The 43,582-nt window shown below is 69.6% G+C and carries 49 protein-coding genes (1 of these 49 running past the window's edge); 32 read left to right on the forward strand and 17 right to left on the reverse strand.

The window, feature by feature from the left end; genetic code table 11:
* Positions 1-687, forward strand: the 3' portion of a protein-coding gene (locus tag ACA514_RS21985; RefSeq protein ID WP_375043124.1) for a 4'-phosphopantetheinyl transferase family protein. Its footprint begins 3 nt before the window's first position; only the last 687 of its 690 coding nucleotides appear in the window; its start codon lies beyond the left edge, outside the window; the stop codon is at positions 685-687.
* Here the strand turns inward: ACA514_RS21985 and ACA514_RS21990 are convergent.
* Complete coding sequence (locus ACA514_RS21990) at positions 677-1,513, reverse strand: 2,3,4,5-tetrahydropyridine-2,6-dicarboxylate N-succinyltransferase (RefSeq protein WP_375043075.1); 837 nt, start codon at positions 1,511-1,513, stop codon at positions 677-679. The genes ACA514_RS21985 and ACA514_RS21990 overlap by 11 nt on opposite strands.
* 44 nt (positions 1,514-1,557) lie before the next feature.
* Between ACA514_RS21990 and ACA514_RS21995 the strand changes: the two genes are divergently transcribed.
* From ACA514_RS21995 to ACA514_RS22050, 12 genes are all read left to right on the forward strand, one after another.
* Positions 1,558-2,472: a hypothetical protein gene (locus ACA514_RS21995; protein ID WP_375043076.1), complete on the forward strand. Its 915-nt coding sequence runs from the start codon at positions 1,558-1,560 to the stop codon at positions 2,470-2,472.
* Between the two features lie 320 nt (positions 2,473-2,792).
* Entirely contained in the window at positions 2,793-3,107 is a 315-nt protein-coding gene (locus ACA514_RS22000; RefSeq protein ID WP_375040165.1) for a WXG100 family type VII secretion target, read from the forward strand.
* A 37-nt stretch (positions 3,108-3,144) separates the two neighbouring features.
* The gene (locus tag ACA514_RS22005; RefSeq protein ID WP_375040164.1) at positions 3,145-3,441 is read left to right on the forward strand and encodes a WXG100 family type VII secretion target; all 297 of its coding nucleotides are present in this window, start codon (positions 3,145-3,147) and stop codon (positions 3,439-3,441) included.
* Positions 3,442-3,464: 23 nt separating this feature from the next.
* Positions 3,465-3,932 (forward strand): hypothetical protein, encoded by a 468-nt coding sequence (locus tag ACA514_RS22010; protein ID WP_375043077.1) that lies wholly within the window; start codon positions 3,465-3,467, stop codon positions 3,930-3,932.
* A gap of 1,615 nt (positions 3,933-5,547) precedes the next feature.
* Positions 5,548-6,576 carry a S8 family serine peptidase gene (locus ACA514_RS22015; protein WP_375043078.1) on the forward strand — a complete coding sequence of 343 codons (1,029 nt, stop codon included), beginning with the start codon at positions 5,548-5,550 and terminating at the stop codon, positions 6,574-6,576.
* Positions 6,577-6,624: 48 nt separating this feature from the next.
* Positions 6,625-7,215: a YbaB/EbfC family nucleoid-associated protein gene (locus ACA514_RS22020; RefSeq protein ID WP_375043079.1), complete on the forward strand. Its 591-nt coding sequence runs from the start codon at positions 6,625-6,627 to the stop codon at positions 7,213-7,215.
* Complete coding sequence (locus ACA514_RS22025; protein ID WP_375043080.1) at positions 7,202-7,528, forward strand: hypothetical protein; 327 nt, start codon at positions 7,202-7,204, stop codon at positions 7,526-7,528. Before ACA514_RS22020 ends, ACA514_RS22025 begins: the two co-directional genes overlap by 14 nt.
* 23 nt (positions 7,529-7,551) lie before the next feature.
* Positions 7,552-7,878: a hypothetical protein gene (locus ACA514_RS22030; protein WP_375043081.1), complete on the forward strand. Its 327-nt coding sequence runs from the start codon at positions 7,552-7,554 to the stop codon at positions 7,876-7,878.
* On the forward strand, positions 7,875-8,567 hold the full coding sequence (locus ACA514_RS22035; protein ID WP_375043082.1) for a WXG100 family type VII secretion target: 693 nt from the start codon (positions 7,875-7,877) through the stop codon (positions 8,565-8,567). Before ACA514_RS22030 ends, ACA514_RS22035 begins: the two co-directional genes overlap by 4 nt.
* A complete protein-coding gene (locus ACA514_RS22040; RefSeq protein WP_375043083.1) occupies positions 8,564-9,151 on the forward strand; it encodes a hypothetical protein in 588 nt (195 codons plus the stop codon). Before ACA514_RS22035 ends, ACA514_RS22040 begins: the two co-directional genes overlap by 4 nt.
* A gap of 613 nt (positions 9,152-9,764) precedes the next feature.
* Positions 9,765-10,895, forward strand: coding sequence for a glycosyltransferase family 4 protein (locus ACA514_RS22045; protein ID WP_375043084.1), 1,131 nt, complete (start codon positions 9,765-9,767; stop codon positions 10,893-10,895).
* Positions 10,874-12,169 carry an MFS transporter gene (locus tag ACA514_RS22050; RefSeq protein WP_375043085.1) on the forward strand — a complete coding sequence of 432 codons (1,296 nt, stop codon included), beginning with the start codon at positions 10,874-10,876 and terminating at the stop codon, positions 12,167-12,169. Before ACA514_RS22045 ends, ACA514_RS22050 begins: the two co-directional genes overlap by 22 nt.
* Here ACA514_RS22050 and ACA514_RS22055 read toward each other — a convergent pair.
* Together ACA514_RS22055 and ACA514_RS22060 are read right to left on the reverse strand one after the other, a co-directional pair.
* The gene (locus ACA514_RS22055) at positions 12,162-13,631 is read right to left on the reverse strand and encodes an MFS transporter (protein ID WP_375043086.1); all 1,470 of its coding nucleotides are present in this window, start codon (positions 13,629-13,631) and stop codon (positions 12,162-12,164) included. The genes ACA514_RS22050 and ACA514_RS22055 overlap by 8 nt on opposite strands.
* A gap of 15 nt (positions 13,632-13,646) precedes the next feature.
* Positions 13,647-14,303 carry a hemerythrin domain-containing protein gene (locus tag ACA514_RS22060; protein ID WP_375043087.1) on the reverse strand — a complete coding sequence of 219 codons (657 nt, stop codon included), beginning with the start codon at positions 14,301-14,303 and terminating at the stop codon, positions 13,647-13,649.
* A 177-nt stretch (positions 14,304-14,480) separates the two neighbouring features.
* On the opposite strand from ACA514_RS22060, the gene sigJ reads away from it, so the two are divergent.
* Positions 14,481-15,446 carry an RNA polymerase sigma factor SigJ gene (sigJ, locus tag ACA514_RS22065; protein WP_375043088.1) on the forward strand — a complete coding sequence of 322 codons (966 nt, stop codon included), beginning with the start codon at positions 14,481-14,483 and terminating at the stop codon, positions 15,444-15,446.
* A gap of 70 nt (positions 15,447-15,516) precedes the next feature.
* Here sigJ and ACA514_RS22070 read toward each other — a convergent pair whose 3' ends face one another.
* Positions 15,517-16,866, reverse strand: a complete 1,350-nt coding sequence (locus tag ACA514_RS22070) for a hypothetical protein (protein WP_375043089.1) — start codon at positions 16,864-16,866, stop codon at positions 15,517-15,519.
* Positions 16,867-17,118: 252 nt separating this feature from the next.
* Here ACA514_RS22070 and ACA514_RS22075 point away from each other — a divergent pair, with 252 nt between their 5' ends.
* Both ACA514_RS22075 and ACA514_RS22080 read left to right on the forward strand, forming a co-directional pair.
* The gene (locus ACA514_RS22075) at positions 17,119-17,994 is read left to right on the forward strand and encodes a DMT family transporter (protein ID WP_375043090.1); all 876 of its coding nucleotides are present in this window, start codon (positions 17,119-17,121) and stop codon (positions 17,992-17,994) included.
* A gap of 31 nt (positions 17,995-18,025) precedes the next feature.
* Positions 18,026-18,922, forward strand: coding sequence for a DMT family transporter (locus ACA514_RS22080; protein ID WP_375043125.1), 897 nt, complete (start codon positions 18,026-18,028; stop codon positions 18,920-18,922).
* Here the strand turns inward: ACA514_RS22080 and ACA514_RS22085 are convergent.
* Complete coding sequence (locus ACA514_RS22085) at positions 18,876-19,940, reverse strand: hypothetical protein (RefSeq protein WP_375043091.1); 1,065 nt, start codon at positions 19,938-19,940, stop codon at positions 18,876-18,878. The genes ACA514_RS22080 and ACA514_RS22085 overlap by 47 nt on opposite strands.
* Before the next feature lie 64 nt (positions 19,941-20,004).
* Between ACA514_RS22085 and ACA514_RS22090 the strand changes: the two genes are divergently transcribed.
* From ACA514_RS22090 to ACA514_RS22100, 3 genes are all read left to right on the forward strand, one after another.
* Positions 20,005-20,751 carry a polysaccharide deacetylase family protein gene (locus ACA514_RS22090; RefSeq protein ID WP_375043092.1) on the forward strand — a complete coding sequence of 249 codons (747 nt, stop codon included), beginning with the start codon at positions 20,005-20,007 and terminating at the stop codon, positions 20,749-20,751.
* A gap of 193 nt (positions 20,752-20,944) precedes the next feature.
* On the forward strand, positions 20,945-21,829 hold the full coding sequence (locus ACA514_RS22095; protein ID WP_375043093.1) for an acetate uptake transporter family protein: 885 nt from the start codon (positions 20,945-20,947) through the stop codon (positions 21,827-21,829).
* A gap of 147 nt (positions 21,830-21,976) precedes the next feature.
* Complete coding sequence (locus ACA514_RS22100; protein ID WP_375043094.1) at positions 21,977-22,168, forward strand: hypothetical protein; 192 nt, start codon at positions 21,977-21,979, stop codon at positions 22,166-22,168.
* A gap of 107 nt (positions 22,169-22,275) precedes the next feature.
* Here the strand turns inward: ACA514_RS22100 and ACA514_RS22105 are convergent, their stop codons facing one another.
* From ACA514_RS22105 to ACA514_RS22120, 4 genes are all read right to left on the reverse strand, one after another.
* On the reverse strand, positions 22,276-23,262 hold the full coding sequence (locus tag ACA514_RS22105; RefSeq protein ID WP_375043095.1) for an NAD(P)-dependent alcohol dehydrogenase: 987 nt from the start codon (positions 23,260-23,262) through the stop codon (positions 22,276-22,278).
* 109 nt (positions 23,263-23,371) lie between these two features.
* Positions 23,372-24,076: a TetR/AcrR family transcriptional regulator C-terminal domain-containing protein gene (locus tag ACA514_RS22110; RefSeq protein WP_375043096.1), complete on the reverse strand. Its 705-nt coding sequence runs from the start codon at positions 24,074-24,076 to the stop codon at positions 23,372-23,374.
* Positions 24,077-24,143: 67 nt separating this feature from the next.
* Complete coding sequence (locus ACA514_RS22115; RefSeq protein ID WP_375043097.1) at positions 24,144-25,010, reverse strand: alpha/beta fold hydrolase; 867 nt, start codon at positions 25,008-25,010, stop codon at positions 24,144-24,146.
* A gap of 68 nt (positions 25,011-25,078) precedes the next feature.
* Positions 25,079-25,552 (reverse strand): GNAT family N-acetyltransferase, encoded by a 474-nt coding sequence (locus ACA514_RS22120; RefSeq protein WP_375043098.1) that lies wholly within the window; start codon positions 25,550-25,552, stop codon positions 25,079-25,081.
* 145 nt (positions 25,553-25,697) lie between these two features.
* Between ACA514_RS22120 and ACA514_RS22125 the strand changes: the two genes are divergently transcribed.
* The 6 genes from ACA514_RS22125 to ACA514_RS22150 all read left to right on the forward strand — a co-directional run bounded on the left by ACA514_RS22125 (position 25,698) and on the right by ACA514_RS22150 (position 31,740).
* Positions 25,698-26,480: an alpha/beta hydrolase gene (locus ACA514_RS22125; RefSeq protein WP_375043099.1), complete on the forward strand. Its 783-nt coding sequence runs from the start codon at positions 25,698-25,700 to the stop codon at positions 26,478-26,480.
* 171 nt (positions 26,481-26,651) lie between these two features.
* The gene (locus ACA514_RS22130; protein WP_375043100.1) at positions 26,652-27,035 is read left to right on the forward strand and encodes a YciI family protein; all 384 of its coding nucleotides are present in this window, start codon (positions 26,652-26,654) and stop codon (positions 27,033-27,035) included.
* Between the two features lie 5 nt (positions 27,036-27,040).
* Positions 27,041-28,297 (forward strand): RNA polymerase sigma factor, encoded by a 1,257-nt coding sequence (locus ACA514_RS22135; RefSeq protein WP_375043101.1) that lies wholly within the window; start codon positions 27,041-27,043, stop codon positions 28,295-28,297.
* Between the two features lie 151 nt (positions 28,298-28,448).
* Positions 28,449-29,978: an MFS transporter gene (locus ACA514_RS22140; RefSeq protein WP_375043102.1), complete on the forward strand. Its 1,530-nt coding sequence runs from the start codon at positions 28,449-28,451 to the stop codon at positions 29,976-29,978.
* Positions 29,933-30,466, forward strand: a complete 534-nt coding sequence (locus tag ACA514_RS22145; RefSeq protein WP_375043103.1) for a dihydrofolate reductase family protein — start codon at positions 29,933-29,935, stop codon at positions 30,464-30,466. The genes ACA514_RS22140 and ACA514_RS22145 overlap by 46 nt, the downstream gene beginning before the upstream one ends.
* A 428-nt stretch (positions 30,467-30,894) precedes the next feature.
* Entirely contained in the window at positions 30,895-31,740 is an 846-nt protein-coding gene (locus ACA514_RS22150; RefSeq protein WP_375043104.1) for a class I SAM-dependent methyltransferase, read from the forward strand.
* A gap of 405 nt (positions 31,741-32,145) precedes the next feature.
* Here ACA514_RS22150 and ACA514_RS22155 read toward each other — a convergent pair whose 3' ends face one another.
* Positions 32,146-32,694 carry a GNAT family N-acetyltransferase gene (locus ACA514_RS22155; RefSeq protein WP_375043105.1) on the reverse strand — a complete coding sequence of 183 codons (549 nt, stop codon included), beginning with the start codon at positions 32,692-32,694 and terminating at the stop codon, positions 32,146-32,148.
* A gap of 232 nt (positions 32,695-32,926) precedes the next feature.
* On the opposite strand from ACA514_RS22155, the gene ACA514_RS22160 reads away from it, so the two are divergent.
* The gene (locus ACA514_RS22160) at positions 32,927-33,484 is read left to right on the forward strand and encodes a hypothetical protein (RefSeq protein WP_375043106.1); all 558 of its coding nucleotides are present in this window, start codon (positions 32,927-32,929) and stop codon (positions 33,482-33,484) included.
* 16 nt (positions 33,485-33,500) lie between these two features.
* Here the strand turns inward: ACA514_RS22160 and ACA514_RS22165 are convergent, their stop codons facing one another.
* Together ACA514_RS22165 and ACA514_RS22170 are read right to left on the reverse strand one after the other, a co-directional pair.
* On the reverse strand, positions 33,501-33,764 hold the full coding sequence (locus tag ACA514_RS22165; protein ID WP_375043107.1) for a DUF397 domain-containing protein: 264 nt from the start codon (positions 33,762-33,764) through the stop codon (positions 33,501-33,503).
* Complete coding sequence (locus ACA514_RS22170; RefSeq protein ID WP_375043108.1) at positions 33,761-34,567, reverse strand: helix-turn-helix domain-containing protein; 807 nt, start codon at positions 34,565-34,567, stop codon at positions 33,761-33,763. The genes ACA514_RS22165 and ACA514_RS22170 overlap by 4 nt, the downstream gene beginning before the upstream one ends.
* A gap of 154 nt (positions 34,568-34,721) precedes the next feature.
* Here ACA514_RS22170 and ACA514_RS22175 point away from each other — a divergent pair, with 154 nt between their 5' ends.
* From ACA514_RS22175 to ACA514_RS22190, 4 genes are all read left to right on the forward strand, one after another.
* Positions 34,722-34,937 carry a hypothetical protein gene (locus ACA514_RS22175; RefSeq protein ID WP_375043109.1) on the forward strand — a complete coding sequence of 72 codons (216 nt, stop codon included), beginning with the start codon at positions 34,722-34,724 and terminating at the stop codon, positions 34,935-34,937.
* The gene (locus ACA514_RS22180; RefSeq protein WP_375043110.1) at positions 34,934-35,215 is read left to right on the forward strand and encodes a hypothetical protein; all 282 of its coding nucleotides are present in this window, start codon (positions 34,934-34,936) and stop codon (positions 35,213-35,215) included. Before ACA514_RS22175 ends, ACA514_RS22180 begins: the two co-directional genes overlap by 4 nt.
* Positions 35,216-35,383: 168 nt before the next feature.
* Positions 35,384-36,202, forward strand: coding sequence for a hypothetical protein (locus ACA514_RS22185; RefSeq protein WP_375043111.1), 819 nt, complete (start codon positions 35,384-35,386; stop codon positions 36,200-36,202).
* Between the two features lie 358 nt (positions 36,203-36,560).
* Positions 36,561-36,977 (forward strand): hypothetical protein, encoded by a 417-nt coding sequence (locus ACA514_RS22190; protein ID WP_375043112.1) that lies wholly within the window; start codon positions 36,561-36,563, stop codon positions 36,975-36,977.
* Between the two features lie 57 nt (positions 36,978-37,034).
* Here ACA514_RS22190 and ACA514_RS22195 read toward each other — a convergent pair whose 3' ends face one another.
* On the reverse strand, positions 37,035-37,994 hold the full coding sequence (locus ACA514_RS22195) for a hypothetical protein (RefSeq protein WP_375043113.1): 960 nt from the start codon (positions 37,992-37,994) through the stop codon (positions 37,035-37,037).
* Between the two features lie 39 nt (positions 37,995-38,033).
* Positions 38,034-38,396, reverse strand: a complete 363-nt coding sequence (locus ACA514_RS22200) for a hypothetical protein (RefSeq protein ID WP_375043114.1) — start codon at positions 38,394-38,396, stop codon at positions 38,034-38,036.
* A gap of 170 nt (positions 38,397-38,566) precedes the next feature.
* On the opposite strand from ACA514_RS22200, the gene ACA514_RS22205 reads away from it, so the two are divergent.
* Positions 38,567-39,010: a YbaB/EbfC family nucleoid-associated protein gene (locus ACA514_RS22205; protein WP_375043115.1), complete on the forward strand. Its 444-nt coding sequence runs from the start codon at positions 38,567-38,569 to the stop codon at positions 39,008-39,010.
* A 19-nt stretch (positions 39,011-39,029) separates the two neighbouring features.
* Here the strand turns inward: ACA514_RS22205 and ACA514_RS22210 are convergent, their stop codons facing one another.
* Both ACA514_RS22210 and ACA514_RS22215 read right to left on the reverse strand, forming a co-directional pair.
* Positions 39,030-39,602, reverse strand: a complete 573-nt coding sequence (locus tag ACA514_RS22210) for a TetR/AcrR family transcriptional regulator (protein ID WP_375043116.1) — start codon at positions 39,600-39,602, stop codon at positions 39,030-39,032.
* Between the two features lie 19 nt (positions 39,603-39,621).
* Positions 39,622-41,157: a family 20 glycosylhydrolase gene (locus ACA514_RS22215; RefSeq protein WP_375043117.1), complete on the reverse strand. Its 1,536-nt coding sequence runs from the start codon at positions 41,155-41,157 to the stop codon at positions 39,622-39,624.
* A 101-nt stretch (positions 41,158-41,258) separates the two neighbouring features.
* Between ACA514_RS22215 and ACA514_RS22220 the strand changes: the two genes are divergently transcribed.
* Positions 41,259-42,449: a glycoside hydrolase family 1 protein gene (locus ACA514_RS22220; protein ID WP_375043118.1), complete on the forward strand. Its 1,191-nt coding sequence runs from the start codon at positions 41,259-41,261 to the stop codon at positions 42,447-42,449.
* Positions 42,450-42,458: 9 nt separating this feature from the next.
* Here ACA514_RS22220 and ACA514_RS22225 read toward each other — a convergent pair whose 3' ends face one another.
* The gene (locus ACA514_RS22225) at positions 42,459-43,151 is read right to left on the reverse strand and encodes a LuxR C-terminal-related transcriptional regulator (RefSeq protein WP_375043119.1); all 693 of its coding nucleotides are present in this window, start codon (positions 43,149-43,151) and stop codon (positions 42,459-42,461) included.
* Between the last annotated feature and the right edge of the window lie 431 nt (positions 43,152-43,582).

The raw sequence follows: 43,582 nt of genomic DNA on the forward strand, positions 1-43,582 counted from the left end.
CCTGTGCTGGAGTGCGCCGTCCACTGGGCGGTCCCCTCGGACGAACCGCATATGCGCGACCTTCTGGACGCCGGTGAGCGCGACCGCTACGCGCGTTTCCTGCGCGACGAGGACAAGGCCCGGTTCGTCACCGGGCGTTTCCTGGCCCGCACCGTGCTCTCCGAGGCGACGGGCCTGCCGCCGGGCGGCATCCGGTTCACCACCGACTGCCCGCACTGCGGCGCCTCCCACGGCAAGCCGCGGCTCCCCGGCCACACCCTGGACTTCTCGCTGTCGCACTCGGCGGACCGGGTCGTCCTCGTCCTGACGGACGGCCCGGAGGTCGGCGTGGACGTGGAGCAGGAGAGCGACCGGGACGTCGACCGGCTCGGCGAGATGGTCCTCAGCGCCCCCGAGCGCGACGTCCTCGCCGCGTTGCCCGCCGACCGGCGCAAACGCGGCTTCCACGCCTACTGGTGCCGCAAGGAGGCGCTGCTGAAGGCGACGGGCCACGGACTGGCCGCCCCGATGACGGCCATCCACGTGTCCGGCCCGGACGAGCCCGCCGAGGTGCTGGCCTGGGACGACGACAAGGCCGTCTCCCCCGTCCGCCTCGCCGACCTCACCCCGGGCCCCGGCTACGCCGCGTCCCTGGCCGTCCTCACCGACCGTCCCCTGAAGATCAGCGAGACCGCCCTCAGGTGTTGATGCCGTGGTCGCGCAGGATGTCGTTCAACGACGCCTTGTCGTGCCGCTGACCCGGGTCGAGGCGCTTGAGGATCAGCACCGCCGGGAGCCCGAACGTCCCGCCCTTGAACTCCTTGTAGCGGGTGCCGCCGACGGCGACGCACCAGTCCGGGATGCGGCCCCGGCTGATCTCCTCGCCCGTCTCGACGTCGATGACCGGCATGGACGCCGACAGGTTCGTCCCGGAGCCGACCACCGCGCCGGTGCCGACCCGCGCGCCCTCGACGATCATCGAGCGGCTGCCGATCATCGCCTCGTCCTCGATCACCACCGGCTTGGCGTTCGGCGGCTCGAGCACGCCGCCGATCCCGACACCACCCGAAAGGTGGACGTTCTTACCGATCTGCGCGCACGACCCGACGGTCGCCCACGTGTCGACCATGGTCCCCGAGTCGACGTAGGCGCCGAAATTGGTGAACGACGGCATCAGCACCACGCCCGGCGCCAGGTAGGCGCCCCAGCGGGCGATCGCGCCCGGCACCACGCGGACGCCGTCGAACCGGGTCTTCAGCGGGATGCGGTCGTGGTACTGGAAGTCTCCGACCTGGGAACGCACCATGCCGAGGACCTTGAAGCTCAGCAGGATCGACCGCTTGGCGCGCTCGTCGACGACCACCTCGTCGGTCGCGGGGTCGATCCGGGCGACGCGCGCCTCGCCGGCGTCGAGCCGGTCGACGGCCGCCACGATCGCGGCGCGCGCGTCGGTGTCCTCGGGGCTCAGCTCGGCGCGCCGCTCCCACAGCTCGTCGATCACCCCGGAGATCGGGCTGGTGAACGTTTCGGTCATGGTCCTTGAGCTTACTGGTGGCCCGTTCCCGGTACCTTCTTCGCGTGGCTGTTTGGTCGAGGTTGAGGACGCGGCCCGAGCCGGATTCGGGCGGCGGCGGGCGCCGCCGGCGACGCTGGCCCTACGTCGTGGCGGCCCTCGTCCTCGTGCTGGGCGTGGGCGGGTACATCGCGTTCGACCGCGCCCGGCCCTACCTGCACGGGTCGGGCTGCGAGGCCGCCGCGGGCGCGTCCACGATGCCGCTGGACCTGCAGCAGGCCGCCAACGCCTCGACGATCTCCGCCGTGGCCTTCCGCAAGCAGCTCCCCGAACGCGCCGCTGTGATCGCGTACGCCACGGCGATCCAGGAGTCGCACATCCGCAACCTCGCCGACGGCGACCGCGACTCGGTCGGCATGTTCCAGCAGCGCCCGTCGCAGGGCTGGGGCAGCCCCGCGAAGCTGCGCGACCCCGTCCAGTCCACGAGCAAGTTCTTCGACGCCCTGGTGAAGGTCAAGGACTACCTCGACCGCGACCTGCACGACGCGGCGCAGCGCGTCCAGCGCAGCGCGGACGGCAGCGCCTACGCCCAGCACGAGTCGGACGGCAAGCTCCTCGCGCAGGTGTTCACCGGCCGCCAGCCCGCCGGTGCCCGCTGCTGGTACCCGCCGGACAAGCAGACCGCGTCGCGCCGCCCCGACGCCATCCGCGAGATGCGCCGCGCCTTCGGCGCCCGCCTCCAGGTGGACGGCCCGGGCCGCCTCACCGCCGGGGCTCCGTCCCGTCCCGACTCCTGGAACGGCGTCAAGGTCACCAACGCCCGCGCGGGCTGGGCCGTCGCCGCCTGGGCGGTCACGCACGCCCAGGTCTACGGCCTCCACGAGATCCGCTACGCCGGCCGCCACTGGCAGTCCGACGCGGGCCACGACGGCTGGACGGCCGACAAGAACGCCCCCACCGACCACGTCATCATCCGCTGACCCCGCGGACGGGCATTAGCCGTACATCCACCAAGGCTCAAGAGCCCGGCTTTTACCCCATTCTTCGACCGCTTCCGGCCAAAAAAGGACGGAACCGAACGGCGACTTGACTGCTTCGCCTGTTCAGCCCCAGATGTCTCGTCGAGCATAGTTATCCACAGGTGACATACCTGATGGACAGGGGGAATCGGCGGTCTCTACGCTTCATCTTGCTCGCTGTCACGGGGTGTGTCGTCGTATCGGTGGTCCGGGGTCATCTGCCGATACGTCCGAGCGCCACGTCGTGATGCCCACGCAAGCCGACGTGAAGGAGAACCACGATGAGCAACCGGTCATCGGTCAACCGGCAGCACATGCAGCAGGCCGCCGGCAACGTCCAGGACGCGCACGGCCAGATCGGCCAGATCAAGACCCAGCTCAACACCCACCACACCGAACTCCAGGGCGCCTGGAAGGGCGAGTCCTCCGCCGCCTTCACCCAGGTCTACAACCTCTTCGAGACCGAGTTCGCCAAGGTCCTCAAAGACCTGAACCTCATCCACGAAAAGCTCGTCGACACCAAGGCCAAGTACGAGACCGCCGAACAGAACAAGACCGCCCGCGTCAACACCCTCAAAGGCCTGGTCAACGGCTGACCCGCACCACCCCCCCAACCCACCAGGGAGACCGGCGATGAGCACCGACTACACCTACGTCAACTTCGGCGGCATGCAGAACGCCCAGGCCAACTTCACCAGCGCCCTCAAGAGCTACCAGGCCACCCTGGACACCCTGGACAGCCAGGTCCGCGCCCACCTGGCCGAATGGGACGGCGACGCCCGCAGCGCCTACGAGAACAAGTCCCGCGAATGGAAACTCGCCGCCCAGCGCATGGCCACCGCCGTCTCCAGCATGAGCAAGGTCATCGGCGAATCCCACGACATCCACCTCGGCGCCGAACGCCAGAACACCGCCATGTGGGGCAGCTGACCCGCACCTAAGGACGACCGCCCATGCCTCCCCAAGACCCGTCCAACGACCTGAACCAGCTCCTGTTCCCCAACGGCAGCCCGCCCCCCGCCGGAGGCACCGGAACGCCCACCACTCCCCCGAGCGCAACCCCCCAGCAGCCCACGCCCGGCGGCCGACCGTCCCAAGGCGCCGGCAAGTACGAGGTCCGCCGCCGCGAACTCCTCAAGGTCGCCGACGAGATGCGCAACGACATCAAGGCCGTGGAGCAGGCCGTCCAAGCCCTCAAGATCCAGGTACACGAGGTCGGCGGCTGGGACGTGGCCCAACAACTGGCGTCCAAAGTCAACACCGCCCACACCAACATGCTCGCCGGCCTCGACCTCTTCGTGCAGGGCTGCCACGCCGAAGCCGACCGCATAGAGGCGGCCTCGAAGACCTATGGCAAGGCCGAGGAAGGCGCGCAAGCGGCCGCCCGAACGGCAGCACCCAAGAACGTCACCCCGTGGTAAGCGAGCCCCTTCAAGCGAGACTTGATCGGATGGAGGCAAACGGCTTTGACGCTGCACCCGTATGAGCGCGGCATCCGGCCTGGCTCTCTCGGCCATGGTGATCCCGCTCAGTACGACTACCTGACCATCAAGACCTTCTTCGCGAACGTCAAGCCGGCCGACCTCGAAGGGCTCGAGCAGGCCTACACCAAACTCCAGAGCGCGGTCCAAGACCTGGAGCAGCAGCTAGGCCGGCACACCAAACGGCTGAACCAGATCTGGGACGGGGACGCGCAGCAGTCCGGCACGGCCGAGATCAAACAGCTCACCGAGAACGCCGCCACGATCGCCAAAGCGAGCGGCCAGTTCGGTACCGCGATGTCCAGCGGCGCGGCAGCCCTCCGAAATCCACCGAAGGTACCGACCCCAACGGGGCCGGCGGCGCTCCTACCGGGTCTCATCGGCGAGGCCGCCGCCTCCCCCTCCGACACCAAGGCGGCCCAGGAAGCCTTGGCCAAGACCAATGCATCTCTCGCCTCCGCCTATGACCAGATCCCTAGCACTCTCGCTCTTGGCACTCTCGGCACCAAGAACGAGACCCCCTACAGCGGAGGCGCACCGGGGTCCGGAACGCCGGGTGGGGCAGTCGGAGGTGGCGGGGTATCCGGGAGCGGCGGGGCGTCTTCGGGCACCGGCGTCCCCTACCTCGGCTCTGCAGGGCCCGCTTCTGGGGGCAGTGCTACGACACCGCACTCGCCCTACAGTCCCACTAACCCTTCGAGCCCGAAGACCATAGGAACGCAGCCCGGAGGGCCGGGATCCTCATCTCCCACGCCAGCGATACCGCCTGCTCACAACCCATCTGACCTGGAAGGTGCAGCGCCCCACTTCGGCGGGCAGCCCGGGGGCGCCCCGGGATCACCGTCACCGACGGCGCCCATGACCGACGGGGGGAGCCCGGGCCTAGGACGGATTCCCCCCGGCATGGGGGGCGGATTGCCCTTGCCTCCGACCGGTGGAGGCTCTCCGCCACGTCCGGTTCCGGGGCGGCAGGTAGGCGGTTTGCCCCGTCTTCCGCAATTGACGGATCCAGAACCGCACGGGGGCGGACCGTTGGGACCGAACCGCATGATGCCCCGCGGGGTTCTCGGCGGTACCGGCTTCAAGGGGGCCGCGGGCATGGGTGAGGAGCCGCTGGGCTCCTACGGCAGTGCGGCCGGGCCGAAACAAGTGCCGGCGGGTGGCGTCCTGCGCAATGGAGCCTTGCGCCCCAGCGCAGAGGCCACCGGTATGCCGATGCCCGAGGCGGGTCCCGGGGCGGTCGGCACCGGCTTCCCCACGACGGGAGCCACCGGAGGCGGTGGCAGGACAAGTGAGCGATCAAGAGACGTCTCCCTCGTCGAGGACGACGACCTGTGGCGAGACGAGACGGCCGTCTCCCCGAGAGTCATCGGCAAGCCCGATCAACCCTTCGGGGACTCGCAACATGGCAGCTGACCCTCACCCGCCGAGGGGTCTACGGGCAAGAGGCATCACAGCCACGGCCTTGGCCCTGATCCTTCTTGTTCTCAACTGCCCACCAGCGCAGGCGGCACCCAAGCCACGTGCCGAAGAGTGGTGGTTCGACGCTTGGCAGATGACCACGAAAGTGTGGCCGCTCACCCAAGGCGCGGGCATTACCGTAGGTCTGATCGATACCGGGGTTGAGGCGCGACTCCCGGGGTTGAAGGGCATAATTCTTCCGGGCACTGGAGGCGAGAACTCGCCGAACAGTGACGGCCGCGTGGACTCGGATACAAAAGATGGCGGGCACGGCACCGGCATGGCTGCTCTCATTGCGGCTCAAGGCTCGAGCGACGGGATGGTGGGCATCGCGCCGAAGAGTCGCATCCTTCCCGTCATCGACTCAAAGCTTGGCTTCGCCAAAGATATTCGCTATGCCGTCGATCACGGCGCAAAGGTGATCAACATGTCGGTGGGCATACCGGCCGACAGTTGTCCGGACAGCATACGTTCGGCGGTGGACTACGCCATCCAGCATGACGTCGTCTTGGTCGCCGCAGCAGGGAACGAGCCGGAGGACCTCACTGTAGGAGCCCCCGCCAACTGCCCGGGAGTCCTCACCGTAGGAGCAGTCGACGCCTATCTCTCTCCGTGGCAGAAATCGACTTCAGGAACCAACGTCATGCTTGCTGCGCCAGGCGTCTCCGTCGGGTCGATTGGAAAAGCGGGAGTCTTCACTTCCAAAGTCAACGGAACCAGCTCCGCAGCGGCGCTCACTTCCGGAGTGGCAGCCCTGATGAGGTCCCGTTTCCCGGACATGTCCGGGCGCGAGATCGTGCAGCGCATGCTCGCCACCGCAAGAGACGTAGGCCCCAAGGGCTGGGACGAGAAGACCGGTTACGGCGCCCTGATTCCCTACAAAGCCCTCACCGCTGACGTCCCGAAAACCGCCCCTAACCCCGTCTACGCATCATTTACCCAAAATGCAGCCGAACACAGAACCGCTATCCCGTCCAGCACGCATTCACGCAAGGCAACCCAAAAAGAAAGGACCCACAGGACGGGCGAATATTTAATCGCCCCTGCAATTCTCTTTCTTGTGGCAGCAATAGCACTCGCCACAGCCACTCTTTATCACCGCCGGCGCGGATCATCCAATTGAGGACGACGCCACCAGGCTACGGCACTTTCAACACCAGGTGAACTTTCAATGAGCAAAGACGATAACAGTTTGAAGGCTCAACTGAACGTCAGTGTCCCAAAAGCACCGCGTACAGCCCAGGAAGTTCAAGAGCGCAGGCGAGCAGCAGCTTACCATCGTAACAACGTCGATGACGGCCAGCCCGATCGGTCGGCAGCTCCCACTGAAAGCCCACTCGGGCCTGAAGCGCGCTCATTTGTGCCGCCCACGGCGCAATACAGGATCTTGCCTTTGACTCCAGAAGACGCACAGTCACTCGAGCCGGCGGCATCCGACCTCAGCAAAGTTGCCCTAAATGCCGACGAGAACCAGAATCTTCTTGAGGTCCAGCAGAACAAATTGGCTCTCACGATTGAGGAGGCATCGAGTCGACAGTACACTGGCGGCAGCAGTAACAACGGGGCTATCGTGACGGTCGACGGCAACGGCTGCATACTACAGTTGCACATATCACCCCACTTGCTCAAACGAGAACAGTCGAAAACAATTGCTACTCTCATAATGTCAGCAATCTCACAGGCACGCTCGATGGCGGCCAAAGACTGGGCGGCGTCACTTTGGTCGGAGATTGAGGTCGGCCGGGATCATGTCGATCAGTGACGAGATCGCGGAGAAGGTCCGGGCGCTGGGAAACCTCGTCGACTCGCTGCAAGCCGAGACCCGAAAAGCGGCAGCCGATGCTCGACAAAGCTCAAATTCGAACTTCGCGGTCGAAATAAGGGGCGGACTGGGTGTTATCGAAGTGGACATAATGGCTCGACTTCGAGCAATATACCTCGATCCATGGCAGATAAGAAGATGTAACGCAGAAACCTTCGCCAGAGAGCTGGTAACCGCGATCAATACCGCAGAGCAGGCAGCTCGAGAAGCGCTTAGCCGTTTTCCCCGCGATACGTTCGGCAGTCCCTCCTAATCAACAAAGAAGGAACTCCGCGCATGGCAGATAAGTACAGCGTGCAACGGGAATCTCTCCGCGAAGCAACAAAGTACTTGAGTACAGCCGGTCAGAGTTGGCGTGAAATCACGAATACACTTGCGAACGCCAAAATAGGTCCAGACGACCTCGGCGTTATAGGAAAGATGACGGATGTCTTTTCGAAGTACAACGCAGGTGTCGATCACGCCTGGCAGCAGATAAACCAGGGGGTAGGAAATCTGGATCTGATGACATACTCGCTGGAGCTCGTAGCCGCAAATTACGGCCATGCGGAGCACAAGAGCATCGACAAGCTGCGGAACATGCTGCGGGACATGCCGAAATGACGACACTGGAACAGCCGGCTCCTTTTCCTCATGACGATGCCGCTACGGTGGAGAAAGCCGCCAAGATAACCAACCATCACAAAGCTCTGAATGCCCTGAACATGGTACAGGATATGATCGGGCATCCCGGCAACATTCAGCGTGCGGTAACGGAATGGGAGAATGCCATCCGGTCCATGAACGGTTCGTACGAGGGAATTTCTCGTGCACACAGTCAGGTACAAGCCAGGTGGGACGGCGGCGCCGCACGCGGATTCAACTCCTACGCGATCGACGTCAAGGCGACGATCACTAGCAACATAACCGCCCTCCAAGGCGCTCTGGACGCGACCAGCCAAATGTATTCGGCCGTGATAGATGCATACAAAGATGGTATAACGTTTATTTCAAAATGCGCCCAGAGCTTGCTGGACTTCGGTGGCGGGCTGCTCAGTGACTGGAAGGTGGTGGCGGAGGTGTTCCTGGCCGGCCCAACCGACGGCGTCTCGCTTGCTCTCGTCCTGAGTCATTTCACTTCCCTGCTCTCCGAGTTCGCCGATAATGTCACCAACTTGATCAATGCCGCCATCGAAGCAAATAAGGGCTACACTAACGCTTTGAGCGTGGCTTTGAAGAACATCAATGGCATTCGACCGCTCCCCAGGCCGACAGATGGGCTCCTCGATCTGCATGCATGGAAGCCACAATGAGAGCAGGCATAGCCACGCTAGGCCTGACGCTGCTGCTCGCGATGGGCTGCGCCACTGCATCCCATCGGCATGATCAAAATTATACCGACACGGTCGATGCATGCACGCTGATCGGTGCCTCATCGCTACAAAGATATGTGGGCAATAGTGCACCGCCCCTGTCATCGCGACCCTCAAGTGCGCGCTCGGGCGACAAGCAGTCGGTGTGCGATTGGAATAGCACCCCAACGGGCCCCTCGTTGAGATTGGCGGAGGTCTTTCATGCCAAGAAGAACGGCGGCAACGATTCTGCGGCCAGGGACTTCAAATTTGGCCGTTCGGCCTGCCGTGGAGTGACGTGCCGAGAGCTGCACGGAATCGGAAACGAGGCATTCATCAGAGGCAATGACCTCTTTTCTCCTCACCCGTCGCCGGCTAACGGTTCGATTGATGTCTATACAAGGGACGAAAACCTTGAGTTTACGGTTTCCTACATACCTGGAGCGGACCGATCCAGCCCGACCATTGGCCCGGACGTGACGGCGAACGCCACTCTTCTGGCCAAGGAGGTCTTGAAGAATCTGCGGAAAACACGGCAACACTGATGGGTTCTCTGTACTTGCCGTCTCGACTGACGCAAGAGAAATGGGCTGTGAACGTCGTCGCCGGAAGCGAACATCCCTTGCTTCTGACCTGAGCACGGAGAACAAGTTTCCGGCCAGGCTTCGATGGCGCGTTGGTCAACGAAATGGACGGCTTGTGAGCCGAGGCAGCACTGTCACGCTCGGCCGTTCCCAAAGTGGTTCCCCAATGATTGTTGCGCGGCGCACCGCCTGGCGGAGGGGCGGCGTGCGCTGCGCCGTGACCTGGCCGACCGAGTCAACGACGAGCTTCGCCTCGGTGGATGGTTCACGGATACGTCGTCGACGGTGGCGCCCGGGATGTGGCGGGCCCGCAGGCGGGCTTGGTGGAGGGGGTGTGGGATGCGGTTGGGGGTGGGTGGGGGCGCGGTATTGGGCGGCTTGATCGGGGGTTGGCACAGGCTGGGGCCGGGGGCGGCTGTGGGGTGGCGTCCGCGGGTGAGGGGCTCGCGGTGGGGCGGGGCGGGATTGTGGTGGGGGTCGTTGGTTGGGGGGCGGCTGTGCGGGCATTCGTGGGCGCATGGAGATGCCGCGGACTCTGGTTCTCAGTGGGCACTTTCCGCCGGAGTCGGGCGGTGTGCAGACGTTCACGTGGGAGCTGGTGCGGCGGCTGCCCGCCGACCGGGTGGTCGTCGTGGCGCCCGCGTCGCCGGGGGCGGCGGACTTCGATGCGGGGCTGGAGTTCCCGGTGGTGAGGCGGCACGGGTACCTGCTGTTCCGGGGGTTGCGGAGGCTGGTGGCGCGGCAGGGGACGGAGGCGGCGTGGATCACGGCGGTGGCACCGTTCGGGCTGTACGCGCCGCTGGTGCGGGCGGCGGGGGTGCGGCGGCTGGTCGGGTCGACGCACGGGCAGGAGCTGGGGTGGTTCCGGGTGCCGCCGACGCGGGCGGCGCTGAGGGCGGTGGTGCGGTCGTTCGACGTGGTCACGCATCTGAGCGCGGGCACGCTGCCGGCGCTGGAGGCGGCCGTGGGCGACCGGACGCGGTTGGTGCAGATGGCGGGCGCGGTGGACACCGGGCGGTTCCGACCAGGGTTGGACGGGGCGCGGGTGCGGCGGCGGCATGGGCTGGGCAGGGGCCCGGTGGTGCTGAGCGTGTCGCGGCTGGTGCGCCGCAAGGGGCATGACGTGCTGCTGCGGGCGTGGGGGGACGTGGTGCGCAGGCATCCGGACGCGCGGCTGGTCATCGTCGGGGACGGTCCGATGCGGCGGCGGCTCGCCGAGCTGGCGGCGCAGGCGCCGCCGGGCACGGTCACGCTGGCCGGCCCTATAAAGCCCGCTGACCTGCCGTTCTACTATGCGGCCGCCGATGTCTTCACGCTGCCGTGCCGGGACGATCGGTGCGGCCTGCAGACGGAGGGGCTCGGGCTTTCGGTGCTGGAGGCGTCCGCGGCGGGGGTGCCGGTGGTGGTCGGCCGGTCCGGTGGCAGCCCGGAGGCCCTCGTGGACGGGCGGACGGGCGTGCTCGTCGACGCAGGCGGGCCGGACGATCTGGCGCTGGCGCTGCACCGGATGCTGGCTGATCCCGGGCGGGCGGCGGCGATGGGCGCGGCCGGGCGGGCGTGGGCCCGGGAGCGGTGGAGCTGGGACGCCGCGGCGGTCCGGCTGGCGGCGCTGCTCAGCGGTCGCGATCGTCCCGGCGACACTCCCCTCGGCGCGCGGCCCCGGACACCGTGGATGGAACCCGTATGGCACTCAAGGAGCAGCTGACCCGGCCGGATTTCCGGCGGCTCATCATCGGGCAGACGGTGTCGGCGCTCGGCGACTGGATGGGCACGCTCGCGCTGATGTACTTCGTGCTGGAGCTGAGCGGTTCCACCACGGCGGTCGGCGGGGTGCTGGTGCTGCGGCTACTGCCGTCGGCGCTGGGCGCCCCGGTGGCGGCGCGGGTGGTGACCCGCTGGCGGCGGCGGAGCGTGATGCTGACGTCCGACCTGATCAGGGTGGGCATGGCGCTGGCGCTGCCGATCGTGCCGTGGCTGTGGTGGGTGTACGTCTGGGCGTTCATGATCGAGGTGGTCGGGCTGATGTTCCTGCCCGCCCGGGACGCGGCGATCCCGTTCCTGATCGGCGACGACCGGGAGGAGGGCAAGGACGACCACGACACCGGGACGCTGGAGATGGCGAACGGGATCACGATGGCCACCTCGTACGGGATGATCCCGCTGGGCGCGGGGGCGTTCGGGCTGATCCTTTGGCTGTCGAACCAGGCCGGCTGGGAGGGCCACTGGCGGTACGTGGTGGTGTTCTGGCTGGACGCGCTGACGTATCTGGGGTCCTGGCTGGCGGTGCGGGCGATCCCGGATCTCGGTCCGGGGCCGGGCGAGAAGCTGGCCATGGAGCGCGACGAGCAGGAGGCCGGGGAGAATCACGGGTTCATCAACGCGTTGAAGCTGCGGGTGGTGCGGGGCGTCCTGCCGGGGATCGCGGTGGTGGCGCTGGGTCTCGGCGCGCTGTTCTCGCTGGGCGTGGTGTTCGTCAAGAGCGTGATCAACGCGGGGCAGATCGGGTTCGGGGCGCTGGTGGTGTGCTTCGGTGTGGGCGCGGTCGTGGGGCTGCTGGTGTTGCACCGCAAGACCGGGAGCCTGCTGACGCAGGTGCGGATCGCGACGGCCGTGCAGGGCGTGGTGATCGCCTCGATGGGCGGGCTCGCGTCCAAGCCGTGGTCGTTCGTCGGCGCGGTGCTGTTCGGCGCCGCGGCGACGAGCGCGCTGGTCGGCGGGATCACCTACCTGCAGGAGAGCCTCGGCGGGGTGGACCGGAACCTGGCGCTCACCGCGTTCCACGCGGTGCTGCGGTTCGGGCTGGCGCTGGCGGCGCTGCTGGCGGGGGGCGCCGCCGACCTCCTGAAGGAGGCCGGCGACGAGCCGCTGGGCATGGCCCCCGCCCAGTTCGTCCTGATGATCTCGGGCCTGGTGGTGCTGGCCGGCACCTTCCTGATCCGGTCGCCCCGCGGGGGGCGGCCGGAGCCCGCCCCTACCTGACCGGGACGGCCTCCGTCTCGGCCTCCGCCGGCTCCACCACCTCGCCGCGGGTGTTGGCGGCGCGCAGCGCGACGACCGCGGCGACGGCGATGAAGATGCTGCCGGTCAGCAGTGCCCGAGAGAAGCCGGCGGTCAGCGCCTCCGGCGCGGGCTTGCGGTCGGCGAGCAGGTCGTGGGTGCGGGCGGTGGACATGGCCGAGAGGATCGCCAGGCCGAGCGCGCCGCCGAGCTGCTGCGAGGCGTTGAGCAGCGCCGCCGCGATGCCCGCCTGGCCGGCCGGGACGTTGGCGTTGGCGGCGGCGGTGATGGACACGAACGCCAGCCCGAGCCCGAACGAGGTGACCATGAGGCCGGGCAGCAGGTCGGTGAGGTACTCGCCGTCCACCGGGATGCGCGACAGCCAGTAGATTCCGGCCGCGGCCAGCAGCAGCCCGACGACCATCAGGGGCCGGGACCCGGTCCGGGGCAGCAGCTTGGAGGTGATCCCGGCGGCCATCCCGACGCCGAAGCACAGCGGCAGGTAGGCCGAGCCCGTCTGCAGCGGCGAGTAGCCGAGCACGTTCTCCATGTAGAGGCTGAGGAAGAAGAACATCGACAGGAAGCCGGCGAGGGCGACGAGCTGGGTGAAGTCGGCGGCGCCGAGCCCGCGGATCCGGAAGATCGACAGCGGCAGCAGCGGGTCGCGGCCGCGCTGCTCGTTGACCAGGAACGCCAGCAGGATCACCGCGGCGCCGGCCAGGCCGCCGACGGTGCGGGCCGCGCCCCAGCCGACGTCCGGTGCCTTGACGATCGTGTAGACGAGCAGCAGCATCCCGCCGGTGACGAGGATCGCGCCGAGGACGTCGAAGTTCGCCAGCTTCGCGCTCCGCCGGTCGCCCTCGACCAGCAGGAACAGTCCGGCGATCACGATGATGCAGACGGGGACGTTCACCAGCATCACCCAGCGCCAGCCGGGCCCGTCGGTGAGCAGCCCGCCGAGCAGCACCCCGGCGGCGGACGCGCCGCCGGCGACGCCGCCCCAGACGCCGAGCGCCTTGCCGCGGTCGCCGCCCTCCTTGAACGTCGTGGTGAGGATGGACAGGGTGCCGGGCAGCATCAGCGCGGCGCCGATGCCCTGCGCGAACCGGGCGCCGACCAGCATCCCGGAGCTCTGCGCGAGGCCGCCGGCGATCGACGACAGCGAGAACAGGACCGTGCCGGCGACGACGATACGGCGGCGGCCGAGCAGGTCGGAGAGCCGCCCGCCGAGCAGCATGAACCCGCCGTAGGTGAGCAGGTATCCGGACGGCACCCACTGCAGGTCCTGGACGGAGAAGTCCAGGTCCTGGCGCATCGCGGGCAGCGCCACGTTGACGATCGAGGCGTCGATGAAGTCCAGGAACGCGATGGCGCACAGCAGCGTCAGGGTGATCTTGCCGCGGCCGGTCGCGAGGAAGGACGCCGGGGCGTCCGTGGTTGCCATGATCTGTCTCCCGATTCAGGCGCTCGCCGGCATCTGCCAGCGGGGCGCGCGCTCGTAGCGGGGCCGCCAGACGGCCCGGTACAGCAGCCGGACGGGCGGCGGGACGATGCCGAGGACGGTGCGGCGCGTGGCGTCCTCCGCGCCGTCCAGCAGCCAGGGGAAGAAGGAGGCGGCGCCGCTCATGCCGAGCTTGCTGCGCTGCTCGTTGCCGAAGGCGTTCCACTCCTTGCGGGTCAGCAGCTTCTGGACCAGCGGGAGCGCCAGCTCCTCCTCGTTCTCGCAGTGCTCGGTGAGGCCCTCCGCCAGTTCCCCGGCGCGGGCGGCGAGGACGTCCGCGGGGCCGTGGATCGCCGCCGCGACGGCGTCGAGCAGCCCGTCGAGGGCGTGGTGCTCGACCTCCATCCGGTCGAGGACGGCGGTGTCGGCGACCCGGCCGCGCAGGAGGGGCCACAGGTGCGTGTCCTCGGCGGTGTGGTGGACGGTGATGAACGTGGTGAACCGGTCCCAGCCGGCGCGGAGCGCGGGACCGGAGACGTCCCCGGCCTCGGCCATGGCGATCAGCCGGTCGAGGTCGCGCTGGAAGGCGTCGTGGACCGCGTACATGAACGAGACGTCGACCCGGTCCTTCGCGCCGGTGGGCGCGTCGGTGCCGGACTCCGTGGTGCGGCTCATGGAGGACCCCCTTGTGTCGAGCCGGGATTGCCCCGTTTTCGCCACCAAAGAGGGGCGGCGGGCCGGCGAGTGTGACACCGCGGTGCCGGGGTGAGGCGCACATCACATCCACCGGCGGGATGTCACACTTCGGGTGGGCACGGCCCTCTAGGGGGTGAGCGCACAGGAGGTCGACCCATGCCCGAAGGCACCGCCGAGGACACCGCGACGCGGGTGTTCGCCGATCACCGGGAGCTGCTGTTCTCGGTCGTCTACAACATGCTCGGCAGCGTCGCCGACACCGAGGACGTCCTGCAGGACACGTGGCTGGCGTGGGCGGCGCGGCACGGCGCGGGCGGCGCGGAGGAGATCGGGAACCCGCGCGCGTACCTGGTGCGGGTCGCGGTGAACACCGCGCTCGCCCGGCAGGCGGTGATCAACCGCCGCCGGGAGACGTACGTGGGGCCGTGGCTGCCCGAGCCGCTGGTCAGCGACGCGGGGGCGGAGGAGTCGGCGGAGCGGACCGAGGCGGTGTCGATGGCGCTGCTGGTCGTGCTGGAGACGCTGACGCCGCTGGAGCGGGCCGTGTTCGTGCTGCACGAGGTGTTCGGGTACGCGCACACCGAGATCGCGGCGATCCTGGACCGCAGCCCGTCGGCCGTCCGGCAGCTGGCGCACCGGGCCCGCGAGCACGTGCACGCGCGCCGGCCCCGCTACCAGGCGGACCCGAAGGTGCAGCGGCAGGTCACCGAGCGGTTCCTGCGGGCGGCGCTGGGCGGCGACATCCAGGCTCTGATGGAGATGCTGGCGCCGGACGTGACGCTGTGGACCGACGGCGGCGGCAAGGCGCGGCCGGCGGCGCTGCGCCCGATCCACGGCGCCGACCGGGTGGCCCGCACGGTCACCGGCGGCGCCGGGAGGGAGCGGTGGCCGCTGGACGTCCGGTACCGCACCGTCAACGGCGACCCGTCCGCGCTGCTGTTCGACGACGACGACGCCCCGTTCGGCGTCATGGTCCTCGACCTGGCCCCGGACGGCGACCGGATCCGCGGCATCTACGCGGTGACCAACCCGGACAAGCTCACCCACATCGACGAGGCCCGCCAGGAGGAGCCGCGCGAGGAGTCGCGCCCAGAGGAGCCGCGCCAGGAGCAGGCGCGCTGACGGGACACCCGCGCCGGGCCGTCGTCGCGGGGGCCGAGCGACGACGGCCCGACGCGGGCCGGTACCGGGGTCAGCGGGCGGGGCAGGCGGGGAACAGGCGTCGGGTGCCGGTGCCGGCGGCGTAGGCGGCCGGGTCGCTGAACCGGCATCCGTAGTCGGGACGGGCGACCACGGACGGCTTCGTCGTGACGTCGCCGGCGGGGCGCCGGCCGGTGCCGATCCAGCGGGTCAGGTCGTCCCAGGCGGCGCCGGCCTCGGCGTTGGAGAACTCGCAGTGCTGGACGGTGCGGACGGCCCGCTGGACGAGCAGCCCCGACCGGTGGTTCCGGGCGGTCTCGGCGGCGTAGACCTCCTCCATGGAGAACGGGACGAACATGTCGCCGAGCCCGTGCAGGGACAGCACGGGGACGTTCGGGCGCCCGTCGATCAGCGGGACCTGCGAGAGCCGGTGCGAGAGCCGGGCGGCGGGGTTCGCCACGGGCACCCGCTGGACGGTGCCGTTGACGTCGACCGGGGTGTTCGGCGTGTAGCGGGTGAACCGGTTGGTCGCGAGTTGCCCCGGGTCCTCCGCGAGCGTGGCGCCGGGTGCGGGCGGGGTCGCGAGGGTGAAGGGGTAGTCCTTCCAGAGCGCGAACGCCTGCTCGGCGCCGGGGCGCGCGCCGCCCGTCCGGTCGATGAGGATGGAGCGGAACTGCTTGCCGAGCGCGTTGGTGGTGTCGGGGCCGCCGGGGGTCAGCCCGGTGAGGCCGAGGGCCTGCTCGATCTTCGGCACGGTGGTGGTCTGGTAGCCGGCGGTCACGGGGTACTCGCGGATGCCGGACAGGTCCTGCGCGACGACGTTGTAGTCGAGGAAGTAGTCGAAGAGGGCGTCGTCGCCGAGGACGCCGCACATCGGCAGCGCGCCCGCGTAGTAGCCGGGGTACTGCTCGATCGAGCGGCCGACGATGTGCCCGCCCATGGAGGCGCCGACGATGATCCGCTGCCGGGGCCGTCCGACCTCGGCGGCGAACAGGTCGGCGAGGTCGCGGGTGCCGACCACGCCCGCCCGCACGTCGTAGCCGTTGTCGTAGTAGGACGAGGCGGCCCACGCGTAGCCCTGGTCGAGCATCCGCTGGCGCAGCCCGAACGGCGGCGGGCCGACCGCCAGCACCTTGCCCTGCCCGGCGTAGCCGTGCGCGTACATCGCCAGTCGGCCGTTCCAGTGCGGCGGCACCTCGATGTCGTAGGCGGCGTGCCGGTGCACGCCCTGCAGGACGCGGGACGGGGCGCCGTGCACCTGGACGGGCGCGAGCGGCGGGTTCTGGATGGTGTAGCCGGGCAGCGGCTGGTCGCCGGGCGTCGTGTCGGCGCGGGCCGTACCGGCGGGCAGCAGTGCGGCGAGCGCGGTCGCGGCGATGGTGGCGAGGGCACGGATGCGCATGGGACTCCCACGGTCGAGCGTGCCGGTAGTACATACCGGCCGGTCGGTTTGTGGAATGGCCGTGACCGGATCCGGCCGGGCCGCCGCCGGACCGGCGGCCGGCCGCCGCCGGACCACCGCCCGGCCGGCGCCCCGGCGCGCGCGCCGCGGGATCAGGTTCATGCAGGCCGGCGTGGGTAAGGGGTCCATCGTGATCTTCGCGGCCCGGAGCCGCCGGGCGCGGATCTACCGATCCTTATGAACCTCTTCGGGATGATCTTCGCCGTGGCGGCGGCCGCGTTCACCGGACTCGGCTTCGTCGCCCAGCAGCATGCCGCCTACCGCGAGCCGCTGGAGGAGATGCTGCACCCCCGGCTGCTGCTGCACCTGCTGCGCAGCCGGCTCTGGCTGGCCGGCATCGGCACGATGATCGTCGGGCAGGTGCTGTTCGCGGTGGCGCTGAACATGTCCGACATCGCCGAGGTCGAACCGCTGCTGGCGAGCAACCTGATCTTCGCGCTGGTCGCCGCGCACCTGATCTACCGGGAGCGGCTGGGCCGCGCGGAGTGGCAGGGCGCGATCCTGTTCACCGCGGGCGTCGCGCTGTTCCTGACGATCGGGGAGCCGCACGGGGGCACCGAGCCGAGCACGCTGTCCCCGCGCTGGATCGCGGGCGCGGTCGTGCTCGGCCTCGTCGGGCTGCTGACGATCGCCGGCCAGCACCGCGACCTGCGGGTCCGCGCGATCACGCTGGCCACCGCCGCCGGGCTGCTGTACGGGCTCCAGGACGCCCTGACCCGCAGCGTGCTGCTGCTGTTCGACCACGGGAGCAAGCGCGCCCTCATGGACTGGCAGCCCTACAGCCTGGTGCTGATCGGGGCCCTCGCGCTGCTGTTCTCGCAGAGCGCGTTCGACGCGGCGCCGCTGCGGATCTCGCTGCCCGCGACCACGGCGGCCGAGCCGCTGACCGGCATCGCGCTCAGCATCGTGATCTTCGGGGAGCGGCTGCGGCTGTCGATCGGCAGCCTGGCGCTGGAGGCGCTCGGGCTGGCGGCGATGGTCGCCGGGATCGTGGTGCTCGGCCGGTCGCCGTACCTGGGTAAGCCGGGTGAGCGGGAGGACGCGCGCACGAACGGGGTGGAGTGCTGACCGGGGTGGGTGCCAACGGGGTGGGGTGCTGATGCTGTCGGTGCTGTTCGCGGTCCTGGCCGCCGCCGCCAACGCACTGGCCTCGGTGCTGCAGCGGCAGGTCGCCAAGGGCGCGCCCGACGAGCACACGTTCCGGCCGTCGCTGATCGCCGACCTGCTGCGCAAGCCGGAGTGGCTCGGCGGGATCGCCGCGCTGATCGCCGCGTTCCTGCTCCAGGCCGCCGCGCTGGACCGGGCGGGGCTGGCGCTGGTCCAGCCGCTGCTGGCGGCCGAGCTGCCGTTCACCATGCTGCTGCTCGGCTGGCTGGTGCCGGGCGCGTTCGGCAAGGTGCCGTGGCCGGCGGTCGGCGCGCTCACCGCCGGGCTGGCCGCGCTGCTCGTCGCCGCCAGCCCGTCGGAGGGCCCGGGCAGGCCGGGCCCCCTCGGATGGACGATCGCCAGCGCCGTGACGGTGGGCCTCGGCGCCGGGCTGGTCCTGGCGGCGTGGGCCGTCAGCGGCCCGCTGCGCGCCGTCCTGCTGGGCATGACGACGTCGCTGGGGTTCGCGCTGACCGCCGCGTACATGAAGACGGCCACCCAGATCATCACCGACAGCGGGCTCGGCGCCGCCTTCACGTCCTGGGAGCTCTACGCGATGGTCGCGACGGGCGTCGCCAGCCTGGTGCTGCTGCAGATGGCGCTGGCCAGCGGCACCCTGGTCGTGGTGCAGCCGGCGCTCACGGTCACCGACCCGGTGGCGAGCATCTGCCTCGGCGTCGGCCTGTTCGACGAGCACGTCCGCGGCGGCGGGTGGATCGCGATGGAGCTGGTGGGCGTCGCGCTGATCCTGGTCGGCAGCATCGGGATCGCCCGCTCCCCCGTGCTGCACGAGCAGCACACCGTCAGCCGATCGCCGCACACACCGCGCTCTCGGCGGGTTCGGCGCTGAACAGCGCGTCCACCCGGGCGGTGCGGGTGCGGCGCAGCGCGTCGTCCTTGAGCCGGTCCAGTGCCTGGACGAGCTCGGCGGGCGAGTGCGCGTAGACGCTGAGCCCGCCGCGCGCCATGGCCCGCGCGCCGTCGCGCCCGTGCCCCGGGATCGGCCGGTAGGAGACCACCGGCAGCCCGCACGCGAACGCCTCCCGGCAGGTCATCCCGGCGGCGTTGTCGACCAGCGCGTACGCGCCCGCCATCAGCTGCGGCACGTCGTCGCGCCAGCCGAGGGCCGGGGCGAGGCCGGCGCCGAGGATCCGCGCGCGCAGCCGCCCGTTGCGGCCGCAGAGCACGACCGGCCGGTACCGGCCGGACGCCGACAGCACGCCCGCCGCCTCCACCACCCGCCCGACGCCCCACGCGCCCGCCGAGATCAGCACGACCCGCTCGTCCGGCCCGGCCCCGACCGCCTTGCGCAGCCGGGCGCCGTCGTCCGCGCCGCCGGGGCGGCGGAACTGCGGCGGCACCAGGGGCGCGCACCGGACGGCGGGACGGCCCGTCGCGGCCGTCACGGTCCGCGCGGCCGCCTCGTCCGGGCACAGGTACCGGTCGTTTCCGGGATGCAACCACATCCGGTGGACGGCGAAGTCGGTGACCAGCACCAGGGACGGCGCGTCCAGCCGGCCGGCCCGGCGCAGCCGCCCGGCGGCCTGGGCGGCGACGTGGAAGGTCGACACGACCGCGTCCGGCGGCAGCTCCCGGACGCGCCGCTCCAACCGCGCCGCGATCAGCGCGGTCAGCGGTGACGGCGGCGGCGGGTGCGGCGGCCCCGGCCGCCGGGAGACGAAGAACGCCCTGTAGACCGCCGCGTACAGCCAGGGCGCGGACCTCATCGTCCCCGCGTAGGCGCGGCGCAGCGCGTGCCCGAGCCGCAGCGGCACGAGGTCCAGCACGTCCACCACGGTGACCTCCACCCCGTGTGGCGCCACCCGCCGTTCCAGCTCGCCGGCGACCGCGTCATGCCCCGCACCCATGCCCGCTGTGAGAATTAAGAGTCGCTTGCCCATGAGATGGCACCCCCCTATGCAAAATGGTCATGTGGACACACGTATCCGGGCACGTCGCGTCCCTGCCGTCGCGCTCGGCGGAACCGCCGCCGCGCTGGGCGTCGCGCTGGCGCACACCCTGCCCGCGGCGACCTGGCTGGCCCCGGTCCGCCGCCGGACGCCCCGGATCGCCGGCCGCGGCTTCACCGACCACGTCGCGCTGACCCTGGACGACGGCCCGGACGGCGCGTCCACGCCGCTGTTCCTCGACGAGCTCGACCGGCTCGGCTGCCGCGCGACGTTCTTCGTGCTCGGCTCGATGCTGAGCCGGCACCCGGACGTCGGCCGGCGCATCGCCGCCGACGGCCACGAGATCGCGGTGCACGGCTGGCACCACGACAACGCCCTGCTCACCCGCCCGGGACGGGTCTGCGCCGAGCTCGCCCGGACCGTCCGGCTCGTCGAGGACGTGTGCGGCGTGCGGCCCCGCTGGTACCGGCCCCCGTACGGGGCCCTGAGCGCGGAGGCGCTGCTGGCGGCCCGCCGCAACGGGCTGCGGCCGATCCTGTGGACGGCATGGGGACGGGACTGGACGGCGTCCGCCACGCCCGAGTCGGTGCTGTCGGCGCTGTCGCCCGGCATCGAGGGCGGCGCGACGCTGCTGCTGCACGACAGCGACGTCACGTCCGCACCGGGTGCGTGGAAGTCGACGCTGGGCGCGCTGCCCGCCGTCGTGGCGTCGTGCCGGGACGCCGGTCTCGCCGTGGGACCGCTGCGCGATCACGGGATCGGCCCCTGACGTCCGCCCTCCGCTCCCCGCACCCCCGAAGGGGCGGGCGCCTGCGCCGCTGTCACACGAATCTTCTGCCCCCTGCGCGCCGCAGGTATGTGGACGGCGTTACCCGCGCCCACTGTTGCCCGTTTTGTGCGTTTCACCTCCTGATTCACGGTTAGAAGGGGGTGAGGAGATTCTCCTATCGGGGAGGAGTGTCATGAGGGATCGAAGAAGGTCCGAAGGAAGGGCTTCGCCGGTTCCCGGCGAGGGCACGCCGATGGCGGGCACCGGGCACGACGTGCCCGCGCATGACATGCCCGCGCACGATATGCCAGCGGGGCGGGGCGCTCCGGCCGCGTCCGCGGCGCCGAGGAGCGGCGCCGCCGAACCGGAGATGCACGCCCTCTGGGAGGACCGTACGCGGATCTCCCTGCAGCCGATCGCGGCGCCGTCGATCCTCGGACTGTTCGGGTTCGCGGGCGCCACGATGATGGTGGGCGCCTGGCAGGCGAACTGGTACGGGTCGGCGCTCACGCCGCTCGTGCTGTTCCCGTTCGTCATCATGTTCGGCGGCCTGGCCCAGTTCCTGGCCGGGATGTGGTCCTACCGCGCGCGCGACGGCCTCGCCACCGCGATGCACGGCATGTGGGGCGCGTTCTGGCTCGGCTGGGGCCTGCTGTTCATGCTCGTCGCCATCGGGGTCTACCCGCTGGCGCTGAGTCCGCGGATCGGGGTGGTCAACCAGAGCTTCGCCTTCTGGTTCATCCCGCTCTGCGTGATCACCGGCCTGGGAGCACTGTCCGCGATGGGCAGGAACCTGGCGATGTCGGCGGTCCTGTGGCCGCTGGCCGCCGGAGCCGGCTTCACCGCCGCGGGATTCTGGGCGGGCTCGACCTGGCCGCTGCGCGTCGGCGGCTGGCTGTTCGTGATCTCCGCGGGGATCGCCGTCTACACGGCGGCCGCGATGATGATGGAGAACACCTACGGCCGGACGATCCTGCCGCTGTTCGCGTTCCGGAAGAACCAGAACATCCCGGGACGTCGGGCCAGCAGGCCGCTCGAGTACCGCTACGGCGAGCCGGGAGTCAAGATCGGTCAGTGACGCCCGGCACTCCGTGCCGCGCCCCGTCCCCGTCTCGCTGGGGCCGGGGCACGGACATGGGGCCAGGTTTTACCTAGTTCGTGCAAGTTTTACCCTTTTGCTCCCTCTATTCTGGGCGTCAATCCATCGGCGCTGGGAGGGAGCGGGATGCGATCGCTGTTCCGGAGAACGTGGCGACGGGCCGTCCAGGCCTACCACCTGGCCTGCGCGCGGGACGACGCGGCCAAACGGAAGATCGTGATTCCGAGCGGGGTGTGGGTCTGCGACCACTGCGAACAGGCCCTGCTGGAACTGACCGCCCTTCGCGAGCACATCCGCACCGAGCACGCCTACATCTGACCGCGTCGCGGTCAAGCGATCTGGGCTCGCGCCTGCGTCGACGACCAGTGGACCGACGCCGCCATCATCAACGTCCGCCTCGTCTGAGGCGCGCGGACGTCCGGCCGTCAGACCGTGATGACGACCTTGCCCCGGCAACGGCCGCCCTCCTGGTAGGCGATGGCCGCCGGGATGTCCTCGAAGGGGTAGCCGCGGTCGATGACCGGCGCGACCTTCCCCTCTTCGATGAGGCCGGTCAGCGTTATCAGGCCCTGCTTGTGTCCGGTCCGTCCGTACACGTCGGCCGAGACGATCCGCTGGGACACGAACGGCGAGAGCGCGACCGACGCCAGGACGTGACCGGCCGGCTGGATCCACCGGCCCGTCGGCCCGCCGACGACGACGCATGTCCCCTTGGGGGTCAGCGCGCGCCGGCACGTCCGTGCTGGACGGTTTCCGGCGACGTCCAGCAGCAGGTCGTAGCTCTGCCCGTGCCGGGTGAAGTCCTGCGCGGTGTAGTCGATGACCTCGTCCGCGCCGATCGAGCGGACGAGGTCCGCGTTCCGGGTGCTGCAGACACCGGTCACCTCGGCGCCGAACGCCTTCGCGATCTGCACGGCGAACGTCCCGACGCCGCCGGACGCCCCGTTGACCAGGACGCGCTGCCCGGCCTCCACCCGTCCCTGATCGCGCAGGCCGTACAGCGCGGTGAGGGCGGCGAGCGGTACCGCCGCCGCCTGCTCGTACGACAGGTTCGCCGGCATCGGCGCCAACCGGTCCTCCCGGACGCACACGTATTCGGCGAAGCCGCCCTGTTCGAGCAGCGCGAACACCGCGTCGCCGGGCCGGAACGCGGTCACGTTCCCGCCGACCGCCTCCACCTCGCCCGCCACGTCGGCGCCCAGGATCGCGATCTTCGGCCTGCGCAGGCCGAGCGTGCCCGGCATCAGGCGGGCGACGTACGGCTCGCCTCGCATGTGGTGCCAGTCGTAGGGCTGTACCGATGTCGCGCGGACGCGGACCAGCACCTCGCCGTCCGCGGGCTCGGGCCTGTCGGCATCGGTGAGTTGGAGAACCTCGGGTGCACCGTACGAGCGCACGACGAACGCCTTCATTCAGCCCCCTCCGGGCCGGCACGCACGAGGTTTCGTACGTTGTAAGTCGTACGTCGTAAGGTAGTTCTTACGGCGTAAGACGACAAGGAGGGCCGATGGCCGGGAACGGTCAGGGGGTCGCGCGCAGCCTGTCGAGGCCGTCGAGGATCACGTCGAGGCCGAACTCGAACTCGAACTGGTCGTCGCACCAGCCCAGCGTCGAATCCGGATCGTCGTGCACGACCTCCATCAGCATGCCGGCGAGATGCGGCAGCTCGCCGGCCATGCCCTCCAGCGCGGCCGCGGCGTCGTCGCCGCCGTCCGCCCCGTCGCCCGGATCGAACAGCTCCTGGGTGAAGCCCAGGGCCCGGCTTCCCAGAGCGTGCAGGGCGTGGTGGCACAGGTCGTTCGAGAAGCCGCCGTCGCGCATGAGCCCGATCAGGCCGTCGTGGTACCGCAGCACCGCAAGGCTCGTCGCGGTGCGGGTCTCGAACACGCCGGGCGCCCAGGGATGGCGGAGCAGAACCTCGCGTGCCGCCAGGATCCGCCGCCGCACCGCGGCCTTCCACGCGTCTCCCTCGGAGGGCATGTCGATCCGGCCGACGACCTCGTTGATCTCCGCGACGACGGCATCGGCGATGCCGTCCAGGACCTCTTCCTTGTTGGCCACGTGGTAGTACAGCGACATCGCCTCGGCCCCGACCTCTTCGGCGAGCCGGCGCATCGTCAGCGCCCGCACCCCGCCCTCGTCGGCGATCCTCACCGCGGCCCGCAGCACCCGCTCCCGGCTCAGCGGGACCCTCGGCTCGTTGCCTGCCTTGCTTCGGGCGACCACCTGCTGCCACACCCCTTCCCCGCCCAGATCGTACAGAGCGGCCGGGACGGCGAGCGCCCGCCGCCTCTCATCCGGCGGTGAGGAATCCGGTGATCGCGTCGGCCACCGCGGCGGGCGCCTCCTCGGCCATGTGGTGCCCGGAGTCGACGGCGTGGCCGCGGACATCGCCGGCCCAGTCCCGCCAGATCCGCACCGGGTCGCCGTAAAGGTCCTCCAGGTCGTCCTTGGCCGACCACAGCACCAGCGTGGGGCACCGGACGCGGCGGCCGGCGCTCCGGTCCTCCTCGTCGTGCCGCCGGTCGATGCCCACTCCGGCCCGGTAGTCCTCCAGCATGCCGTGCACCGTCTCCGGGTCGTGGATCGCGTTCTGGTAGTCGGCCCACGCCTCGGGCGCCATGTGCTCGTCGGTGGCGGTGTACCAGGCGTCGGGGTCGGCGTTGATGACGCGTTCGGCGGGCTTGTCGGTCTGGGCGAAGAACCACCAGTGCCACCAGGCCGCCGCGAAACGGGCGTCGCACCGTTCCAGGTGCTCGACCACCGGCAGCCCGTCCATGGCCACCAGACCGGTGACCGCGGACGGATGGTCCATCGCGACCCGGAACGCCACGAGCGCGCCGCGGTCATGACCGGCGACCGTGAAACGGGTGTGCCCGAGCGCGCGCATCAGACTCACCAGGTCGCGGGCCATCGCACGCTTGGAGTACGGCCCATGTTCGGCGTCGGTCGGCGGCTTGGACGATTCTCCATAGCCGCGCAGGTCCGGGCACACGACCGTGAACCGCTCGGCGAGAAGGGGCGCGACCTTGTGCCAGGTGGCATGAGTGCGCGGATGGCCGTGCAGCAACAGCACCGGCGGCCCGGAACCGCCATGCCGCACCCGCAGCGTCACCTCACCGACATCGACCCGATCCAGCGCGAACCCCTCAAAGAACATCCCCGCGCATTACCCCCGCACAGCCTCCCCATAACCCCACAGCCTGAGACCGGATCGGCTCACCGCGCTCAGGCGCTGGTATCCGTTCCGAGGGCTCTTGTCATGAAGACGCTGTTGGGGTCGGGACGGTAGTCGGCGAAGGGCTCGCAGTACTCGAAGCCGAACCGCTCGTAGAGCCTCCTGGCCGGAAGGAAGAACTCGTCCGAGCCGGTCTCCAGACTGATCCGCGCGAATCCCATGCGCTCGGCTTCGCCGATGATGTGCCCGAGCAGCCGCGACGCGATGCCGCTCCGCTTGCGCGCGGTCGACGTGCGCATCGACTTCAACTCGGCATGCGACGCGTCCAGCCGCTTGATCGCCCCGCAGCCCACAACGGCGCCGCCGTCCACCACCGACCAGAACGTGACGTCGGGCGCGCGCAGCCCGTCGAGGTCAAGGGCGTGCTTGCTCTCCAGCGGCGTAATGGACCGCATCTCCTGAACGTGCTCGTCCAGGAACTCCGCGATCTCCCGCCCGGACAGGTCGTCAACAACGATTCGCATCACACACCCTCACCACGTACCAGAACACCAGTCCGCCACCCTAACCAGCGCCCCCCAGGGAGATCACCCAGCACCAGCGCCGCCGCCGCCGGAGGGAGGCGAGCAAGCCTGGCCATGTCCGCTTCAGGCCAACCCGCCAGCCACCTTGACCGCTTTCGTCGATGGGGTACGTCAGACGCAGGGCGGCGCCGGTCAGCACCGTCACGTGACCGTGATCGGGCACAGCTACGGGACACGGCTCATCGGCGAGGCGGCAACCCATGGCAATGGGCTGAGGGTGGACGACATGGTCGCAGTGGGCAGCCCTGGGATGGGCGTCGACAACGTGAAGCAACTGCACATCGACCAGCGGCACTTTGGGCGATTACGGACGCGTCGGCCTCGACTCCGGCAAGCCGCCGTCATGAAACGCCTACCGACCTTCCTGGTGATCATCACGCTGTTCGCCGTCGCCGCCTCCGGGTGCACCCACCATGGAAAGAAAGACGAGTTGAAGGTCGCCGACGAGAAGGAGCTGTCGCAAGGGCTCGACGACTTCTTCTATAAGATCATCCACGCTCTGGACGCAGGTAAGGACGCCACCCCTCCCACGGGTGGCTCCGCGCCCTGTGACCAGTTCGACGTTCAGTATTTCGAGGACGGAGAGTTCAGCCCGTACAACATTGCATCCTTCTCGAGCATCGAGGACATGCGACCCGACAGATCGGTTCCGGCCGTCATGCGATTGAAGGCGTACGCGGAGCGCGTCGGATGGAAGATCACGAAGTTCGTGCCCGCCGACGACCCGCGGAAAGGGCCGCAACTGGCGGGCCACGACCCGGTCAGCGGCTACAGCTTCAGCGTCGACGCCCTCTTGGACGCCCGGAACCGCATCGTCATCAGCGTGGGGTCGAAGTGCGTCAGAGACCCCAGGGACTACCGCGGGTGAGATTCGGGGTCTTCTCGAACGCGGACTGGACGCCGAAGAGCCCATGCTCCTCGGCGTCCGCTGCGCCCGCGTGCGACGCGATGCCGGTCCGCTTGCGGGTGGTTTCAACTCGGCATGCGACGCGTCCGCCCGCTGGAAGATATGTTCATGCCCGGCGGCAGATGCTTGGAGATGGTGATGCCGGAACCTGATGGCGAGGACCACGTCCCGCGCAGCACGTACATGTTGATCTTTCGTGGGGGTGCTGTTTCGCGTCATGACCTGTCGCCGTCCGAGCTTCAGGCCCATGTCGAGAAGTGGTATCGCTGGTCGGAGGAGTTGGCGGGGCAGGGCAGGCGCAACACCGGAACCGCGCTCGATGGCCCGGGGGCCACGGTTCGCGGCCGCGAGCTGGTCACCGACGGACCGTATGCCGAGTCGAAGGACCTCGTGACCGGCAGCATGATCTTCGAGGCGGCCTCCTGGGAGGACGCCATCGAGGTCGCGCGCGGGTGCCCGACGTATGAGTTCGGCGGGTCCGTCGAGGTGCGGCCGATCCAGAGTCATCGGGTCTGAGGCCCGTGAACGAGGGGCCCGAGGCGCTGCTGGTAGAGGACCTGTTCCGCAGGGAGTACGCCCACCTGGTCAGCGCGCTGATCCGGGTGCTGGGCCCGTCGAACATCCCGCTCGCCGAGGACGTCGTGCATGACGCGCTGGTCAGCGCCATGCAGGCGTGGCGTTTCGGGCTGCCGCAGGACCCCAAGGCATGGATCATCCGGGCGGCCCACAACCGGGCGGTCGACATCATCCGCAGGGAACAGCGACGCCGCTCCCTGCTGCCCGAACTGGCGACGACCACCGCGCTGACCGACACCATCGAGGCGGCGCTGGCTCCGGCCGCCGAGGGAACCAGCCAGTTGGCGATGATGTTCGCCGTCTGCGACCCCGGCCTGAGCCGCGAGACGCACGTCACCCTGATCCTCCGGTGGCTGTGCGGTCTGTCGCCCAAGGAGATCGGCCAAGCGTTCCTCGTGGACACCCAGACCATCGATCGACGCCTGCATCGCGGTCGCGGACGTCTGCGTGAGCTGGGCCGGTTGCCCGACGTGGACGACCTGCCCGACATCGACGCCCGGCGCGGCTCGGTCCTGCGATCGGTCTATCTGCTGTTCAACGAGGGCTACCACGGCAGCAATCCCCGGGACCCGGTACGTCCCTTCCTGTGCGACGACGCTCTGCGTCTCACCGAGTTGCTGCTGCAGGCGAAGGCGACGGCGCATCCGGACATCCACGCTCTGGCCGCCTTGTTCTGCTTCGGCACCGCTCGACTTTCGACGCGCATGGACGAGCACGGTGTGTTCGTCCCTCTGGAGGACCAGGACCGGAGCCGCTGGGATCGGGCGCGCATCGAGAACGGCCTGGTCCATCTCGCCCACGCGGCCACCGGGGATCGCATGTCCCGCTGGCATCTGGAAGCCGGCATCGCCTGCGAGCACGCGATCGCGCCTTCGGTCCAGGAGACGAACTGGGACAGGATCATCGGCTTCTACCAGGTCCTCGCCGAACAGTCCTGGAGCCCCGTCGTGGCGCTCAACCGTGCGCTGGCCGTGGCCGAACGGGACGGTGTCGACGAGGGCCGCCGCGAGCTGATCGCCCTGGCGGAAGAACCCAAGCTGTCCCGGTATCCCTTCTACTGGGCGGCCCTCGCCGACGTGGAGCGGCGTGCCGGCCACCGGGCCGCAGCCCTGGAGCACTACGAGCACGCGATCGCGCTTGCCCGCAGCACCGCCGAGCGGGTGGCCTTCGAGCGGCGGATCGAGAGCCTGAAAATCTTTTAGAGGCGCGTCCGGTTTCGGCGCCCGCCATTCGTCGTCCTCCTGAGATCACCCGATCAGTCCAGGAGAGACCGATGCCAGAGCCGTCAACACACCGCATGAAGGGCCTCCGCCGGCGACGGCGCGCTGCGGACCCGACCAGGGCGAGGCAGCCGTGACCGCGGCGGACCTCGGCAACGACTTCGGCGGTGGCACGGCCGCACCACCGGGCCACGTGCGCAGGTGGCGGGCGTTCTCGCTGCTGGCCGTGGCGTACTTCATGACGGCGGTCGACATGCTGATCGTCAACGTCGCGTTGCCGACGATCGGCCGCAAGCTGGATTTCGCGCAGGCGGACCTGCAGTGGGTGGTGACCGCGTACGCGCTCACCTTCGGCGGGTTCCTGCTTCTGGGCGGCCGGGCCGCCGACCTGCTCGGGCGCAGGCGGGTGTTCACGGCCGGGCTGGCGCTGTTCACCGCGGCCTCGCTGGCCTGCGCGCTGGCCACCGGCGGCATCTTCCTGATCACCATGCGGGGCGTCCAGGGCCTGGGCGCCGCCCTGGTGCTGCCTGCCGCGCTGTCGATCGTGATGAACATGTTCACCGAGGGCACCGAGCGCAACAAGGCACTCGGACTGTGGGGCGCCATCGGCGCCAGCGGCGCGACCGTCGGCGTGCTGGCCGGCGGCGCCCTCACCCGCTACGCCGGCTGGCCGTACATCTTCTACCTGAACGTGGTCGTCGGCGGGGTCGCGCTGCTCCTGACGCGGCGTGTGGTGCCGGAAAGCAGGCTGCGCGACGCGGGCCGCCGCTACGATCCGTTCGGCGCCGTCACGGTGACCGCCGCTCTCGTGGTTATGGTGTACGCCATCTCGCAGGCGCCGACCGCCGGGTGGACCGCCCCTCGGACCGTGGCCCTGATCGCAGCGTCGGCGGCCTTGCTGGCCGCGTTCGTGGCCATCGAGGCCAGGGCACAGGCGCCGCTGCTGCCGCTGCGGCTGTTCCGGCTGAGCACCCTCGCCGGGTCCAACGCCGTCGGGTTCCTGCTCGGCGCCAGCTTCTACGGGTACATCTTCATCGGCACCCTCTACATGCAGCAAGTACTCGGCTACTCCGCAATGAACACGGGCCTCGCCTGGCTCATCGTCGGCGTGACCGGAGTAGTCCTCGCCGGACCCGCGCAGATGCTCGTCACGCGCACCTCGGTCAAGCTGGTGTTGGCGGCCGGACTGACCGTGACCGGCGCCGGGATCCTGTGGGCGGCCCAGGCGCCCGCCCACGGCGGCTTCTGGACGAGCCTGGCCGGCCCCTTCCTCCTCACCGGCACCGTCACCTGGATCTTCATTCCGGTATCGATCGGAGCTCTGGTCGGGGTCACCGAACGGGACGCGGGCGTCGCCTCCGGCCTCATCGACTCCTCGCAACAACTCGGCGGCGCGATCGGGATCGCCATCGCCTCCACCGTGGCGGCCACACGCACCCACGACCTCTACGCCCAAGGCCACACCACCACGGGCGCGCTCACTGGCGGCTTCCACACCGCCTTGTGGGTCTGCGGTCTCACCGCCCTAGCCGCCGTCCCGATCGCGATCCGCCTCGTCCGGTCCACCGACATCACCCAGGCCACGACCACCCACCACTCAGACCAGGGAGAACTACCGTGCGCAAACTCATCGAGTCGACGCTCGTCACACTGGACGGCGTGATCGAGGCCCCTGAGCGCTGGGCCCTTTTCGACGCCGAGTCCTCGGCGTACTCGCTCGCGCAACTCGACAACTTCGACGCGTTCGTCATGGGTCGGAAGACCTACGAGGCCTTCTATGCCAACTGGGGTCACGTCAGCGGCAACCCCTACATCGACCGCATCAACGCGATGCCCAAGCACGTCGCATCCCGATCGCTGGCCGAGACGACGTGGAACGCCACCCTGCTGGGTCCCGACCCGTCCGGCGCGATCGCGAAGCTGAAAAGCATGCCGGGCAAGGACCTCATCAAGTACGGCACCACTCGTTTCGACGCCACACTCGTCCAGCACCACCTGATCGACGAGTTCCGCTTCTGGTACATGCCCGTCGTCACCGGCGCGGGGCAACGGCTTTTCGAACACGTGGACACCGCAGGACTGGATCTCAGGCTCACCGGCGAGAAACGACTGCAGAACGGGTCGGTCATCCTCACCTATGTGCCGCGCTGATCTCACGCGGCAGCCCGGCTCCCTCCCCGACGACGTATCACCCATTGAATTCGCGAGACCGAGGTAGCCATCCCAAGTAGGCCGCAGGCACGGTTCTCCAGAAGACCATGGGCTTCAAAGCCCGTCCTCTTGGAGGCCGTGCCTGTCTCCTCACCCCAAGGCCTCCACATAGTCGCGTTATGTCCGTTCTATTCATGCCGGGTCGAGTCGGAGGATCTTGGGGTCCTGGTGGCGTCTTGGGCGTGGGGGCGTGCAGGCGGCTGTGATGCCGGCGTGCCTGGCCGTTTGGAGGATCCCGATGGCGAGCAGATCGTGACTGGCGGGCGATCTGGCCATGGCCGTCAGGGCGCTTCAGGCGCATCCTGTGAAGTGCGCGGAGTGGGCGGGCGTGGCCGGCATGCCGGGTTCTGGCCGGCGAGGAGGAATGCATGGAAAGCGCGCCGAGCAGGACGGCGATGTTCGCGGCCGTGTCGCGTGGATTGTTTCGCCTGGAGACGGCGTCGCCGTGGGTGCTGGACGATGTGCTGGCCCTGGTGCTTGTCGGCCCGGTATGGCAGCAGCTGCGAGACCGGTTCGATCCGCTGTTCCCCGACCCGGTCCGCCGCCAGTCCCGTGCGGCTGTCTGCACCCGCAGCCGGTACGCCGAGGACCGGCTGGCTGCCGGCGCCTTCAGGCAGTACGTGATTCTCGGCGCGGGGGTTGACTCGTTCGCGTGGCGGCGGCCGGATCTGCTCGGCTCGCTGACGGTGTTCGAGGTTGATCACCCTGCCTCCCAGGCCTGGAAGCTCGAGCGGGTCAGGGAGCTCGGCCTGCCGCTCAGCGACTCGCAGGTATTCGTGCCGGTTGATTTCGAGGACGGATCTTTTCAGGATGTTCTGGGCCCGGCCGGGTTCGACTGGGCGCGGCCGGCGATGTTCTGCTGGACGGGCGTCGCCCCCTATCTGACGGCACAGGCGATCGAGTCGACGTTGCGCACGATCGCGACGGCTGCGCCCGGGTCTGAGGTGGTGTTCTCCTACCGGGCCGAGGACTGTGCGCTCGACGACGCGGGGACGGAATTCGCCCGTATCTACACGCCGATCGCGGCTTCTGCCGGCGAGCCTCTTCAGCCTGGCTGGCCGGTATCCGAGATCGAGAGGCTGATCAGCCGGTGCGGGCTCAAGGTCGTGGACCACCCCACACGTGCAGACCTCCAGCAGCGGTACTTCGCCGACCGTCCCGATGGCCTGCGGCCCTATACCTTCGAGACCCTGGTGGCCGCGCGGGTCACCTGAGCGAGCGCAGGCCACGTCGGCAACTTCACCGTCTGCGAGGGCCAGGCGGTGACGATTCGCCACCTCCCGCCGTCCAGCGGCCGGATCTGACACCACAGCGCTGATCGAGGACGGCCGGCAGGTGCATCGCTGGCCTTCGGCGCCGACGTGACGGGTGCCCCGCACCGCCCGTGTCCTGCTGCCTGCCCGGCGGCGGGCAGCCGCGCATCCAGCCAGGACCCGACGGCGGCATCCAGCCGGTCCGCGTCCACGGCTTCCAGCACGCGGCGGATGGGCAGCCTCACCCGGCGGCACGAACCGCCGGGTCAGCGAATCCCGGCGGGCGCCCGCCGCGATCCTGCTCCTCAGCCCACGCCGCACAATCCGAAACCGGCGCGGCGGGTGCCTCGGCGCCGCCGTTCGCCTTTACGCGTGCTGATCACCGGTCGCTGGGTGGCTAGCGGGCGGCGGATCATTTCGCAGTCTGCTGTACATCCAGCCGTCACGCCACCGACCGGCGCGGAACTCCACCGCGCGCAGGACGCCCTCCAGGGTGAATCCGGCCTTTTCCAGCGATTTCTGTTCTGCGATGTTCTCAGGATGGGTGGCCGCCTGGATGCGTTCGGCCGGGGTATGGGTGAACAGGTAATCGCAGAGCATCGCCTGAGCGCGCCAGCCGATGCCACGTCCGCGCCAGTCGGGTAGCAGGGCGATCCCTATCTCCCAGTACCGGGAGACCCCGAATCCCCGCGCCAACCAGCTCACAAAGCCTGCGGCCGTGCCGTCGGCCTCAACAATGAGCCTGCCGTCATCCTCGCCCAGGTAGCCATCGGAGGCATAGCGCCGTGCCGGGGCCTGCGCGTCACGGAACCCCGTCCAGTCCAGGCCGATCAACCTTGGTTCCGTGGCGAAACGCCGGAACATCGCGAGATCGTCCTCGGTGACCGGCCGCAGGCCTATCTCCAGGGCGTTCACCGCGCCACCTCCGATGCGATGCATTCGTCCCCTACGGTCATGTCGCTGGCCCGGACCTTACCTCGCAAGGGCGGCGATCGTTCACGCCCCGGTGGGGGACGCCCTGGTGCGGGCACCAGCGGCCCGTGTCCGCTTCAGGCCACGCAGGAGCCGATCAACTCGACTGCCCTTGTAATGCTTCGACACTATTCTGGTCGATTCATTGTGCCAGGCGATCTGACGAGGATGGACGATGCCGCAGCCAGTTGCCCGCTTCATCGCGGTCCTCGTGCTGGTCTGCGCCGCCGCGTCCGGATGCACCCACCCCGACAGGGGGCAGCATTTGCAAATCGCCGACGACAAGCGCATGTCGGACGGACTCGACGCGTTCTTCTACGAGATCATCCACGTCCTGGACGCAGGCAAGGACGCCTCTGCCCCCAACGGAGGATCCGCACCCTGCGACCAATTCGATGTCACGAACTTTCAGGACGGAGAATTCAGCCCGTACAACATCGCGTCCTTCTCCAGTATCGATGGTGTACCAACGGAGAAGGCGATACCAGCGATCATGCGACTGAAGGCTCACGCAGAGCAGAACGGATGGAAGATCTCTTCCTTCCGGCCCGCAACGGGCACCAGGACGAGCACAGAAATCGCAGGTCACGCATCGGGCTACCGCTACGGTTACGGCTACGGTTTCAGGGTCGAGGCCATGCACGACATGAACCGCATCGTCCTCAGCGTGGGATCGGACTGCGTCAGGGACCCCAGAGACCACCGCCGCACGGTCCCGGACTCGCCCTACTGAATCAGCCGGCGTCCACCTACCGGTCGTACCGCCCCGCACGGATCTCGCTCACCAGCGCCCCGAACGCCCCCCGCCCGAACGCCAACAGAGGCCCGTCCGGGTCCTTCGAGTCACGCAGAGCCACACCCGAGGTCAGCTCCCCCACCTCGACGCAGTTGCCGCCGGACTGGTCGCTGTAGGAACTCTTGCGCCATGAAGCCACCTCAACGCAGGCCCCTCCCGAGGAGTCACTCCGGCTGCTCTTACGCCAGCGGACGGACGACAGGTCAAGTGTGCTCACGGGCTCTCCATGATCGTGCGGATCAGGTTCTCCGAGTCCGCTGCCGACAACGCAGCAGACCGGATCACGTTGAAGAGTACGGTAAGCCCGAGTACATCGTGGGGGTCGGCGAGGATCTGCCCGTGACCGCCCGCTCCATCCACGTAGGCGACGGTTGCGGAACTCTCGAAGCTGAGCAACTGGAATCCTCCGGGTTGAAATTCAGGCTCCCCAACCGGAATTACCTGGATCGACACCTTCGGGTACCTGAGAACATCCAGGAATCGCTTGCACTGCTCCACACGAAATTCGGGCCGTATACCCCGGATGACCGCCTCACGTATCACCAGGAACAGCCACGGAGGGCTGTCCTTCTCAAAGACAGACTGCCGCTCCATTCGTATGGCCAACAAGTCCTCGGCTTTGTCTGCACGTTCTCCAGCACTAAGGACAAAGCGCGCATATTCCTCTGTCTGCAGTAGGCCCGTGACCAGCAGTGGCTCATAGATGCAGATGAGTGCAGCCTCTTTCTCTGCGTCGACGAGCGGCCGAACAGCGTTCGGGATCAGCCCTCGTTTCTGAGCCTCTAGATGCTTCTCCCATATGCGACGGAAGGTCCCACCGGCCTCGTAGTAGGTGTCGAGGTCGTCGGCGAGACCCTCAGACGGGGGCTTCTCGAAGGTCTCGACCTTGGCGAGCCACTGCGGGGTGCAACCGAGAGCCGTAGCGAGCTTGTTGCGGGACGTGCTGCCGCGCCTGGCCCGCAGTTCGCCGACGAACATCTCCTGGTAGGCGGACGGGTTGCTGTCACGCGTGGGTGCCATCGGGTGTCTCCCGGGTGTCGACCGGTTGTGCCGGGGGTGTCATGCCGTCTGGTCGGGGTGCCGACCGGGGGGTAGTCGGTTCGTAGCCGAGAGTAACTTCAGGCTGCCACGCTCGTCCGACGAAATCCGGACCGAGCACAGGAAGCCCCCGTCCATGAACGAGCAGGAACGCGCACGCCTTCAGGAGCAGTACCCCGCCTGGCACATCCGCCGGCCCGAGGGAATGGGGTGCCTCGTGGCGACCCGTCTCGGCCGCCCGCTCACCGAGAGGGAGATCTACCACGGCCTTTGCGCCACCCTCGTCGAGGACACCTACGACTTGCTCAGCGAGGCCCTGGCCGGACAGCGCAAGATCGAGGAGACCCTGTGATCTACGCGCTCGCCATCACCGGCGTCGCGCTCGTCGCGATCTTCGCCGCCTGGATGTCCGTCCTCTTCGTCAGCATGGCCTTCGCCGACAACGGCTACGTCGGGAGGCATCGCGGCCTGCCCGACTCTCCGCCGAAACGGGCGCGGCGGGACCGCCGCACGCCCTATCCCCCGCGCTCCTACCATCGGACGCTCGGCGGGCGACACCCCACGACACCCGACCGCCGTCCTCGTCCCCGGGAGATCGACCGGTCCCGGCAAGCCCGCATGACCGCATAACGCACTCGGCGGATGTCGCCTTACCATGGTTTTCCGAGCAATACCAGAAGCAGAACAGACACCGCTCAATTATGCCCGCCGAGGCCACTGTCGGCCGTTGCGGCCGAAGAATTGAGCGTGTTCTACTGAACGCACTCACTTCCGGACAATGGGCAACGGGGGTCCACCATGTCTTTGAAGCAGAATTCGGATCCGGTCGATCACGGCGCGATGCTGCAGGACTCAGGGCTGCTCCCGGCAAGCGGCTACGGGCCTGATGTCGGATCTACCAGCATTCCCGTCAACGCGCTGGCCCCGGCCTACGAGATCGGTTACAGCCCGGCCGATGACCGGGTCAAGGCCGAGGTCGTGATCAGACAACGGGCGTCCGAGGGCACGAACACTTCGATCCATCTGCGGGCCGGCATCTTCGAGACCAATGCCACTCTGGTGGTGAGCGATCTGGAAGCGGACCGCCGGAGGAAGGCCGAGGCCAGGCTCGGCAGCTATCTGACGGAATTCAGGCACGACTCGAAGAACCGGGTCTATTTCGTCATGCCCGCCGACCTGGCCGAGCGCAACCGGCGTGCCGAGGTGGAGCACTGCGACGATCTCATCTACGCCTACCAGCAGACGCTCGGGGCCCTCGACGCCGCGCTGGCGTCGGTCAGGCCGGTCACCGCCGCGACGAAGGGCCAGGCCGGCGAGCAGATCGCCGCTGCGATACAGGCCGCGCTTCCTCCCCAGCGGGCTCGTCTCGGGCCCGATCCGGCGGCCTGGCGTCAGGAGTACGAGCGCCTGAGCGGCCTCACTCGCGAGCGCGACCAGGCGAGCTGGCACGACTTCGGCCTCGAACTCGTCGATTCCGGGGCCGTTCCCGGCCGCGCCAACCCGACCTACCTGACCGGTGCGAGCCGCGACCCCGCCGGCTTCAAGGTCTGCTACCTGCGCTTCACCACGGGAACCACCGAGATCGGTACCCATTCCACCGCGCAGGTGATCGTCTGACCACCGGCCCCGGAGCAGGTCCGCCACCGATCTGATGGTGGCGGACAGGTTCTGGTCGACGCTCACTCGGCGCCCTCTCACCCTGCTCGTTTCGCGTCGTGATTCCGCGCCGGGGGTGAGCCGGGGGACTTTGCTCGGAGGCTGACAGGGGCGGGGCGGCGGAGTCGTTCACGCCGATTCCAAGCCCGTGCCGCTCGATGGTGCGTCCGACGCCACCCGTCAAGATCATTCTTTACGGGTCTCCCCGAACCGGCGGAACTCCGTCACATCGCGCCGGTGGTGTGGACGAAGTCACGGCACGCCGCAGGACGGCGCCGGACTGCGGTGTGAGCACACGGCTGCGAGCTGAAGGGTCAGCGTGTCCGAGAGCGTTTCCGCCGAACTGCCGGCCGACCTGGAGGAGATGATCGACAGGCACATGGAGCGGCTACGGGCGGCCAACCGGTGGTCGGCGGCGGCGGCCGCGCGGGTCACGGGCGACGGGATCCTCGCCGCCATCCTGTCGCCGGGGGTGGTGCCGGGGGCCGGGGCGCGGCTCCCGGATGAGGCGCCGAGGCCGTCGGGCGCGGCGCCGGAGTGGGACGCCGACGTCGCCCGCGAGGCGATCAGGCGTTCCAACGAGTTGCACGCCGAACTGCGCCGGGAGGCGGTGGAAGTGCTCGCGCGGATGGACGCGCTCCTGCTGACGGACCTGTCCGCCGAGCACCGGGCGGCGGTCTTCGACGCGCGCCACTGGTGGACCGGTCATGTGGACGAGCTCGCGAAGCTGGACTAGCGCGTCGAGCCGTCGCCATGCGGTCCACCATGGCGACGGCTCGCGGCGAACCGGTGTTCAGCCGCCGTACGGGGTCGGCGAGGTGCGGCGGGGCTCCTTGTACGTCGACGGCGGCGACCATTCGATCTTCGCGTCCTTGAATTCGACGGCCGAGGCTCCGGACGGCTTGAGGTTCCGCAGCTGGAGCACCGCTCCCCCGGCGAGCAGCGTGGACATGATGTTCTTGGCCGCGTTCAGGAACTGCGTCAGGCCGTACACCAGGTTGCCGACGGCGGCGATGACGCTGAACGCCAGCGTGGTCGCCGCGATCCGCGCGCCGATGCTCGTCGGCGGGTACGGCACCCGCTGCAGCGCCCACAGTGTCAGGAAGGCGGGCAGGATGGCGACGGCCATGTCACCGAGCGCCGTCCAGTACGACGTGTACGCCTTGGCGACGCTCTCCACCGCCCCGCCGCACGCTTCGGCGTACTTGCGGCAGGTCTCCAGCTGGCGGACGAAGTCGTCCACCGCCCGGGCGAACGCCTCCTGGTCATCGGCGATCCAGTCCTTGCCGGAGTCGGCCTGGAGGCCGCGCATCATCTGGTTGGCCGGCTTGTCGAGGTCGCCGGAGATCCTCGCGCGCCAGTTCGACGACGCCTGGTACATGCCGGGGACGTTCGCGACGCCCACCGCCGCCGCGACGATCGCGATGACGATGAGCGGTTCCTTGCGGGCCACCTGCCGCCAGCTCTTGAGCGCGTCCTCGACCAGCGCGGTCGCGCCGCCCGGCGGGGGCTTGGCCGCCGTCGCCGCCGCGGGCGGGACCGCCGGGCGCGGCGGGAGAGCGGGCCTGGGCGGGACGGGCCTCGGCGGGGCGGCCGGACGGAACGGAGCGGCCGGACGCGGCGGAACTGACGGACGAGGCGGGGCCGCCGGACGGGGCGGGGCCGCCGGGCTCGGCGTGTTCTGCGGCGCCGGCGCCCCCGGGGGACGGCCCCAGGCGATGCGCGGGTCCGGCGGCTGGTTCGGAGTGGTCATCTCATTCTTCCTTCATCCGGCGGGACGCGGCGGCCCGGCTCACTGGTAAACGGCGGGGCCGGTGATCCGCACATCCCGCCCGCCCGGCCCCTCGACGACCTTCGGGGTGCTGTAGTCCTCGGCCGCGCGCCACACGCGCTCGATTCCCTCGAGGGCCTCGCCCCATTCGTCCATCAGTTCCATGGCGTCATTCATGAAACGACGCATGTCGTTCTGCACCGCCGCGTAGGCGTCCGCCAGGAACGCCAGCCCGACCACGCCGAACGCGACGCCGCCGACGTCGGTGTCGTCCACCTCGTCGCGGATGCCGCGGAACAGGGGCTTGGCCTCGGTCAGCACCTGCCGCCGAGTCCGCTCGATGCCCTGGGAAGTGACGTACTTTTCCTGCCCACCAGGTGCCATGCCCCTTTGCTACCGCACCGCGACGGCGGCCGACAAGAAATTCCACGACCCCGATGATCTTTCTTTCCGGCGTCAGTGGATCAACATGAACAATTGGCTGGTCATTCTCCGGAACGACATCTTCGATTGGTCGGATCACCGTACCGACGGCATCCGGCGAAAGGAATCTGATGTTCGACTTCGACCCCGCGCGTTTCCGCCCCGAGGACGTGGAGCGGCTGGCCGCGCAGGCCGACGAGGCGCTCGGCCGGCTCTCCGCGTCGACGGAGGAGATGGCGTCCCTCACGGCGACCGGCGAGGCCGCGGACGGGCTGGTGAAGGCCGCGGTCGACTCGTCCGGCCGGATCAGGCGGATCGCGCTCAACCCGCGGGCGATGCGGATGGACAGCGAGTCCCTCTCCGAAGCGCTGATCGAGGCGATCGGCGCCGCGCAGGACGACGCGCGGGACCGCATGCAGGAGATGGTGGCCGAACTGATGGCCGCGACCGGGCTGCCCGCGAAGGTGGACACCGAGGCGGTGCTGGAGAAGGTCGACGCGATCGGCGACGCGGCGCGGCGCCGGTTCGACGAGCATCACGACGACCTTAACGAGGTCCGCCGCACTTTCCCCTGACCTCCGGGCCCGCGCGGGGTCAGGTGGCCGGGCGGAGGAGGTTCAGGACGTCGGCTAGGGGCTGCTGCATGTCGACGGTGCGGTCCGCGAGCCATTGCAGCTGGATGCCGTCCGCGACGGCGAGGAGCAGGACGGCGAGGCGTTCGGCGGGGATGTCGGTGCGCATCGCGCCCTCGTCCATGGCCTTCTGGATGTGCTCGACGGCGGCCTTGCGCAGGATCTCGTAGCGGCGGGGGAAGAAGTCGTGGGCCGGGTGGTCGGGGTCGCCCGCCGAGGCGGCCATGGAGACGAACAGCTCGACGAGGCCGGGGGTGCGCATGCCCTGGCCCATGACGTCGAGGGTGTCCTCGACCAGGTCGAACTCGGGGTGGCGGGCGCGCTCGGTCTCGTCGCGGACGCGCAGGACCTGGGTGAGCAGGTCCTCCTTCGACTCGAAGTAGTGCATGATCCCGGGCAGGCTCAGGTCGCAGCGGGCGGCGACCTTGCGCAGCGAGGTGCCCCGGTAGCCCTCGTCGGCGAAGATCTCCAGCGCGGCCCGGAGGATCTCGGCCCGTTTCGCCTCGCCCTTGCGGTAGGGGCCGCGTTTCGCCATGGTCCTCACCCTACCGAGGTCAGCGCCAGTCGATCTCGGTCGAGCGCAGGGCCGTCAGGCCGCGCTCCCGCCACAGGACGGACTGGACGGCGAGGCGGTCCCGGTAGTCCTCCCAGGACGGCGGCGACGGCGACCAGGCGGCCTCGGCGACGCCGGGCAGGCGCGGAAGGAGCAGGGCCGTGTGGTCGTCGAAGCCCTGGAACCGCTCGGCGAACAGGGTGGCCTCGACGCCCGCGATCCGGTCGGGGGCGAGGCCGTAGGCGGACGGGTCCCAGGACGCGGCGTACCGGACGTCGCGGGGCCGGTACGCGAAGCCGAGGCGCGCGGCGAACTCGGCCTGGTCGGCCGGGACGACCGACGGATCGTAGGGCCGGTCGAGGTAGAGGTGCGACTGCGGGGACAGCAGGACGCGCCCGCCGCCGCGGACGATGCGGTCGAGGTCGCCGTCGGTCGGCGCGAAGAACCTGGTCAGGGCCTTGGTGCGGGCGAGGGTGTGACCGGCGGCGAGGAGGTCGGGGCGCGCGTCCAGCTCCTCCTCGGTCTGCGGGAGGTCCATCATCGGGACGTCCACCCAGAACTGGGCGAGGTCGCCGGGCCCGATGCCGGCGCGGGACGACTCCTGCCAGCCGATGGGCCGCTTGCCGGCGACGCGCAGCGCCTCGCGGGCGAGGCGGACGGCCTCGGTGAACGACGCCTCGTCCGCGCCGAGCGCCTCGTCCCCGCCGAAGTGGACGAACGGGCCGGAGGTGAGCCGGGCCGTCTCCGCCAGCACGTCCACGATGAACGCGCGGGTGTGCGGGTCGTGCGGGTCGAGGGGCGCCGGGAAGGGCGCGTCGGCCGGGTACCAGGACGGCCGGGGCAGCGTGCCGAGGCCGGGGTGGGCGCGCAGGGCGGCGGCGCTGTGGCCGGGCAGGTCGATCTCGGGGACGACGGTGACGTGCCGCGCGGCGGCGTACTCCTGGAGCGCGGCGTACTCGGCGGCGCTGTAGTGCGGGGTCCCGGCGGTGAGGGCGGGGCGGGTCGCGATGTGCAGCCGCCAGCCCTCGTTGTCGGTCAGGTGCAGGTGCAGGACGTTGAGCTTGTAGAGCGCGGCGAGGTCGATGAGGCGGCGCAGGTCGTCCGGTGCGATGAAGTGGCGGGCCGGGTCGACCATGAGGCCGCGCCAGGCGTGGCGGGGCCCGTCGTCGATGACGCGGCACGGCGTTTCCGGTGTTTCCGCGAGGATCTGCAGCACGCCGGCGGCCGCGCGCGCGATGCCCTGCGGGGTGCGGGCCGTGCAGGTGATGCGGTCGGGTTCGACGGTGAGGCGGTAGCACTCGTCGGTGTCGCCGGACGGCTGGACGCCGATGGCGGCGGGCTTCAGCGGGACGTCGCCCAAGGCGAGGACGATCTCTCCGGCGCCGGCGCCGGCGCCGGCGCCGGCCCCGCCGCGCAGGTGCGGGGCCAGGACCTGCGCCGTCGCGTCCAGGGACGGGTCGTCCGCACGGACCTGCCAGGGGCGGTCCGTCCGGCACACGCCTTCCGCCGCCACCTGGCGGACGGGCGCTGGGATCAACGCTGCCTCCTCGGCCGGGTTCTTCGGACGCGTCGGACGCTACCATGAATGCCGATCGATGTATGGTTTTCGCGCCACGCCCCCCGAACGAAAGGCCGAGCATGCCGGCAGACGCATTCGCCCTCCCCCGCGGCTTCCTGATGGGCGCCTCGACGGCGGCCCACCAGATCGAGGGCGGCAACACCGCGAGCGACTGGTGGGCGTTCGAGCACGCGTCCGGCACCCGGGTCCGCGAGCCCAGCGGCGACGCCGCCGACAGCTACCACCGCTGGCGCGAGGACATGGACCTGCTCGCCGGACTCGGGTTCAACGCCTACCGGTTCAGCGTCGAGTGGGCCCGGATCGAACCGGCCCGCGGCGAGATCTCCCACGCCGCGCTCGCGCACTACCGGCGCATGATCGAAGGGGCCCGGGAGCGCGGCCTCGAACCCGTCGTCACGCTGCACCACTTCACGTCCCCGCACTGGTTCGCCAAGTCGGGCGGCTGGACGGCGCCCGACGCGACCGACCTGTTCGTCCGGTACATGGAGGCGGTCGCGCCGATCCTGGACGGCCACGTCCGGCACGCCGTGACCATCAACGAGCCGAACATGCTCGCGCTCATGCACGCGGTCCGCCGCGACTTCGACGCCGACTACGCCCGGCTGGAACCCGACGAGGCCGTGGGCGACGGCCTGATCGCGGCACACCACGCGGCCCGCGACGTCCTGCACCGCCTGCTCCCCGGCACCGCGATCGGCTGGACGATCGCGAACCAGGTGTACCAGCCGGCGGAACCGGGCGCGGAGGACGCCTGCCGCGCCCACGCCTGGCCCCGCGAGGACCGCTACATCGAGGCGGCGCGCGGCGACGACTGGATCGGCGTCCAGTCCTACAGCCGCACGCGGGTCGGCAAGGACGGCCCGCTGCCCGTCCCCGACGACGCCGAGAAGACGATCCCCGGCTGGGAGTACTACCCGGAGTCGCTCGGCGAGGCCGTCCGGCACACCGCCGGGATCGTCGGGCCGTCCGTGCCGATCATCGTCACCGAGAACGGCATCGCCACCGCCGACGACGCGCGCCGCGTCGACTACACCACCGGCGCGCTGCGCGGCCTCGCCGCCGCCCTGCGCGACGGCGTCGACGTGCGCGGCTACCTGCACTGGAGCGCCCTGGACAACTACGAGTGGGGGTCCTACGAGCCGACGTTCGGGCTGATCGCGGTCGACCGCCGCACCTTCGCCCGGACGCCGAAGCCGTCCGCCCGCTGGCTCGGCGCCCTGGCCCGCTCCGGCGAGATCCCCGCCGGCTGACCGCGCCCGTCAGACGAGCTGCTCCAGTTCCCGGTCGTCCGCCTCGGGCACCGAGATGGTCACCAGGCCCTCCCTCCAGGCGAAGATCGCCAGCTGCGTGCGGTCGCGCAGGTCGAGCGCCCGGAGCAGGGCCGACACATGGGTCTTGATCGTGGGGAGGCTGAGCTGCAGCCGGTCGGCGATCTCGGTGTTGGCCAGGCCCTGGCCGATGTGCGCCAGGATCTCGGTCTGCCGGCGGGTCAGCGTCTCCGCCCACGCGGACTCGCGGAACGCCCGGACGCCGGCGGCGTTCCCGCGGAGCCGCTGGACCATCCAGTGGGCGACCATGGGCGGCAGGACCCCGCCCCCGTCCGAGACGGCGCGCAGCGCTTCGAGCAGTTGCGCCTTCGAGCTCCGCTTGAGCATGATGCCGCCGGCGCCGGCGTGCAGCGCCTCCATCGCGAAGGCGACGTCCTCGGACGCCGTCATGGCGAGCACCGCGCAGCGCGCCTTCGCCCGCGCGCGCCTGATCATCGACAGGACGTCGCAGCCCGCCATGTCGAGGTCGATCACGAGGAGGTCCGCGCGCATCCGCATGAAGCAGCCGGCGGGGCCGTTCCCGGCCATCTCTCCGACGATCTCGACGCCGTCGACCGACGACAGCAGCGCGACCACGCCCGACTGGAACACGTCCCCCTCCCCCCAGAAGATCACCCTGGTCACGGGCGGCCGTTCCGCGCTCTCGTCCCCCGGTGCGAGATCGCTCCGTGCTGAATGCCGGTCTGCGGAAAAGGCGTTTTCAACGTCCAATTGGAACGTTCGCTCAATCCCCAGAGAGTGTGCCATGGGAGCCCCCGTATAACGGCAGTACTTTCCAGAAAACCATGGAACTCGTTCATGCTAGGTCTTACAGACATGGATGTCTATTAGACTCTGCGCGTGACAGACGTCACAGCGGCGGTGAATTGGCCGCACAAAGCAGTGATCACCTGCGGGGTCCCGTCGATGGCCTACTCCGGACAGAACAGACCCGAACCGGCATGGAAAGCGAACGGGACGACTTCCGGGCCGGACGCGACAATCATTCCAGCCGCTTTGCGATATCGGGAAAGCGATTCCGTGGAACAACGGCGCCGGCCGGCCGGGTCCGGTGC

Source organism: Actinomadura sp. NTSP31, from assembly GCF_041951385.1.
Classification (GTDB): domain Bacteria; phylum Actinomycetota; class Actinomycetes; order Streptosporangiales; family Streptosporangiaceae; genus Spirillospora; species Spirillospora napierensis.

Coding starts and splice junctions, on each gene's coding strand:
- ACA514_RS22005 (WP_375040164.1), top strand. CDS start 3,145: ATGAGCACCGACTACACCTACGTCAACTTCGGCGGCATGCAGAACGCC.
- ACA514_RS22055 (WP_375043086.1), bottom strand. CDS start 13,631: ATGGCAACCACGGACGCCCCGGCGTCCTTCCTCGCGACCGGCCGCGGC.
- ACA514_RS22095 (WP_375043093.1), top strand. CDS start 20,945: ATGAGGGATCGAAGAAGGTCCGAAGGAAGGGCTTCGCCGGTTCCCGGC.
- ACA514_RS22040 (WP_375043083.1), top strand. CDS start 8,564: ATGAGAGCAGGCATAGCCACGCTAGGCCTGACGCTGCTGCTCGCGATG.
- ACA514_RS22075 (WP_375043090.1), top strand. CDS start 17,119: ATGATCTTCGCCGTGGCGGCGGCCGCGTTCACCGGACTCGGCTTCGTC.
- ACA514_RS22185 (WP_375043111.1), top strand. CDS start 35,384: ATGTCTTTGAAGCAGAATTCGGATCCGGTCGATCACGGCGCGATGCTG.
- ACA514_RS22205 (WP_375043115.1), top strand. CDS start 38,567: ATGTTCGACTTCGACCCCGCGCGTTTCCGCCCCGAGGACGTGGAGCGG.
- ACA514_RS22160 (WP_375043106.1), top strand. CDS start 32,927: ATGCCGCAGCCAGTTGCCCGCTTCATCGCGGTCCTCGTGCTGGTCTGC.
- ACA514_RS22015 (WP_375043078.1), top strand. CDS start 5,548: ATGACCACGAAAGTGTGGCCGCTCACCCAAGGCGCGGGCATTACCGTA.
- ACA514_RS22200 (WP_375043114.1), bottom strand. CDS start 38,396: ATGGCACCTGGTGGGCAGGAAAAGTACGTCACTTCCCAGGGCATCGAG.
- ACA514_RS22130 (WP_375043100.1), top strand. CDS start 26,652: ATGGTGATGCCGGAACCTGATGGCGAGGACCACGTCCCGCGCAGCACG.
- ACA514_RS22100 (WP_375043094.1), top strand. CDS start 21,977: ATGCGATCGCTGTTCCGGAGAACGTGGCGACGGGCCGTCCAGGCCTAC.
- ACA514_RS22000 (WP_375040165.1), top strand. CDS start 2,793: ATGAGCAACCGGTCATCGGTCAACCGGCAGCACATGCAGCAGGCCGCC.
- ACA514_RS22085 (WP_375043091.1), bottom strand. CDS start 19,940: ATGGGTGCGGGGCATGACGCGGTCGCCGGCGAGCTGGAACGGCGGGTG.
- ACA514_RS22060 (WP_375043087.1), bottom strand. CDS start 14,303: ATGAGCCGCACCACGGAGTCCGGCACCGACGCGCCCACCGGCGCGAAG.
- ACA514_RS22070 (WP_375043089.1), bottom strand. CDS start 16,866: ATGCGCATCCGTGCCCTCGCCACCATCGCCGCGACCGCGCTCGCCGCA.
- ACA514_RS22030 (WP_375043081.1), top strand. CDS start 7,552: ATGGCAGATAAGTACAGCGTGCAACGGGAATCTCTCCGCGAAGCAACA.
- ACA514_RS22025 (WP_375043080.1), top strand. CDS start 7,202: ATGTCGATCAGTGACGAGATCGCGGAGAAGGTCCGGGCGCTGGGAAAC.
- sigJ (WP_375043088.1), top strand. CDS start 14,481: ATGCCCGAAGGCACCGCCGAGGACACCGCGACGCGGGTGTTCGCCGAT.
- ACA514_RS22150 (WP_375043104.1), top strand. CDS start 30,895: ATGGAAAGCGCGCCGAGCAGGACGGCGATGTTCGCGGCCGTGTCGCGT.
- ACA514_RS22050 (WP_375043085.1), top strand. CDS start 10,874: ATGGCACTCAAGGAGCAGCTGACCCGGCCGGATTTCCGGCGGCTCATC.
- ACA514_RS22195 (WP_375043113.1), bottom strand. CDS start 37,994: ATGACCACTCCGAACCAGCCGCCGGACCCGCGCATCGCCTGGGGCCGT.
- ACA514_RS22020 (WP_375043079.1), top strand. CDS start 6,625: ATGAGCAAAGACGATAACAGTTTGAAGGCTCAACTGAACGTCAGTGTC.
- ACA514_RS22115 (WP_375043097.1), bottom strand. CDS start 25,010: ATGTTCTTTGAGGGGTTCGCGCTGGATCGGGTCGATGTCGGTGAGGTG.
- ACA514_RS22170 (WP_375043108.1), bottom strand. CDS start 34,567: ATGGCACCCACGCGTGACAGCAACCCGTCCGCCTACCAGGAGATGTTC.
- ACA514_RS22210 (WP_375043116.1), bottom strand. CDS start 39,602: ATGGCGAAACGCGGCCCCTACCGCAAGGGCGAGGCGAAACGGGCCGAG.
- ACA514_RS22120 (WP_375043098.1), bottom strand. CDS start 25,552: ATGCGAATCGTTGTTGACGACCTGTCCGGGCGGGAGATCGCGGAGTTC.
- ACA514_RS22105 (WP_375043095.1), bottom strand. CDS start 23,262: ATGAAGGCGTTCGTCGTGCGCTCGTACGGTGCACCCGAGGTTCTCCAA.
- ACA514_RS22080 (WP_375043125.1), top strand. CDS start 18,026: ATGCTGTCGGTGCTGTTCGCGGTCCTGGCCGCCGCCGCCAACGCACTG.
- ACA514_RS22035 (WP_375043082.1), top strand. CDS start 7,875: ATGACGACACTGGAACAGCCGGCTCCTTTTCCTCATGACGATGCCGCT.
- ACA514_RS21990 (WP_375043075.1), bottom strand. CDS start 1,513: ATGACCGAAACGTTCACCAGCCCGATCTCCGGGGTGATCGACGAGCTG.
- ACA514_RS22175 (WP_375043109.1), top strand. CDS start 34,722: ATGAACGAGCAGGAACGCGCACGCCTTCAGGAGCAGTACCCCGCCTGG.
- ACA514_RS22010 (WP_375043077.1), top strand. CDS start 3,465: ATGCCTCCCCAAGACCCGTCCAACGACCTGAACCAGCTCCTGTTCCCC.
- ACA514_RS22220 (WP_375043118.1), top strand. CDS start 41,259: ATGCCGGCAGACGCATTCGCCCTCCCCCGCGGCTTCCTGATGGGCGCC.